The sequence below is a fragment of the Vibrio aphrogenes genome, assembly GCF_002157735.2.
GTDB classification, from domain to species: Bacteria; Pseudomonadota; Gammaproteobacteria; order Enterobacterales; family Vibrionaceae; genus Vibrio; species Vibrio aphrogenes.
In genome coordinates this window covers 519,044-576,714 of sequence record NZ_AP018689.1, presented here as the reverse complement: position 1 = coordinate 576,714, position 57,671 = coordinate 519,044, and the positions used below count along the sequence as shown (strand labels likewise).

Sequence of the window (57,671 nt, the reverse complement as noted above, 5' to 3'; positions counted from 1 at the left end):
GTCACTAACCGCTGATTCTGAATCAACTGCCGTGGCCGCCTGGTCATTAGAATCTGTTGTCATTGAGCTCGTTGGTGCTGACTCAATCGTTGCAGTCTCAGCTGATGACGCCGTCGCCTCTATCGATTGAAAATCATCATTCACCGTTGAATTGGTCGCATCATGCTCCGAAGAAAGAGAAGATGGCGATAAGGTGTCTTGTTGATGATTTTGCCACCACCAAACCGATGAGATCCCAAGAATGATAACCAAAATCCCCCAAGTGAGGTTCATGATACGGTTATCATGTTGTTTTCTCTCTGTTTTTTTAGAGAAACTGTGCATTGGCTGCTCTTTATGCTGCCCACGACCAGATTGTTCTAATGCAATAAGAATGTCTTTTTCTTTAATCCCGACCATCTTGGCATAAGATCGAAAATAGCCACGTATAAAGGTGGCTACATGATGATTATCAAATTGATTCGTTTCTATGCTCTCAATGACAGACACTTTTAAGCGTAATTTCTCAGCAATGTCTTTCTGGCTAAGCCCTAACTCAAGACGACGTTGACGCAGCATCTCACCAGGAAGCGTCGTATTCACTTCAACTTTTGGATCGGTTTCGTTATTTTCAGTACTCATTCTGTCTGTACTTCTGATATTGGACAGAGTCTGGATATTTGGTTTTCAGTATGTTGCCATACTTAGACACTAACTCAGGATTATTGGCTTTATGTTCTAGTTTTATTAATAAATCCAAGCTAGTAGGACGGTATCCATATCTCTGATTAAATTGTAATAGTCGGATCCTGGCATGCGAAAACTCGTCCTTTTCTATTTCTAACTCAGCCATCTGTAACAATGATCGAGCTCTACCGGGATCATGATCAAGAGCGCGAGAAAAGTAGTTTTCTGCTTTCTCCTTATCACCACTTTTTAATGCACATAATCCAGCATTTTCATAACTGGCGGCCACTAAATAATAATAAGGTTGCTCTATCGCGCGGTTAAAATATTCATCCGCTTTTTTATACTCGCCTTGACGACACAAAAAGGCACCGTAGTTATTCAATACATCTCCATTTTTAGGAGAGCTATCCAATGCTTCTTGGTACGCCTGTTCGGCTAATTTATTTTCGCCCACTCTTTGGTAATAATAAGCGATGGAATTTAAAGCTCGATAATAAGTTGGCGCATATTTCACCGCCGTCTCTAGATTTTCACGAGCTTTTACCATATTGCCTTCTTCCAAATATCCCAATCCTAATGAGATTCTGGCTTCCGACGCTTTTATATTATCAAATTTAGCAGTGTTTGGCTTGTCGGTCACTGTAACACAACCGGTTAAGAAACTAACCACTAAAATGCAAACTCTATTTTTTATCGACAACATTGGATACCGCCTCTTTCGATGCAGGAACCAATGTCATGTCTATCAGATAGCTTTTACTGGGATTGGTTCCCCTTGCTGCTTTTGTTTTGTACGTTTTGTTCGGTCGATCACATCTCCAACCAGCTGACCACATGCTGCATCGATATCATCACCACGAGTTTTACGTACCGTAACCGTATAATCGTATTGCATTAATGTTTTCATAAAGCGATCAATACGAGAGTTACTTGGCTTGTTATATGGTGACCCAGGATACGGGTTAAATGGAATTAAATTAATTTTTGCAGGGGTATCTTTTAACAACTCTGCGAGCTGCCTAGCATGTTCCATATCATCATTAACATGATCAAGTAACACGTATTCGACCGTAACCTTACCGCGGTTGGCATTAGAAGAGGCGATATAGCGACGAACGGAACCCAGAAAATCTTGGATATCCCAACGATCGTTAATCGGCATGATTTGACTACGCAGCTCATCATTCGGTGCATGCAATGAAATCGCTAATGCCACATCAATATTGCCCGTCATTTGATCTAACCCAGAAACCACACCTGAGGTTGAAACTGTGACACGACGTTTTGATAGACCAAAACCTAAATCATCCAGCATGATTTCTAATGCAGGGATCAAGTTTTTCATGTTCAACAATGGTTCGCCCATGCCCATCATCACCACGTTGGTGATCGGACGACGACCGGTTTCTTTTTGCAAACCGATTTCACGAGCAGCACGCCACACCTGACCAATAATTTCCGATACTTTTAAGTTACGGTTAAAACCTTGTTGAGCGGTTGAACAAAATTTACATTCTAAAGCACAACCCACTTGAGAAGAGACACATAAGGTCGCTCGGTCTTCATCAGGAATGTATACCGTTTCAACGTCTTGATCGCCTACGCGCATCGCCCATTTAATGGTGCCATCACTAGAATGCTGTGCTTCCGAGACATAAGGGGCACGAATTTCACAGCGCGCCTCTAATTTGGCTCTTAGGGCTTTATTGATGTTATTCATTTTGGAGAAATCATCACAACCAAAATGGTAGATCCACTTCATGATCTGATCGGCACGAAATGCTTTCTCGTTCAGTTCTTCGGTAAAAAACTGGCGGAGACCTTTGCGGTCAAAATCCAGCAGATTTACTTTTGTCATGGTCATGGTTTTCTCACTAATGGAACAATAATTAAGGGCGCGAATTGTACAGGCTTTATACATTGACAACAAGGTTTGTTCGAGCCAGCACCGCTACAAGAACAAAAAAAGAGGCCACGTCAGCCTCTTAATTATAGCGGAAGAACTTTTCATCACAGTTCTATCATTATGAACGTTCAAAGATTTCCGATTCAGGGAAAAAGAATTCAATTTCACGCGCCGCCGATTCTGGACTATCTGAGCCATGAACCGAATTATGACGCATGCTTAAAGCATAATCAGCACGTAAGGTTCCGCACGCTGCTTCTTCTGGGTTGGTTTTTCCCATTAATTCACGATAACGAGCAATTGCATTATCACCTTCTAAAACTTGCACCATGATCGGCCCAGAAATCATGAATTCTTTTAATGGTTCAAAAAAAGGTTTGCCTTGATGTTCAGCATAAAATCCTGTGGCTTGCTCTGCGGTTAAGTGCACCATTTTTGCTGCAACGATAGTTAAGCCAGCTTGCTCTATACGTTGGTAAATCGCCCCAACTAAATTACGTTGCACCGCATCCGGCTTGATGATTGAAAATGTTCTTTCTAAACCCATGTTCTATCCTTTGATATTGTTATTATTTAAAGGGAGCCATGACGCTCCCTATTCCATTATTATTTTGCTTGATCGATCAAAATGCGCGCTAAGGTTCTCACTCCCATGCCTGTCGCACCCGCTGACCACTTGTCGCTTGATGTTTTACGATAAGTGCCCGAGCAGTCAAAGTGTAACCAACCTTTTTTGTAATCTTCGACAAAATAAGACAAGAAAGCAGCCGCGGTACTGGCTCCTGGGTTATAACTTCCATTAGAAATATTCGACATATCAGCAAAGTTCGATGGCAGCATATTGCGATGGAACTCTGCTAAAGGTAGTTGCCACAGCCCTTCAGATTCTTGCTCTGCGCTTTTTAATGCTTTTTGTGCCAATTTATTATCAAAGCTTAATAGCGCGTGATAATCATTACCTAAGGCATTTTTCGCCGCCCCAGTTAAAGTGGCGCAGTCGATGATCAATTTTGGTTTGTGTTCACTGGCATACATCAAGCCATCAGCCAGTACTAAACGGCCTTCCGCATCAGTATTCATGACTTCAACGGTTTTGCCATTTTTATAGGTAATGATGTCACCCAATTTCAATGCGCGGCCTGAAATCATATTCTCTGCACAGCATAAAATCAGTTTTACGCGTTTGTTTAGTCCGCGAGCAATCGCTAATGCAAGACCACCTGTGATGGTACCTGAACCGCCCATATCCGCTTTCATTGAGTCCATAAAACCAGAAGGCTTAATGCTATAACCGCCAGAATCAAACGTAATTCCTTTACCTACCAAACAGGCATACACAGGAGCATCAGCATCACCGGTTGGGTTAAAGTCTAATTGCAGCATTGCTGAAGTGCGTTCAGAGCCACGCCCTACCGCGTAAATACCTTCCCAACCTTCCGTTAGCAGATCTTTATCTTTGACGATTTTGTAAGAAACCGACCCTTCTGGAGCAATCGATTTAATAAACTCACCCGCCATAGTGGCCAATTGACGAGGTGCGACTTCTTCAGCGCTTTTATTGATGATGTCACGAACCCAATCCGTGACTTTCACTCGAGCTTCAAGTTCGGTTTGCTCGGCTGGTTCTAACGCAGACCAAGTGACGATATTGCCTTTTTTCGATGAACGGAATCCTTGGATAAACGACCAAATTAACTCGAGATCCCAACCTTCACCGTTGAGCTCAACCGATTTAATCCCTTGAGCATCTAATTTACGAGCAGCGCGTTGTACGATATCAGAAGAAGGGCTGCTGAGATGGATAATGGCCCCTTCAGTTGAAAAAGAAAGCAGTGCATTTTCGCCCCATTGAGACTGGGCGGCTTCACGAGAAATTGTCACGGACATAGATGTTGACATTTTTACTCCTTACCTAAATGTCTAGACGCACAATAATTGACGATATGAAACACTCTAGGCTGTCATTATTTGAAATAAGAGCGTCTGGGTTCAAAACTGACCACAACCCTCTATAAACTTTATCAAAGCAATCGATAAAGAGTTGTTAATACAATCTACGAAACTTTGTTAAAACTAAGCTATATCATAAAGCCTCTTGCGACAAGTACCACGATAAACTCAATAACTTGTGAGCTTATACTTATCTGCTCAATGATTACTCAACGGCGGATAAAAGCGCTGTATTGAGTGACTTTTAATTATCCGCCGCTGAGGTTGATTAAACACTCCATCATTAATCGCCTAAATAAAAGACAAAATAAAAGCCCCCGAAGAGGCCTTTATTATTTATTTCAATCACTTGAATCATTACTAATAATGATGCTCTGATTAACGATTAAATTTCATCCAACCAACAGAGTAAAATCGCTTCTAATATTTTTTCGTTAGAACGATTAGGCTCATCATCAAATTCATCCAGTTCCGTGATCCATTGATGCATATCGGTGAAACGTACGGTTTGCGGATCTAAGTCAGGAAACTTCTCAGCTAATTCAATCGCAATATCTTGAGAATCTGTCCATTTTAAGCCCATACTCTATCTCCTGGTTGTTTCGACAAAAGGTCACGCTAATTGGTGGTAGTTTAATCCTAGCTCAATGATGATCTAGTGTTAAATTAATGATTTTCTGACGCTAAGTTAATGGTATAACGAGGGATCTCAACCACCAGATCTTCATGCGCCACTTTTGCTTGGCAACCTAAACGCGACTCTGGCTCTAAGCCCCATGCTTTGTCTAGCATATCGTCTTCTAGCTCTTCACTTTCTTCTAAAGAATCAAAGCCTTCTCGGATAATCACATGGCATGTCGTACATGCACACGATTTTTCACACGCATGCTCAATACCGATACCATTTTTTAGTGCCACATCTAATACTGATTCACCAGTTTCAGCCTCAAGCACAGCGCCCTCTGGGCATAAATCTTCATGAGGTAATACAATAATCTTTGGCATATTCCATCCTACTTAAACAGGGCCACTATGAGTATAATTTGCTCAAATTTGTGTGTATTTTCAGCAAGGCTGAGAGTAATTCTTTGTTAAATATTATCGACCGATTGACCTGCCAATGCTGCGCGAATGGAAACATCCATACGGCGTGATGCAAATTCTTGGCTAGCTTTATCCGTGTCTTTTATACCTTGTTCAATCGCATCAGCGTCCGTTCCATTACGCAGCTCAATCAAGGTTCTTAATGATTCTTCAATCGCTTTATATTCATCATGGCTCAAGAGTTGCTCACCATTCTCTTGAAGTGCAACCAGTAAACCTTCAATCACTCGGTCCGCTTCCACTTTTTGCTCAGCTAACGCTCGTGCTTGCATATCTTCTTTGGCGTAAGTCATAGACGACTTCAACATGTCGGCAATTTCAGTATCACTTAAACCATAAGAAGGTTTTACTTGAATATCAGCTTGAACACCGGTGCTTTTCTCCATTGCCGTAACAGACAATAAACCGTCTGCATCAACTTGATAAGTCACACGAATATGCGCCGCTCCCGCTTTCATTGGCGGAATGCCATGTAAGGTAAAGCGTGCAAGAGAACGACAATCATCGACCATTTCACGCTCACCTTGTACCACGTGTACTAACATGGCCGTTTGACCATCTTTAAAAGTGGTAAACTCTTGTGCTCGCGCTACTGGAATAGTGGTGTTGCGAGGAATGATCTTTTCAACCAAGCCGCCCATAGTTTCAATGCCAAGCGATAACGGGATCACATCCAACAATAACATGTCAGAATCTGGCTTATTGCCGACTAAAATATCCGCTTGAATACCGGCACCAATCGCCACCACTTCATCTGGGTTAATGCTGGTTAATGGTGTGCGACCAAAGAATTCACCGACTAAAGTACGTACTAATGGCGTGCGGGTTGACCCCCCAACCATTACGACTTCATTAACTTGATCTGGCATCACATCCGCATCTTTTAAAGCGCGGCGACACGACAGCAAGGTTTTCTTCACCAATGGAGTAATCAAGTCATCAAATTGTTGACGAGTCAGCGTTACGGTTTGACCGAGCACTTCGACATCTACTTGGCTCTGATCCGATAGACCTATTTTGGCTTGGGTTGCAGCATCCACTAATACTCGGTGTTGCTCCGCCGTCAGTTTGTCAGTTTGGCCAACTTGTTGCTTAAAGTAACCAACTAATAAATCATCAAAGTCATCACCGCCGAGCGCTGAATCGCCACCAGTGGCTAACACTTCAAATACGCCCTTAGATAAACGCAAAATAGAAATATCAAAAGTACCGCCACCTAAGTCGTAGACAGCAATCACCCCTTCTTGACCTGAGTCTAACCCGTACGCAATGGCTGCTGCGGTTGGCTCATTGAGTAAACGAAGCACTTTAAGGCCCGCAAGCTCGGCAGCATCTTTCGTACCAGCACGTTGCGCATCATCAAAATAAGCCGGAACGGTAATCACTACCCCTTCAAGTTCGTGGCCTAAGGTTGTTTCAGCACGTTGCGCCAAGGCTTTGAGGATCTCACTTGATACTTGAATCGGGTTGACTAAACCTGTTGGTGTTTGAATCAACGGCAGCGCATTGTCACTGGCTTGAAATTGATAAGGCAGATCAACATAACGAGTTTGAACATCTTGTAGCGAACGACCAATCAAGCGCTTTGCAGAACTAATGGTATTTTTAGGATCTTGTTGAGCACGAGCTTTCGCCTCATGGCCCACTAATATGCCTTCAGACGAGTAATGAACAACAGAAGGTAGAATGGCTTTTTGATTTTCATCGACCAGCGGTGAACAGCTACCACTTCTTACTGCCGCCACAAGAGAATTAGTGGTACCTAAGTCGATACCCACAGCAAATTTATGTTGATGAGGCGCGGCACTTTGGCCAGGTTCTGCAATCTGAAGTAACATAATTTGAAACTATCCTTTTATCTTCACTCTCAAAATCAGCAATCTTGTCTTGCCTTGTTTTCGAGTTATTAACCAAGCAACTTGTCTTCTAGTTGCTCAATTTCATATCTTAATTTATTGACAAACTTGAGCTTTCTTACGCTATTCGCCGCCTCATCCCAATGATTATCTTGTAATTGAGATTGTAATTGATCCAAATGTTGTTGATACATTTTCTGAACTTTGCCATCAAATTCAAACAAGGCACTTTCAGGGTCCGCTGAGTGAGCAATTTCTTCCACTTCTTCGCGTAACTCCATTTGTTCCATTAAGAACATAGGATCATTCATGGTCTGCTGCTCATCACGAATATCCACACCTTGTAAAACCAATAGATATTCAGCACGAGATATAGGTGATTTTAAAATTTGATAGGCATCGTTAATTTCAGCGGCTTTTTGTACCGCCATCAGACGATCGCGCTCGGAAGCAGAAGCAAATTTATCAGGATGGAAACGACGCTGTAGATCACGAAAAGTGTCAGATAGAGCAGCATTATCCAGCTCAAACTGGTTTGCCAAGCCAAATAATTCAAAATAATTCATAGTGATAACTTGTGCTCAATAGGGGTCAATAATATCGATTAAAGAGACATCACCAACGTCTTAAAATAGCAATGGCACCCTTTAAGAGTGCCATCTTACCCAATGTGATGCATTATACGTTGAAGCTTTCGCCACAACCACATTCGCCTTTCACATTTGGGTTATTAAATTTAAAGCCTTCATTTAAGCCTTCTTTGGCAAAATCCAGCTCTGTACCATCTAAGTACACCAGACTTTTAGGATCAATAATGACTTTGACGCCATCATGTTCAAAAATCTGATCTTCTTCGTTTAATTGATCAACAAACTCAAGGACATATGCCATACCAGAACAACCGGTTGTTCTTACACCTAAGCGAAGGCCAATGCCTTTACCTCGGTTTTCTAAGAAAGTTTTTACGCGATTTGCTGCCGCGTCTGTCATGGTGATGGCCATACTGCAACCTTGTGTCTATCTATAAATTTACAGAGAAAGTACTATAAATTAAGGTGAAAACGAGAAGTACTTTCATGAGTGCAGGGAAGGTCGCCCTTCCCTAACAACATGATGATTATTGATGTTTTTTCTTATAATCGGATACGGCGGCTTTAATCGCATCTTCCGCTAAAATTGAACAGTGCACCTTCACCGGTGGTAAGGCTAATTCTTCCGCAATCTCAGCATTTTTAATTGAAGCTGCTTCATCTAAGCTTTTGCCTTTCACCCATTCTGTCACCAGTGAACTTGAAGCAATTGCAGAGCCGCAACCGTAAGTTTTAAATTTAGCATCTTCAATGATACCTTCTGGTGATACTTTGATCTGCAGTTTCATTACGTCACCACAAGCCGGAGCACCAACCATACCACTACCAATGCTAGGATCTTCTTTATCAAAAGAACCAACGTTACGTGGGTTCTCATAATGATCGATTACTTTTTCGCTATAAGCCATAATATTTTACCTCGAATCCTCAACGTCCCTGAGATTAGTGATGTGCCCACTCAACAGTGTTCAAATCAATCCCTTCTTTGTACATGTCCCATAACGGTGACATATCACGGAGTTTATCTACTGCAACACGAATTTGCTCAACAGCGTAATCCACTTCTTCTTCCGTAGTAAAACGGCCAAATGAGAAGCGAACAGAGCTATGAGCTAACTCGTCATCTAAGCCTAATGCACGTAAAACATAGGATGGCTCAAGGCTCGCTGATGTACAGGCTGAACCAGAAGATACCGCTAAATCTTTCAATGCCATTAATAAAGATTCACCTTCTACAAAGGCAAAACTTACGTTTAAGTTGTTTGGTAAGCGCTGTTCTAAATCACCATTGATGGTCACCGCTTCCATATCTTTTAGACCGTCTAATAGACGATTACGCAAGGCTAATGCGTGGTCATAATCTTTTTGCATGTCTTGTTTAGCAATCGCAAACGCTTCACCCATACCTACGATTTGGTGCGTTGGTAAAGTCCCTGAACGGAAGCCACGCTCATGACCACCACCGTGCATTTGCGCTTCTAGGCGAATACGTGGTTTACGACGAACGTAAAGTGCGCCAATCCCTTTAGGGCCATAAATTTTATGTGCCGATAATGAGATAAGATCGACTTTCAATGCTTGCGTATCAATCGGTAATTTACCCGCAGATTGAGCCGCATCGACATGGAAAACGGTTTTGTTAGCACGACATAGCTCACCCAGTGCAGCAATATCTTGAATAACACCAATTTCATTGTTGACATGCATGATGGACACTAACACGGTATCGTCACGCAATGCTGCCTTGAATTTTTCTAAATCAATAAGTCCATTACTTTCAGGCTCAAGATAGGTCACCTCATAACCTTCACGCTCAAGTTGGCGGCAAGGGTCGAGCACGGCTTTATGCTCGGTTTTACAAGTGATGATGTGCTTGCCTTGTTTTCCGTAGAAATGAGCCACCCCTTTAATCGCAAGGTTATCTGACTCTGTGGCGCCTGAAGTAAAGACGATTTCACGTGGATCGGCATTTAAAATATCAGCAATTTGCTCACGAGCATGATCAACTGCTTCTTCGGCTTGCCAACCAAAACGGTGCGATCGAGACGCAGGGTTACCAAAGGTGCCGTCCATCGTCATAAATTGAACCATTTTCTCAGCAACACGTGGATCTACTGGACATGTTGCAGAATAGTCAAAATAAATAGGCAGTTTCATTCTTTACTCCAATGTGAAAACTTTAGGCTCACCATTACGAGCGAGCATTCATACCAACAGTGTCAGCTTTATCATGATTGTCTGATGCGTAATTATTATTACCAAAGCTGTTATTCACTACTAGTTCTATATTCTGGCGCTCTGATATATCAAGAACTTCACTATTTAACATCAGCTCTCCAAGAGTAATGCCATCTAAGAACTCACTGATGCGAGCGCTTAAATCATGCCATAAAGTGTGTGTTAAGCAGCGAACACCACCTTGACAGTCGCCTTTACCTTGGCATTTTGTTGCATCAACAGATTCATCCACTGCGGCAATCACAGTGCCAACTGCAATTTCGCTGGCGTTAACACCTAAACGGTATCCGCCACCAGGACCACGTACACTCGCCACTAGGCCCGCTTTACGAAGTCGTGAAAAAAGTTGCTCCAAGTAAGATAAAGAAATCCCTTGGCGTTCTGAAATATCGGCTAACGGAACAGGTCCTTGACTTGAATGTAGCGCCACATCCAACATTGCTGTTACCGCATATCTTCCTTTTGATGTCAGTCTCATATTGCCCGTACCCACAGTAAGTTTGTGGGCACTATGATTTCATACCATACTAAAACGGTCAAGTATTTATTTGACTAAAATAGTCAGGTATTCAATCTTTGTTATTCTGCTCGGCTAATGATTTTTCAACGGACGTTAATATACCACGTAACATGTTTAATTCTTGTGTTTCAGGGCGAGTACGACTGAATAATCGTCTGAGCTTATTCATGACTAAGTTCGGTTTATCTTGGGAGATAAACTGGGTCTTCAAGATCACATTTTCAAGGTGCTGATAAAATAATTCCAACTCTTTATGGCGTGGATACTCTTCGATTACCGCTGCTGGGTATTGAGCCGCTTGTTGCTCAAGCCAAGCCATACGAATTTCATAACTCAGCGTTTGGACAGCCATGGCTAAATTCAGTGAACTGTATTGTGGATTGGCAGGGATACAAACATGATAATGACATTTTTGTAATTCTTCATTGGTAAGCCCGGTTCTTTCACGACCAAAAACCAGTGCGACCTTGCCTTGTTGAGCATGTTGAATAAACTTACGGCCACATTCTCTTGGCTCTAGCATTGGCCATTCGAGTGTTCGAGAGCGCGCGCTTGAGCCTACCACCAGTACACAATCTGCAATGGCTTCATCTAATGTATCGACGATTAGAGCATTTTCAGCCACATCACCCGCACCAGATGCTAATGATAATGTTTGATCATCCACTTCACATTGAGGTGACACGAGCACTAATTCTGTCAATCCCATCACTTTCATTGCTCTTGCTGCTGAACCTATGTTCCCCGAGTGAGAGGTACCAACTAAAATTACTTTGATATTATCTAACATTGCCATCTTCATCATGGTGTAAAAATTGTTGACGATAATATCACACTCTTAACATGAAATAATCTCCCGCTAATTGCGAGCATTGTGAATGAGCAAAAAATAGACGCTTTTCATTTAAAGAAACTCTGGTATACTGCACGCCGCTTTTTCGTTCTTTAACATCCGTTGGGAAAATTATATGCATCCTATGCTAAATATCGCTATTCGTGCTGCACGTGTAGCTGGCAACCATATTGCAAAATCATTAGAAAATACTGACAAGATTGAATCAACTCAAAAAGGTCAGAACGACTTTGTCACTAATATCGACAAAGAAGCAGAATTACTGATTATCGATACCATCAAAAAGTCTTACCCTGAACACTGCATCGTTGGTGAAGAAGGTGGCTCTGTTGAAGGTAAAGATACTGACGTACAATGGATCATTGACCCACTGGATGGCACCACTAACTTCATGAAAGGCTTCCCTCACTTCTCTATTTCTATCGCTGTTCGTATGCGCGGTAAGACTGAAGTAGCCTGTGTTTACGATCCTATTCGTAACGAGTTATTCACGGCTCAACGCGGTTCTGGTGCTCAATTAAACAATGCCCGTCTTCGCATTAACCCTATCAAAGATTTAAATGGCGCAATCTTAGCCACTGGCTTCCCATTTAAACAAAAACAACATTCTGAAAGCTATATCAAAATCGTTGGCGGTTTATTTACTGAGTGTGCTGATTTCCGTCGCACTGGTTCTGCTGCTCTTGATTTATGTTACCTAGCGGCTGGTCGTGTAGATGGCTTCTTCGAGCTTGGTTTAAAACCATGGGATATCGCAGCGGGTGAATTGATCGCTCGTGAAGCTGGTGCAATTTTAACTGACTTTGCAGGCGGTACTAACTACCTAGCTTCAGGTAATCTTGTCGCTTCAAGTGCACGTGGTGTAAAGAGCATTCTTAAACACGTTCGTGAACACGCTAACGAAGGCATGATGAAGTAAGCACTTATCTAGCTTATAAAATAATAAAGCGCCCGCTGAGATGACCTCAGCGGGCGCTTTTTTGTTGCTCGTTGCTTGTTGCTCGAGAAAGTATGCCTTTGTAAGCGCTCGCTTCAAATATACTTATGCTTCCTTTCGAGCTTTCGAGCTTTCGAGCTTTCGAGCTTTCGAGCTTTCGAGCTTTCGAGAGACGATAAAAAAGGCTTTGAACCGAAATTCAAAGCCTTCCTGTATTATCGTGATAGATCCGCCTAAATTAAGGCATCATAGGATCTTGATCCGCGCCTTCTTTTTCAACTTGTGTTGGCATTAAGTGCTCACGAGTCAAACCAAAGCGTAAGGCAACCGCAGATGCCACGTAGATCGATGAGTAAGTACCAACGGTAATACCCAACAACAAGGCTAATGCGAAGCCATGAATATTAGCGCCACCTTGAGTAAATAGAGCAATTACAACGAAAAGTGTTGTACCTGAAGTAATCAAGGTACGGCTTAGCGTTTGAGTAATCGAACTGTTCATGATGTCTCTTGGTTCACTATTACGCATCTTACGGAAGTTTTCACGAATTCGGTCAAACACTACGATGGTATCGTTGAGTGAGTAACCAACCACAGTCAGTAGCGCAGCAATGATCGTTAAATCAATCTCAATTTGTAAAAATGAAAAAATACCCAGTGTAATGGTGACGTCATGAGCCAAAGACATTACTGCCCCAGCCGATAAACGCCATTCAAAACGCATGGACACGTACATCAAAATACAAAGTAAAGAGATCAAAATCGCAAGACCACCCGCTTCAGCCAGCTCATCACCAACATTCGGCCCTACAAATTCGATACGTTTTAATTCAACTTGATCACCAGAAGCTTGCTTTAAAGATTCAAGCACCTGATTACCAATGGTTTCCCCTTTGGTTCCTTCACGTGGGCGCATACGCACCATCACATCTTGTGCAGAGCCAAAGTTTTGAATGGTTGCATCAGCAAACCCATCTTGTGCTAACGCTTCACGTAATACCGGTAAATTAGCGGGGTGCTCAAACGTCACCTCAATTAAAGTACCACCGGTAAAATCTAACCCCCAATTAAACCATTTGGTTGAAATGGAGAATAAAGAAGCTGCGATCATTAATCCTGATAAAACGAAGGCAAATTTAGACCAACGCATAAAGTCGATCGCTTTGTCTGCTTTCAATATTTGAAACATAACTTTTCCTTAGATCGACAATTTCTTAATGTTGCGCTTACCACCGTACATTAGGTTGACCACACAACGTGTGCCAATGATGGCTGTAAACATTGAGGTTAAAATACCAATCGATAATGTCACTGCAAAGCCTTTGATAGCCCCTGTTCCCACTGCAAACAAAATAATCGCTGTGATAAGGGTGGTAATATTGGCATCGGCAATGGTACTAAAGGCATTAGCATAACCTTGATGGATCGCTTGTTGAGGACTGCGTCCTTCTTTAAGCTCTTCACGTATCCTTTCAAAAATCAATACGTTCGCATCGACAGCCATCCCGACGGTCAAGACAATACCGGCAATACCAGGCAAGGTCATCGTCGCACCAGGAATTAACGACATGATCCCGATAATCAATACCAAGTTCGACATCAATGCCATGTTGGCAATCAAACCAAAGCGGCGATAGTAAATTAAGGTAAACAGCATTACAGCCACTAAGCCCCAAATACACGCTTGGATACCTTTATCGATGTTTTGTTGCCCCATTGATGGTCCAATCGTACGCTCTTCCACAATGGAAATCGGTGCAATTAACGCCCCTGCGCGTAGCAACAATGCGAGGTTATGTGCTTCAGCTTGTGAGTCAATACCAGTAATACGGAAGCTACGACCTAGCGCAGATTGAATCGTTGCTTGGTTAATCACTTCTTCATGCTGAGTTAAAATCACTTTGCCTTCCGGCGTACGTTTACCGCTATCTTTATACTCAGTGAACACTGTCGCCATTAATTTCCCAATATTTTTCTTTGAGAAATCAGACATTTTATTTCCACCTTCGCTGTCTAGCGAGATGTTAACTTGTGGGCGACCATATTCATCAGTACTTGAGCTTGCATCTGTAATACTTGAACCACCAAGAATCACTCGTTTTTTCAGTACCGCAGGACGACCATCTTTATCAAACTTCACTTCGCTACCAGCAGGAACACGCCCTGCAGCCGCGGCCGCTAAATCTGCTTTATCGTCGACTTCACGAAACTCTAAGGTTGCAGTCGCACCTAAAATTTCTTTCGCGCGAGCAGTATCTTGTACACCCGGCAGCTCCACCACAATGCGGCTTGCACCTTGACGTTGAACTAAAGGTTCAGCAACCCCCAATTCATTAACACGGTTACGTAAAATCGTGATGTTTTGCTCTACCGCATAATTACGGATTTCAAGTAAACGTGCTTCATTAAACTTAGCAATGAGAGCGTTGTTATTACCGTTGGTGAAGACCATGTCACGATGTTTATCTGACAAAATCTTTTTCGCTTGTTCACGTTGTTCTTCATTACGAAGTACCACTTCAACTGCGTCTTTGCCTGAAGGACGAATCGCACGATAACGAATACGCTCATCTCGAAGATCACTACGGAAAGATTCTTCTTGTTGGCCAATTAATTTTTCCATCGCCGCATCCATATCCACTTCCATTAAGAAGTGAACACCGCCGCGTAAATCAAGACCAAGTTTCATTGGAGTAGCACCGATAGCGTCTAGCCAGCTCGGTGTTGCAGGAGCGAGGTTTAATGCCACAACAAAATCTTGACCCATGGTTTGGTTGATAATGTCACGAGCAGAAAGTTGGGTATCTGTATCTTTAAAACGAACGAGGACTGAACCGTTTTCTAATGCAACAGATTGAGTTTCAATGTTTTTTTCTTTTAATACGGTATTGATAGAATCCAAAGTCGACATATCAACTGAGGCGCCTCGCGCCCCAGTGATTTGTACCGCAGGATCTTCACCGTAAATATTTGGAAGAGCATATAGCGCACTGATTAAGATGACTGCAGCCACCATCAGATACTTCCATAAAGGGTAACGGTTTAGCACAGCGAGCATCCTTAGCTTTTATAGCTAACTAACTATAATTAAAGAGATTTAATTGTTCCTTTCGGCAACACAGCAGTAACGAAATCTTTTTTGATTGTTACTTCATTGTTTTCATTTAATGCTAGAAGGATGTAGCTATTATCTTCCGAGATCTTAACGATTTTACCAATAAGACCACCACTGGTAAGCACTTCATCACCTTTAGACATTGAAGCCATTAGGTTTTTATGCTCTTTTACGCGTTTCGCTTGTGGGCGATAGATCATGAAATAAAAGATCAGTGCAAACATACCCAACATGATAAACATTTCCATGCCACCACCAGCAGGTGCTCCAGACGCAGACGCATGTGCTTGAGAAATAAATAAACTCATTAAAACATTTCCTTTTTCTATAAATAATTGCGTAGTAAATTGGGTTTATTCTTAACCTTTTCAAGGTTAAGAATAAGTTAACCGATTAAAAAGAATAATTTATTGTGATAAATCACTCATTCGTACTTCTTTTTGCAAAGGCGGTACTTCACGATCACGTCGTGCATAGAACTCTTGTACAAATTCATCAAAACGATCTTCATCAATAGCAAGACGAATCGCTGCCATTAAACGTTGATAGTAACGAAGGTTATGAATCGTATTTAAACGCGCACCTAAAATCTCATTACAACGATCAAGATGATGCAAATACGATTTTGAATAGTTTTTACAAGTGTAACAATCACATTCAGGATCGAGTGCAGAGGTATCTGTTTTATGCGAAGCGTTACGAATTTTAATCACGCCACCAGTCACAAAAAGATGGCCATTACGTGCATTTCGAGTCGGCATAACGCAATCGAACATATCAATTCCGCGACGTACACCTTCAACTAAATCTTCCGGTTTGCCAACCCCCATTAAGTAACGAGGTTTGTCTTCTGGTAGTTGTGGACAAGTATGCTCAAGCATGTGGTGCATATCTTCTTTCGGCTCACCCACAGCTAAACCACCTACGGCGTAACCATCAAAACCGATTTCGGTTAACCCTTTTACCGATACATCACGCAGATCACCGTAAACACCACCCTGAACAATACCAAATAAAGCATTCGGGTTTTCTAATTTATCGAAATGATCACGGCTGCGCTGTGCCCAACGTAATGACATTTCCATCGATTTACGCGCTTCTTCATGCGTCGCAGGGTATGGCGTACATTCATCGAAAATCATCACGATGTCAGAGCCAAGATCCTTTTGAATTTCCATCGACTTTTCTGCGTCCATGAAAATTTTATCGCCATTTACTGGGTTGCGAAAATGCACCCCTTCTTCTGTGATCTTACGAATATCACCAAGGCTAAATACTTGGAAGCCGCCTGAATCGGTCAAAATAGGACCTTGCCAGTTCATAAAATCATGTAAGTCACCATGCAGCTTCATGATCTCTTGACCAGGGCGTAGCCATAAATGGAACGTGTTGCCCAGTAAAATTTCCGCCCCAGTATCTTTTACTTCTTCTGGGGTCATGCCTTTTACGGTACCGTAAGTCCCTACTGGCATGAATGCTGGTGTTTCTACTGTGCCACGTTTAAACGTTAAGCGTCCACGACGAGCTACGCCGTCTTTTTTAATTAGTTCGTATTTCACGAAGCCTCCAAAATGTCGGATAAACAGTCCAACGATATAAAAGCGCTTAGGTTTCTAGACCCTAGTGACTAGTCCCTAGAAAGTTACGCGCTAACAATTTATTACTTAACTCAATATATCGATGTGATAACGACAAACAGCGAGCTTTTCGTCTTTTCCTAGAAACTAGGAACTAGATACCCATTACTGCTTTTTCGTTACAAACATCGCATCGCCATAACTAAAGAAGCGATATTGTTGTTGTACAGCATGCTGATAAGCATTCATCACATGCTCATAACCGGCAAAAGCACTCACTAACATAATTAGTGTCGACTCTGGCAGGTGGAAGTTGGTGATCAAGACATCCACCAACTGGTATTCATAACCTGGGTAGATGAAGATTTCGGTATCACCAAAAAAGGGAGCCAATTGTGTGCCCTTTTGTTGAGCATCTTGCGCCGCGCTTTCTAATGAACGAACCGAGGTAGTACCGACAGCAATGATTCGACCACCACGAGCTTTCGTGGCGGCAATCGCATCCACAACCTCTTGAGGTACTTCAACATATTCAGAATGCATGTGGTGCTCTTGAATATCATCAACGCGTACCGGCTGGAAAGTCCCAGCGCCTACATGCAAGGTGACATAAGCAAATTCAACCCCTTTGGCTTTGATTTGCGCTAAAAGTTCATTATCAAAATGCAAACCAGCGGTTGGCGCCGCTACAGCCCCAGGTTTTTTGTTGTAAACCGTTTGGTAACGCTCTTTATCCGCTTCTTCATCAGGTCGGTCGATATAAGGTGGCAATGGCATGTGGCCAATTTGATTTAAAATATCAAATACCCCCATGTCATCGTCAAAGCGAATCTCAAACAGGGCATCATGACGCGCCACCATTTGTGCTTTAAATTCATCATTCTCGCCTAAAAACAAAGTATTGCCAGGTTTTGGCGATTTAGATGCTCGAACATGCGCCAAAATTGTGTGTTCATCGACCACACGTTCCACTAATACTTCAATTTTACCGCCTGATTCTTTGCGTCCAAACACGCGTGCAGGAATAACACGAGTATTATTAAAAACAATTAAGTCACCCGGCTGAACTAAATCCAGTACATCGGTAAATTTACCGTCATTTAACTCGCCACTGTTACCATTTAATTGTAATAAACGACTCGCGGTACGTTGAGGTTGAGGATAACGAGCAATCAGCTCATCAGGAAGTTCGAAATCAAAATCAGATACTTGCATGAAGGGTCACTTTGTTAATGCTAAACTATTATTCAACTTGAAGACTAGCGGTCTAGAAAACAAGCGCTAGTATAGAGTTTGATTGCAGTTGGATCAAAGTAAACCTTCGACTATGCTTGCCAATGTTTTAAATGTCGCAAGACGATGTGAGCTCGGCCACTTAGCAGTCTTCCATTTCAAAGCATTGACTCGTGAGTCGTAGAAAGATCACAAATTGAAGATAATCGCTTTTTCGACAAGGATTATCGGCTTATTTCGCTTTTTTTCATACTATAAGATGTACTATAGTCTGTCGCGCAAAACCAATTCAAACAATGACGTTTGAGTATTGATTGTTAAATCAAAGAAAAATTAGGAGCAATAAAATGGTACTAGTAGGTCGTCAAGCCCCAGATTTCACAGCCGCAGCGGTATTAGGTAATGGTGAGATCGTTGATTCATTCAATTTTTCAGAATTTACTAAAGGCAAGAAAGCGGTTGTTTTCTTCTACCCTCTAGACTTCACCTTCGTTTGCCCATCAGAGCTGATTGCTTTTGACAAACGTTTCGAAGATTTCCAAGCCAAAGGTGTGGAAGTGATCGGTGTGTCTATCGATTCTCAATTCTCACACAATGCATGGCGTAACACTGCCGTAGCTGATGGCGGTATCGGTCAAGTTAAATACCCTCTTGTTGCTGATGTTAAGCATGAAATCGTAAAAGCCTACGATGTCGAACATCCAGAAGCAGGTGTTGCTTTCCGTGGCTCTTTCCTTATCGATGAAGAAGGCGTTGTACGTCACCAAGTGATTAACGACCTACCACTAGGCCGCAATATTGACGAAATGCTTCGTATGGTTGACGCACTAAACTTCCACCAAAAACACGGTGAAGTATGCCCAGCACAATGGGAAGAAGGTAAAGCAGGTATGAAAGGTTCAACAGAAGGTGTTGCCGCTTACCTGTCTGAGCACGAAGCTGACCTAAACAAAAAATAATTCAGCTTGAAAGCTTATTTAACCCCGCCATTGTGCGGGGTTTTCTATATGTAACTCGCAAAACTTTTACCTCAGCAGTTTATTAATACCAATTGTACTAATTATCTAATCCTTCTTACTTGTTACAAAGCCGATAACGGCGTTTAACTTTCATTTCGTTTATAAAAGAAGTGAATTGTAGAATAACGAGTTATCGAAAATTTCCGCCTTGTTCTCAAGCCTTTTTCTACGTAATTTCTGACCATCTCATTAGGGGAATTGGTATAAGCTTTCGCTCACAAATCATCATCTTCTACTTTCAAGTTCAGCAATATCTTTTAAACTAGCGCCTTATCCCATATTGAATGAGAAAGTTATGAACATTGTATTAGAAGTTTGTGTCGATAACATCGAATCTCTTCACCTTGCTATTGCCGGTGGAGCGACTCGCATTGAACTCTGTTCCTCATTGGCTTTAGGCGGGTTAACCCCTAGCTATGGTTTTATGAAACAAGCGGCGCAACAATCTAGCGTCCCCGTCTATGCCATGATTCGACCAAGACAAGGCGATTTTCTCTATAGTGAACAAGATATTGCGATCATGCTTGATGATGTACACAGCGCAAAACGTGCGGGGCTACAAGGTATCGTGATAGGTCTGTTAACCGCCCAAGGAGATGTCGATATAGCGCATTGTCAGCAATTGATTGCCGCTGCATCGGGTATGGGAGTGACTTTTCATCGCGCGATTGATCAATGTCGAGATCACCAACAAGCTCTACAAGATATTATGACGTTAAAGTGTGAGCGAGTTTTAACTTCCGGTCTTGCTAGTAATGCCTACGAGGGGATGCCCATCCTGACGCAAATGGTACAACAGGCACAAGGTAAGATAGCGATCATGGCTGGCGCCGGTGTGAATATCAACAATGTAAAGGAAATCGTTCAAACCACAGGAGTAACGGAAGTTCATCTTTCCGGTAAAACAACGCGCCCTAGCTTGATGAGCTTACACGCCAACACGGCCAAAATGGGTCACGATTCAATTGATGATTTTGCTATTCCCGTCACCGATAAACACATCATCCAAGCGGTGAAGCAGGCGCTAAACTAGCTCAGTATTACCCATCATTAATGGGAAGCGTTATTTTCCCATTAATGATTCTAGATAACCGCTATGATGGCGAACATCTTTACCTTCGACAAAATAAATAATGTACTGGCATATATTTTGGCAACGATCCCCAACACGCTCTATCGCCTGCGTGCATGAAATCACTTGCATCACTTTAGGCACAGATTGAGGGTCGTCCATCATTAATTTCATCATCAATTGTTGGACTTTTTTAAACTCACTATCAAGCTGATCATCCATTTGATAAACCGCCGCAGCGGCTTGAACGTCCATCCGAGCAAACGCGTCTAATACTTGATGCAACATAGTCACGGCCATGCGACCAAACTTTTCAACCGACACAATTAAGGTTTCTAAATTTGCTGAAAAGCCTTCTTGTGCCACATAGCTGATTTTCATCGCAACATTACCAATACGTTCAAGATCAGAAATGGTTTTGATGATCGCCATGATCAAACGTAAATCTTTGGCTGTCGGCTGACGCTTAGCAATGATCCGCGTACACGCTTCATCGATAACCACTTCCATCTGATTTACTTTTTCATCATTCGCTCTCACCTTGGCAGCCAGTTGAGGGTCGTGTTTATACAGCGCATGCAACGCCAAGGAAATTTGCTCTTCGACTAATCCGCCCATTGCCAAGACATGAGTTCGAATCGATTCCAGTTCAACATTAAATTGGCCCGATATATGGCGACCTAATTGCATCGATATTCCTTAATATTCATCATCATTAACCGTAACGACCGGTAATGTAATCTTCCGTTTTTTTCATCTTTGGTGAGGTGAAAATAGAGTCGGTGTCACTGTATTCCACCAGTTGCCCCATGTGAATAAAGGCAGTGTAATCACTCACACGAGCCGCTTGCTGCATATTATGGGTGACAATCACCACGCTGTATTTGGTTTTTAACTCCGAAATCAGCTCTTCTATCGTTAAGGTTGAAATCGGGTCTAACGCCGAGGTTGGTTCATCTAATAACAAAATTTCCGGTTCGATGGCAATCGCTCGAGCAATCACTAAACGCTGCTGCTGACCACCGGATAAACCAAACGCATTTTCATGTAATCGGTCTTTTACTTCTTTCCATAAGGCGGCGGCTTTAAGTGAGCGCTCCACTGCATCATCTAAGGTACGAGAATCTTTAATGCCTTGTAAGCGTAAGCCATACACCACATTTTCATAAATCGATTTCGGAAAAGGGTTTGGCCTCTGAAACACCATGCCGACGCGACGACGCAAGCTGGCCACATCCACTTTCGGGTGATAAATATTATTCCCATGCAGATTAACCCGACCTTCGACTCGACAGCCATCCACCAGATCATTCATTCGATTGATGCAACGCAGTAACGTCGATTTCCCACAGCCTGACGGGCCAATAAAAGCCGTCACATGCCCTTTAGGTATGCGCATGTTAATGTCTTTTAATGCTTGTGTTTGCTGATAAAACAAATTCAATTCTTCAATGGAAATTGCCGTTTGCTTATCGCTCAATTCACGAACATTTAATGGTTCGATATGCCCTAGAGCCGAATGAATAGATAACATCTTAATCGGTTCCTAATGTTTTAAATTTTTCTCGTAAGTTATTACGAATTAAAATAGCTGTAATATTGAGCCCAACCACCACGCTTATCAACAAAAATGATGTCGCAAACACTAATGGCCTCGCGGCTTCAATATTGGGGGTCTGAAAGCCAATATCATAAATATGAAACCCTAAATGCATGAATTTTCGTTCTAAATGCACATAGGGGAAATATGCATCCACAGGTAACGTTGGGGCCAATTTAACCACGCCAACCAGCATCAAAGGAGCAACTTCTCCCGCGGCACGGGCAACCGCAAGAATTAACCCGGTCATCATCGCCGGGCTCACCATCGGCAAAACAATACGCCATAAGGTTTCAAATTTGGTTGCGCCAAGAGCATAAGAACCATGACGCAAAGAATTCGGCACCCGAGACAAGCCTTCTTCGGTGGCAACAATCACCACCGGCAGAGTCAAAATAGCTAAGGTCATGGCAGACCATAATAATCCCGGTGTGCCAAACGTTGGAGTCGGTAAGGTATCAGAATAAAACAGCTCATCAATCGAGTTGCCCACGGTGTAGACAAAAAAACCTAAACCAAACACCCCATACACAATCGACGGCACTCCGGCTAGATTCACTACCGCAATACGAATTAGCTTAGTCATCGGGCGATTATTGGCATATTCATGAATATAAATGGCCGCAATAACACCTAATGGCATCACCACCACCGACATGATGATCACCAATAAAACGGTACCGAATATGGCAGGAAACACCCCACCTTCGGAGTTGGATTCCCTTGGGTTTTCGATAAGAAACTTCTTAACTTGTTTGCCCCAATGTAGAACCTTATCCATAAAACTCATCGTATTGGGATACCAGGCATCCAATACCGTATCCAAAGGTAAGGTAACCTTTTTGCCCTGCATATCTTTAACGATAATTTGTTTACGTGCCAATTGAGCTTGCAACGCTAATACTTGTTGTTCAGCTCGAGAAAACGCTTGTTGCAGTTGCAATTGCTTTTGGTTAAACGCTTGCTCCTCTTTATCACTCAAAGCAGAACGTTTTTCTTTATATTGGCGCTCTTCTCTTAACTTCTCTAAACCATGATTGGTTGTTTGCAGTTCCCCATCCATAAGATCGTCAATTTGTTCACGGACATCACGGGCCTCTTGCAACATGGCTTCCAAGTGATGGGGAATATCCGATTGATAGACTTCATCATTGGCCATCACCGCCACTGGCTCACCAAAGAAATCACCATTATGAGTACGTTCGAATACCGCAAGATTTTGAGGCTGCTGTTGATGGTGTAAATCAAGCGCTAAAACCGAAATAAAATCTCGTTGATATAATTCTCTGTTGGCAACCTTAATCGATAAGCGCTCGACTTCAGCCGCGTCAAGTACCGCGTCTGGCCACTGTGGACGTTGCTGTATCACTTGATTTAATGATACATAATCACGTTGATACACTTGGCCAATCAATCTGTGAGCATTATCGTCTTGCCATTGGTACAATGGAGTCGGCCAGAAATAGGTTAATCCTTTCCAACCAATCAATAGCAATAATCCTAAAACTGAAATCAAACAGACACTAACAGCTCCTGCGGTCAACCATACCCAAGGGCGGCCTGATTTTAACCAGCTTAAGTCCGTCACTTTCATTGTGCCCACATCCCTTCTCGCAAGCAGATTGACTCTTTCTTATAACGCACTGTATTTATCCCGTAATCTTTGGCGAATGTATTCAGCGATGGAGTTAACGATAAACGTAAACACAAACAATAAAAATGCCGACAAGAATAACAAACGGAAATGTGAGCTTCCCACTTCAGATTCAGGCATCTCTATTGCAATATTGGCCGATAAGGTTCGCATTCCCTCAAAAATATTCCAATCCATGATCGGCGTGTTACCCGTTGCCATCAAAACAATCATGGTTTCCCCGACCGCACGTCCTAATCCCATCATCACTGCTGAAAAAATACCGGGCGATGCAGTAACCAGCACCACCGTTGTTAAGCACTGCCAAGGCGTCGCTCCTAACGCACTGGCACCATCGGATAAGTGTTTCGGCACCGAAAAAATAGCATCTTCGGCAATAGTAAAAATGGTTGGGATCACCGCAAACCCCATGGCGAAGCCGACGATTAATGCATTTCGCTGATCAAAGTTAATACCAAGTTTGGCCAGATAAAAACGCACATCGCCACCAAATAACCAAGCTTCTAATTGGTGCCCATACATAGAGATAAGTAGACCAAACCCCAACACTATCGGGATCAGCATCAATGCTACCCAGCCTTGAAATTCACCTTCTAATTTACGGTTGAGTAAATGCCACACAAATGCGGACACGAGAAAAACGAGCGGCAACAATACAATGAATAACAATGTATTCAGCAAGTTAAGCTCCACAATGGGGGCCAACCATAAGCCAGCTAAAAAACCAATGATGACGGTCGGTAACGCTTCCATTAATTCAATGGTCGGTTTGACATAACGACGCATCTTCGCCGTCATAAAATAAGCGGTATAAATCGCGCCACAAATTGAAATAGGCACGGCAAATAACATCGCAAATAACGCCGATTTTAAGGTACCAAACGCGATAGGCACTAAGCTGAATTTAGGTTCAAAATCATTTGCAGCAGAGGTCGATTGCCAAATAAACTCCGGCTCTGGGTAGCCTTCGTACCACACCTTTTGCCATAACGAATGAAAAGAAATTTCCGGATGCGGGTTATTCACCCCAAATAACGACCACCGATCGCCATAAGCGGTAAGTAAAAAGTTTTCATTCGCGGAAGAAGCCGCTGCTACAGGGGCGTGGGTGGCTATTTTTTTGCTCAAAACCTTATTATCAGCCGTCGTAAAATAATTATCGACTCGCCCGCTGTCATCAAAACGGAAAAAACCTTTACGATAAAAATCAGGAAGCAAAAACCCTGTCTGCGCGTGCTGTTTTTTTACCAAACTATCATTTTTTACCAAGCTATCGTTTTTTACAGGCGCACCATTCTTTACAAGGCTATCGTGTTTTACAAGCTCCCGGCTTTTCACAAAGTCACGAATACGAGTAAAATGACGCTCACCTTCTTTTAATACGTCAAACCATTGTGAGACTTGACCATCCGATTCGGTCACTAAAACCGAATACGCCCCAGGCAATAAATTCAATGTTACGCCTTCTGCCTGGCTTTGATTGGTGGCTTTTCCTACTTTTGAATCCCCTTTGTTATCAATACCTGACAAACCAAGCTTCGACGAGGATAGCGCCACCGTTTCTCGCAAAGAAAATGCCATGCCATCTCGCTTTAACACCGAAAGACTATGCGGATGCAAAAGATACAACGTATTACCATCAGGCGTTACAAGAAAATCCTTTACTATTTGGTTAATTTGGGGGATTTGAAGACGTAACAATTGCCATTGCGCTTTTGTAGGCGGCTCTCTAAAAACACGGTTTTCTAAGTGATTGTATTTTTTTTGATAACGAAGTGCCTGCCATTGTCCCTGTTGATTCACGCCCACAAAGGTCGCCTGTTGTGGTTGGATTGAAAAATCAAATTGAACAATCGGAATCCCTTGTTCATCTAACGGAATCGGATTCTGAGCAAAGGTGCCTAAACTCGGTGCCGCATGTTCACCCGATTGAGTATAAACCGAGGAAAATTTCGGATGAACGGCATAAATAAAACCAGAATGATCCGAATAACCATACCAACGAGAACTGGTTTCTGCCGCTTTAAATGCTAATGGTTCAGCCACCACTTGCGCTTGTAAAATCGGTTGAGTCGATAATGGTGATGACAAAGCCCCTTGATGAGTTATCGAGGGTAAAGCGGAAAAAATCAACCAACCATCTTGCGTAAAATGATAAGCGGTTTTGCCATCATCATCGATACCTAGTGCGATAGGTTGTTGATTTGAAGCATTATTAGTCGCTAATGAAAAATCAGCGTGGCGTGTCATCGAAGCGCCAGAAAATATTGGCGTAATCACAACCACGAGATAAAAGATCAGCAGCAACAAGGTTACCAAAACACTTCCTCCTCCCAACGTAATCACCGAGCGAGCAAAACGGTCGGTCAACCAGCGTCGCTTGTCTCGTTGTTGAAAGAAAGTGTCCGTTTGAGTCATGTTTCACATACCTTTTTTGAGTGACGTCATAATATGTCGATTGTGTGACAATTTTATTACTATACTTCTATTTCTACTTGATTTTATTACTGTTGCCCGAAGAAGTAGAGTACATTGAAATAAAAATGTCACATAAAACCACTAAATTTAACTTGATTGTTCCTATGCCCGATTAAATGCAACTTTTCCCTCATCGCGACGATACAAGCTGGAAACTAAAATGAGCTCAGAAAAACTCTACATTGAAAAAGAACTTAGCTGGTTATCTTTTAACGAACGCGTACTGCAAGAAGCCGCTGACAAAACCGTTCCTTTAATTGAAAGAGTGAGATTTTTAGGTATATTTTCTAGTAACTTAGATGAGTTTTTTAAAGTGCGCTTTGCTGACGTTAAGCGCCGCATCCTGATCAGCCAAGAAAGTGGCAGCAGTGATGGCCCTAAGCATTTGCTGACCAAAATGCAATCCAAGGTTTTACGTTTAAATCAGCGCTTTGATGAGCTATACAATGAGCTTATCTTAGAAATGGCTCGTCGTCGTATCTTCTTAGTCAATGAATCACAATTGCAAGAATATCAACAAAAATGGATCCGTAAGTACTTTCAACGCGAAGTACTCCCTCATATCACGCCATTTTTAATGAATAAAGACACTGATGTTCTGGGCTTTTTAAAAGATGAGCATTCTTATCTTACCGTTGAGATCATCAATAATGATGTGCGTAATTATGCTTTAATTGATATCCCAACTAACCATTTGCCTCGCTTTATTATGGTGCCGGAACAAAAAGGGAAACGCCGTAAAACCATTATCTTGTTAGATAACATTATTCGTTTTTGTTTGGACGACATTTTCAAAGGCTTTTTTGAATACGATGAGCTAAACAGCTACACCATGACCATGACGCGAGATGCCGAATACGATTTACGTCATGAAGTCGAACATAGCTTATTAGAACAAATGTCAGAAGGGGTCAATCAACGTTTAACTGCGATGCCGGTACGGTTGGTTTATCAACGAGATATGCCAGAAGCGCTCTTAAAGTATTTGTGTGAAAAGTTAAATATGACCAGTTACGATAGCCTGATCCCTGGCGGTCGTTACCATAACTTTAAAGATTTTACTGCCTTTCCAAACGTAGGCCGCGATTATTTAGAAAATAAACCTCTGCCTCCTTTAAAATGCTCAGATTTTAACGGTTATCCCAATAGCTTTGAAGCCATCAGTGCGCAAGATATTTTGCTTTATTATCCTTATCATACGTTTGATCATATTACGGAACTGGTGCGCCAAGCGTCCTTTGACCCTAAAGTCATTAGTATCAAAATCAACATCTATCGAGTCGCTAAAAATTCCAAGTTAATGAGCTCATTGATGGATGCCGTCCATAATAAAAAGAAAGTGACTGTGGTGGTTGAACTGCAAGCACGCTTTGATGAAGAAGCCAATATCGAATGGGCGAAGCTGTTAACAGATGCCGGAGTACACGTAATTTTTGGGGCTCCTGGGTTAAAAATACACTCAAAACTCCTCTTGATTACACGTCGTGAAGAAGGAGAAATCAAACGTTATGCTCATATCGGCACAGGTAACTTCCATGAAAAAACCGCTCGTATTTATACCGACTTTGCACTATTAACCGCTGACCCTCAGCTAACCAGTGAAGTAAGAAGTGTATTTGGTTATATTGAGAACCCTTATCGTCCAGTGCGCTTTACTCAACTGATGGTGTCACCTCGTAATGCACGCCAACAAATTTATAAATTAATTGATGCAGAAATCGCTTTAGCGAAAGAAGGCAAGAAAGCTGGCATCACACTCAAAGTTAATAATTTGGTGGATAAAGGCCTCGTCAGTAAACTCTACGGTGCCAGCAATGCTGGAGTCAAAATCCGTATGATCGTTCGAGGGATGTGCTCCTTAGTTCCGGGGATTGCTGGGGTGAGTGAAAATATTAGCATTATTAGTATCATCGATAGATTTTTAGAGCACCCGCGTGTGGTAGTTACTGAAAATGATGGCGATCCAAAGGTCTATATTTCATCAGCAGACTGGATGACACGTAACTTAGATTATCGAATTGAAGTGGCGACCCCCATCCATTCGCCAAGACTAAAACAACGTATTATTGATATTCTCAATATTCATTTTATCGATACGGTTAAAGCGCGCGTGATCGATAAAGAGATGAACAATCACTATGTGGCGCGAGGCAATAGAAAAAAAGTCCGCTCACAAATTGCTATTTACGACTATTTAAAGCAAATTGAAAAAAAGACTCCGTAAAACAGAATAAATAGGTAAATATGACTTCCATCAACGAACCCAACACTCGCTACATTGCCGCGATTGACCTTGGCTCTAATAGTTTTCACATGGTGGTAGCAAAAGTAACGGGACCAGGTTTACAAATTGTCAGCCGCCATAAACAAAGGGTTCGTTTAGCCGATGGTTTAGACAGCCGAATGAATCTTGATAATGCTTCGATGCAACGTGGTTTAGACTGCCTCGCTATGTTTGCCGAGCGTTTACAAGATTTTGATACCAACAATGTTCGTATTGCGGCCACTCATACTTTACGCCAAGCCAACAATGCACACATCTTTCTAGCTCGAGCTAAAACCGTTCTGCCCTTTCCCATCGAAGTGATCCCAGGCGAGGAAGAAGCACGTTTAATTTACCTTGGTGTCGCGCATACCCAACCAGAATGGGAAAAGAAATTCATCATTGATATTGGTGGCGGTAGTACCGAAATGATTATTGGTGAAGGTTTTGAACCTCAGTTACTCAATAGTAAACAATTAGGCTGTGTCAGCTATACCAATCAATTTTTCAGTAATGGAAAATTATCGAAAAAGAACTTTTCAAAAGCAATCCTCGCCGCACAACAAAAACTCGAAGCTCTGTGTAAACCTTATAAAAAACTGGGTTGGGATGCAGCATTAGGTTCATCGGGAACCATTAAAGCGATTAAAGAAGTGCTAATTGGTATGGGCTATGACGATGGCTTGATTACCTTAGACAGGCTACAACACCTTGTAGACGAGCTCTGCAAGTTGGATCATATTGAAGACATCAAACTCAACGGTCTCACCGATGAGCGCAAACCAGTCTTTGCCGCTGGTGTGGCAATCTTACTAGCGATTGTTGAATCTTTCTCGATTAACAGCCTCCATTTTTCTGATGGTGCTTTACGTGAAGGTTTAATGTATGAAATGGAAGAGCGATTCCAACGTTCAGACATTCGTATGCGTACCACCGAAAACTTAGCTTTTAAGCATCAAGTCGATTTATCACATGCTCAAAATGTTCGCACTCAAGCAGAACAATTCCTCAGTCTGGTTAGTGAGCAGGTTGGCATCGCCACCGATTCAGAATTGGCCAGCTTATTAAGTTGGAGCGCTCTATTGCATGAAGTTGGGTTAAGTATCCGCTATAAAGGTTTTCATCGCCATTCAGCGTATATTCTTCAACATACCAATATGCCAGGCTTTAACCAAGAGCAGCAGCAAGTGTTATCGGCTTTAGTGCGCTTTCAACGTAAATCACTAAAATTGCAAGATATGCCAGAGCTAAGTATTTATCAGCCTGAACAAATTTTACCTCTGATTTGTATCTTACGCTTAGCTATCGTGGTCAATGGTCAACGTAAAGACAGTGAGGACCTGCCAAAATTAACACTCATGATCGAGCATAAAACCAAGTGTTGTGACGGGAAAAAAGTCAACACTCAACACTGGTCGTTAAGTTGCCGTGATAAGAATTGGCTACAAGACAATAAATTGCTCGATGCCGACCTGCAAACCGAGCAACAATATTGGAAAAATGCTGGCTGGAAATTAAGCTTTTAATCTCGCTGCTTAAAGCCACCAGCAATTAACTTGAATGGTTTAAGCCACAGACTGTAAATAAAAATATCGCAGTAAATCCATTAAGGTAGCGATAGGCCTACTTTTTGTAGTTGCGATTGAGCGAGCGATGGGGACAACGACATATAACCATCTTTCTCAACATTGAGCTGGCCTTGTTTTGAATAGATAAACTTTAAAAATTCCGCTTGCAGCTTAGGTAACGGCTTGAGCGGATTTTTGTTTATATACACATACAAATAACGTGCTAGCGGGTACTCACCGTTGAGAATATTATCTCGAGTTGGCGTAATGTATTCTTGACCGTCTTGAGATATCGGCACTAAGCGTGCTTTTGATACATGGTAACCCACACCCGAGTAGCCTATCCCGTTAATCGATGACGCTACCGATTGCACTACAGAGGCAGAACCTGGTTGCTCATTCACCGCACGTTTAAAATCTCCATTACACAACGCATGCTGTTTAAAATAACCATACGTCCCTGAAACTGAATTTCGACCAAAGAGCTGAAAGCCGAGCTTGGCCCATTCCGCCTGCACGCCTAAATCTTGCCATTGGGTTAAAGGTCGTACTGCGCCACATTTTAAAGTGGACGAAAAAATAGCATCAAGTTGTTGAAAATTAAGCCCAGCTATCGGGTTGTCTTTATTGACAAAAATGCCAATCGCATCAATCGCCACCCTTAATTGAACAGGTGGATAGCCATATTGATGTTTGAAAGATTCAATTTCTTTGGCTTTCATTGGCCGACTCATAGGGCCTAATTGAGAGGTTGCCTCGGTTAACGCCGTGGGGGCGGTTGAGGAGCCGGATGCCTGGATCTGAATATTGATATTAGGATAGATTTTCTGAAACTCTTGCGCCCACAGCAACATTAAGGTCGCTAAGGTATCGGAGCCAACCGACGTTAGAATTCCCGAGACTCCTGACACTTTTTGGTAGGTCGGTAATTGTTCCGCACCTTGTGTCTCTGAAATTGGTGTCGCAGAAATTGACGTCACAGGGATAGGCGTCTTCGCCATTTGTGTTTCAGCGAATTGTGTCTCGGCCATGCTTGAAAATGAGCACAGCCATACTATCGGGGTAATCCAAAAACGACGCATTCTATTCCTTTATCCTGTTAATCCGCAGCATCAACAACCAGTTTTTGAGGGAGCACAAATGAAAAACAACTCCCCTTACCCACTTCGCTTGAAATCTCTAAATGAGACTCATGGTGACCTAATGCGTGTTTGGCGATCGCCAAGCCTAAGCCGCTGCCTCCAGTTTCACGAGAACGAGCCTTATCCACTCGATAAAAGCGTTCGGTTAGACGGTTAATATGCTGTGCTTCAATCCCTTCACCAGTGTCTTTAACCGATAAACACGCCCCTTGAGCGGTATGAAACCAACGTACCTTCACTTCTGCACCCGCTGGGGTATATTTCACCGCGTTATACACTAAATTAGAAATGGCACTGCGCAATTGCTCAGCATCACCGTAGACTTTCATTTGACGGTCTATATCAAAAATAATGTTGTGCTTTTTCTCACCACTTAAGGCGATTGCTTCTTTTTCTAAAATATCCAACATCGACGGAATATTGACGATTTCATCCAATTCATGGATTGGTGAGGCTTCAATTTTTGAAAGGGTCAATAACTGCTCCACTAACGCATTCATCCGCGATAATTGTTCAGTCATCACCCCATGAGCTTTTGACCACATTGGACCGGCTAAAATCTCTGGGTCTTCCGTCATTTCCAAATAGCCTTGTAAAACCGTCATCGGGGTTCTTAATTCATGTGATACGTTCGCAAAGAAGTTCCGGCGCATCCCTTCTAATTGCTTCACTTGAGTCACATCACGTACCACCATCAAATGCTCCCCTTCGGTATACGGTACAATTCGTAGCTCCAGTACCCGTTCAGGCGTTAAAGGCGACAACATTTCTAAAGGCTCGGAAAAGTCTTGCTTAGAGAGATAATGAATAAAATCCGGGGTACGCAATAAATTGGCAATCGGCTGCCCTGAATCATCAGGCCAACGGAAACCAAGAATCGATTGAGCGAGTTTATTGCACCAAACAATATTGCCTTCACTACGAAAAACGACGACCGCATCGGGTAAAGATTCAGCCCCATTACGGAAACGGCGAATTAAGTTTCCAAGTTCTTTTCGGCGGCGACGTTGTTTTTGCTGAATACGATAGATGCCATTGAATAAATGCTCCCAATGACCCGTTCCTGAAGGCGGGCTCAGACGTTTTTCATCTAATAACCATTCGGAAAGACGTACTTGATTGTGTAAGTGCCAGATTAACTGTAAAGCGGTCGCCACAAACAGCAGCCACCCCATATAGCCAAATAACCAGCCAATAATTAACCAAGGAAAGTAAAAAAAAGCCAGCGACCAAGCTAGCTTTTTCCAGGATAACCTTTCTACCATTTCAGTTTAATGCTCCATTGATCGATAGAAGTCTATTATGCTCGCGTTGAAAAGCGGTAACCAGCACCACGTACCGTTTGAACCAATTTATCGTGACCGGCAAGCTCTAATGCTTTTCTCAAGCGACGAATATGCACATCAACGGTTCGGTCTTCTACATACACGTTGGTTCCCCAAACATTATTTAATAGTTGCTCACGACTATAAACACGCTCTTGATGGGTCATAAAAAAGTGCAACATTTTAAATTCGGTTGGCCCCATATCAACAGGTGTATCATTCGCTGTGACTCGATGAGACACGGGATCTAATTTTAATCCTTGCACATCAATCACATCTTCTAATGCAGTTGGTGTCACTCGTCGAATAACTGCTTTTAAGCGTGCCACTAATTCTTTCGGTGAAAATGGCTTAGTAATATAGTCATCAGCCCCAACTTCTAAACCACGAACTTTATCTTCTTCTTCACCACGAGCGGTTAACATCACCACGGGAATATTACGAGTCAGCTCTTCACGTTTCATGTGCTTGATGAAGTTAATGCCTGAGCCGCCCGGCAGCATCCAATCTAATAAAATAAGATCAGGGTAAGGTTCACAGAGCTTATCGATAGCGGTGTCGTAATCTTCCGCTTCTACAGTTTGATAGCCTTTTTGCTCAAGAACAAAACACAACATCTCCCTGATTGGAGCTTCATCTTCAACAACCAAAATTCTTCTCGACATATTCGAAAACCCTTTCGCGCTTATAAATAATTTAGTGATTTTATTATGCTTATTATGTGTTCTAAGTATGACACTTTTGTGACTTCTGAAAAGTAATTTTCATCTAAGTGTCAAACAACACAAGTGATTTTGTCATACAGGGCATTCTGTTTCTTTGAATCCAGCACTAAATCTTCTATGATAGCCAACTAAATTCCAGACTGAGTATGAGTATTATGTGGTTTAAAAATTGTTTAGTGTATCGCTTCAATCGTGAAATAAATTTAGATATCGAAAAGCTCGAATCACAACTCGCTGAATTCAAATTCACTCCATGTGGCAGCCAAGATAAGCAAAAATTCGGTTGGACAAGTGTTATCAATAAACACTCTGATAGCTTTACCCACGTTGCTGGTGAGCACATTCTGGTCAAAGCCAAAAAAGAAGAAAAATTATTGCCGGCTTCCGTCATTAAAGACTCATTACAAGACAAAATTGACTTGCTTGAACAACAAGAAGGCCGTCCACTTAAGAAAAAAGAAAAAGACGATCTCAAAGATGAAATTCTCATTGATTTGTTACCTCGAGCCTTTAGCCGTCATAGTTTTACTTCAATCTTATTGATGCCAAGATTAGGCTTAGTGGTGGTTGACTCAAGCAGCACCAAAAAAGCCGAAGATGCTCTAGCCCTATTACGTAAAACCATCGGTAGCTTACCGGTTATCCCAGCAATTCCACAAATTGCCGTGGAAACTAGCTTAACTGAATGGGTAAAAACCGGTGACTTACCTCAAGGATTCCAATTATTGGATGAAGCCGAATTGCACTCCTTACAAGAAGAAGGCGGTATTATTCGTTGTAAGAAACAAGAACTAAGCGCTGAAGAAATTCAAAACCATATTGCCGCCGACAAGGTGGTCACCAAACTTGCCCTTAGCTGGCAAGAGCGTATTGAATTTGTCTTATCTGCCGATGTGAGTATTAAGCGTTTAAAAATCAGTGACGAGCTTAAAGACACTAATCAAGATATTCCTCGTGAAGATCACGCTCAGCGTTTCGATGCCGATTTTACATTAATGTGTGGTGAGTTTGATGCCTTCTTGCCACAACTGTTTGATGCTTTAGGCGGTTTCCCTCAAAAAGACTGAGCATCGTCCCTTCAGTGTCGATTACGACGGTTTAGGGTATCGGTATAACTTCTGTATATCGATACCCTTGTGCATTTTTTCTCCTTACTCATATTGTGCTTTTCTCGCTTTTTATCTTAACTTAGCGTAAAATTCGCTCCCCTAATTTATACCGCTTGGTGGTATAAACCTGACCTGAAATCAGACCTAGAGAAATCATTATGTTTAAACCTGAATTATTGTCCCCTGCTGGTAGCCTTAAAAACATGCGTTATGCCTTCGCTTATGGCGCCGACGCGGTTTATGCAGGACAACCTCGTTACAGCCTTCGTGTACGTAACAATGAATTCAACCATGAAAACCTACAAATCGGGATTAACGAAGCGCACGCGCTAGGTAAGAAGCTGTATGTGGTCTGTAACATTCAACCACATAACTCAAAGCTAAAAACCTTTATCCGCGATTTAAAACCTGTGGTCGACATGGGCCCAGATGCATTAATCATGTCTGATCCTGGTTTAATCATGATGGTTCGTGAAGCTTTCCCTGAGATGCCGATCCACCTTTCAGTTCAAGCTAATGCGGTGAACTGGGCCACTGTAAAATTCTGGGCCTCTCAAGGTGTAGAACGTGTGATCTTATCGCGTGAATTATCACTTGAAGAAATCGAAGAGATCCGTGAACAATGTCCTGACACAGAACTTGAGATTTTTGTTCATGGTGCTTTATGCATGGCTTACTCTGGTCGTTGTTTGTTGTCTGGTTATATGAACAAACGCGATCCAAACCAAGGCACCTGCACAAATGCTTGTCGTTGGGAGTACAAAGTTGAAAAAGGTACGGAAAACGATGCCGGTCAAATCGTCTCAGCGGAAACGCCGGTAGAGCAATTTGATCCAAGCCAAACACAGGCTATTGAAGTCCAAGAACAACGCCCAGACAACACACTTGGTTTAGGAAAACCGACTGATGAAGTGGTGCTGCTTTCTGAATCTCATCGCCCTGAAGAAAAAATGGCGGCATTTGAAGATGAACACGGCACTTACATCATGAACTCTAAAGATCTGCGTGCGATTCAACACGTTGAGCGTTTAACCAAAATGGGCGTTCACTCTTTAAAAATTGAAGGACGTACTAAGTCGTTCTACTACTGCGCACGTACCGCTCAAGTGTACCGTAAAGCTATTGATGATGCAGTGGCCGGCAAACCATTTGATGAGAGCCTAATGGGTACACTAGAAAGCCTAGCGCACCGTGGTTACACTGAAGGTTTCTTACGTCGTCATACTCACGATGCTTACCAAAACTACGATTACGGCTATTCGGTTTCGGACTCACAACAATTTGTCGGTGAATTTACCGGTAAACGTCGTGGCCATTTAGCGGAAGTTGAAGTGAAGAACAAGTTCTTACTTGGCGATAGCTTAGAATTAATGACACCAAACGGTAACATCAACTTCACTTTAGAAGAAATGGAAAACCGCAAGTCTGAGAAAGTCGATGACGCGAAAGGCAACGGTCACTTTGTGTTTATTCCTGTTCCAGAAGATCTGGATTTAAGTTACGGCCTACTCATGCGTAACTTATCTCATGGTCAAAATACCCGTAACCCAGTCACGGCAACAGCAGAAGCGAAGTAATATGGCCTTATTGATTACAGATAAGTGCATCAATTGTGATATGTGCGACCCTGAATGCCCTAACGGCGCAATCACTATGGGTGACAGCATTTATGAAATTGATCATAACTTATGCACCGAATGTAAAGGACATTACGATAAGCCAACCTGCCAATCAGTGTGCCCAATTAATAATTGCATCATCACTGATCCTGAGCATGTCGAAACGGAAGATGAGTTACTCGAAAAGTTCGTGGTGATTCAAGGTCTGGCGTAAACGCTCCTTGAACCACGACCAATATACAAAAATGGCCTGACCATCAAACGTCAGGTCATTTTTTTCACAACCAGGAAAGCTAATACCAATCGTACTCATTATTTAGTTGCTAACCCTTTCGAATGCAAGTAATCACGAATATGAGGACGTGATTCTTTACTTAAGCGTCCAGCAATATGATCTGACCATGAACCCGTTTTTTGATTACTACCACGAGTCTGATAGTAATGGCTTGTTTGGGCATCATATTCAGCAATCACTTCACTAGAAAGACTTTGGTAACTGTCTTGATGCACAATGACATTCTGAGGTAAGCGCGGTTTGATTTGAGGGTCTTGATCAGGATGCCCTAAACACATGCCAAATAATACCGCACAATATTTAGGTAGACCGAGCAATTCATCCACTTCTTTTGGTGCATTACGAAGCCCACCAATAAACACCCCGCCTAACCCCAACGATTCCGCTGCTAATAAGGTATTTTGTGCCATGATCCCTGCATCCACCGCCCCAATCAGAGTCAATTCAGTGAATTCAGGTTTAACTTCTGATGAGAGTTGAAAGTGACGTTGATAATCAATACAAAAAACTAAAAATTCAGCCGCAGTTTCAACATAACCTTGCCCTCCAGAAAACTCGACCAAAGCTTTACGCTTATTTGGATCGGTCACACGGATGATAGATGTGGTTTGTAAAAAACTCGATGATGATGCCGCAATCCCAGCTGATAAAATCGTTTCCAGTTGCTCTGAAGTAATTTTCTCTTCAGTAAACTTACGAATAGAGCGATGGCTTAACATCGTTTCAATGACTGTATTCATAATACTCCCTCTTATTGAAGTATTACTCTAGCATATCCTATTCGCTTTACTTAACGCCGCTAATGCAACTTAACTATGATTCAAATTCATAAATAGGAAAGCTTATTGATATGAGTTGAATGATAAATTCGAACTCCCAACACGCGCTATTTTGGTGATCAGGGGAATCCGCTACTTTTCGCTCCATGCAAAAAGGCTCCAGCATTTCTGCTAGAGCCTTAATATGGCATTCGAGCCCCCAATACGCGCTATTTTGGTGATCAGGGGAATCCGCTGCTTTTCACTCCATACAAAAAGGCTCTAGCATTTCTGCTAGAGCCTTAATATGGCAGGAGTGGAGAGATTCGAGCCCCCAATACGCGCTATTTTGGTGATCAGGGGAATCCGCTGCTTTTCGCTCCATACAAAAAGGCTCTAGCATTTCTGCTAGAGCCTTGATATGGCAGGGGTGGAGAGATTCGAGCCCCCAATACGCGCTATTTTGGTGATCAGGGGAATCCGCTGCTTTTCGCTCCATGCAAAAAGGCTCTAGCATTTCTTCTAGAGCCTTAATATGGCAAGGGTGGAGAGATTCGAACTCCCAACACGCGCTATTTTGGTGATCAGGGGAATCCGCTACTTTTCGTTCTATGCAAAAAGGCTCCAGCATTTCTGCTAGAGCCTTAATATGGCAGGGGTGGAGAGATTCGAACTCCCAACACGCGGATTTGGAATCCGCTGCTCTGCCAATTGGAGCTACACCCCTAAAACTTTGTTTATATTACTTTATTTTGGCTAACAAAGTAAATTGTCTTTTTCAAAAATATCAGAAAAAGTGGCGGAGTGGACGGGACTCGAACCCGCGACCCCCGGCGTGACAGGCCGGTATTCTAACCAACTGAACTACCACTCCGCAGTGTCTATTCAGCATGTCGCTATTTTTTGCCTTTAGATTTTTCTAAAATCTAAAAACGGAAATTAAAGCCTGGCGATGTCCTACTCTCACATGGGGAGACCCCACACTACCATCGGCGCTACTTCGTTTCACTTCTGAGTTCGGCATGGAATCAGGTGGGTCCAAAGCGCTATGGTCGCCAAGCAAATTCTTTTGTTAAACGCTCAAGCGTTTAACTTAATTCGGAAAGCTGCTTTGTTATCTCTAACTCGTTCTCACACTCATTCAAGTATGTCTTATATCTATTAAGTCCATCAAAACCCTTTAGGTGTTGTATGGTTAAGCCTCACGGGCAATTAGTATTGGTTAGCTCAACGCCTCGCAGCGCTTACACACCCAACCTATCAACGTTCTAGTCTCGAACAACCCTTTAGGACACTTAAAGTGCCAGGGAAGACTCATCTCAGGGCTCGCTTCGTGCTTAGATGCTTTCAGCACTTATCGATTCCGAACTTAGCTACCGGGCAATGCCATTGGCATGACAACCCGAACACCAGAGGTTCGTCCACTCCGGTCCTCTCGTACTAGGAGCAGCCCCCTTCAATCTTCCAACGCCCACGGCAGATAGGGACCGAACTGTCTCACGACGTTCTAAACCCAGCTCGCGTACCACTTTAAATGGCGAACAGCCATACCCTTGGGACCGACTTCAGCCCCAGGATGTGATGAGCCGACATCGAGGTGCCAAACACCGCCGTCGATATGAACTCTTGGGCGGTATCAGCCTGTTATCCCCGGAGTACCTTTTATCCGTTGAGCGATGGCCCTTCCATTCAGAACCACCGGATCACTATGACCTGCTTTCGCACCTGCTCGAATTGTCATTCTCGCAGTCAAGCGGGCTTATGCCATTGCACTAACCACACGATGTCCAACCGTGTTTAGCCCACCTTCGTGCTCCTCCGTTACTCTTTGGGAGGAGACCGCCCCAGTCAAACTACCCACCAGGCACTGTCCTCACCCCAGATAATGGGGCTAAGTTAGAACATCAACACTACAAGGGTGGTATTTCAAGGTTGACTCCACATCCACTGGCGTGAATGCTTCAAAGTCTCCCACCTATCCTACACATGTAGGGTCAATGTTCAGTGCCAAGCTGTAGTAAAGGTTCACGGGGTCTTTCCGTCTAGCCGCGGGTACACTGCATCTTCACAGCGATTTCAATTTCACTGAGTCTCGGGTGGAGACAGCGTGGCCATCATTACGCCATTCGTGCAGGTCGGAACTTACCCGACAAGGAATTTCGCTACCTTAGGACCGTTATAGTTACGGCCGCCGTTTACCGGGGCTTCGATCAAGAGCTTCTCCGAAGATAACCCCATCAATTAACCTTCCGGCACCGGGCAGGCGTCACACCGTATACGTCATCTTACGATTTTGCACAGTGCTGTGTTTTTAATAAACAGTTGCAGCCACCTGGTATCTGCGACTCCCGGCAGCTTAGAGAGCAAGTCTCATCACCGCTAGGAGCGTACCTTCTCCCGAAGTTACGGTACCATTTTGCCTAGTTCCTTCACCCGAGTTCTCTCAAGCGCCTTGGTATTCTCTACCCGACCACCTGTGTCGGTTTGGGGTACGATTTCTTACAAACTGAAGCTTAGAGGCTTTTCCTGGAAGCATGGCATCAATGACTTCACTACCGTAGTAGCTCGACGTCGTGTCTCGGCCTTAAGATTTCCCGGATTTACCTAAGAAATCAGCCTACGCACTTGAACCTGGACAACCATCGCCAGGCCCACCTAGCCTTCTCCGTCCCCCCATCGCATTTGTAAGAAGTACGGGAATATTAACCCGTTTCCCATCGACTACGCTTTTCAGCCTCGCCTTAGGGGTCGACTTACCCTGCCCCGATTAACGTTGGACAGGAACCCTTGGTCTTCCGGCGAGGGAGTTTTTCACTCCCTTTATCGTTACTCATGTCAGCATTCGCACTTCTGATACCTCCAGCAAACTTCTCAGTTCACCTTCAACGGCTTACAGAACGCTCCCCTACCCAGCACAGTAAACTGTACTGCCGCAGCTTCGGTGTATAGCTTAGCCCCGTTACATCTTCCGCGCAGGCCGACTCGACCAGTGAGCTATTACGCTTTCTTTAAATGATGGCTGCTTCTAAGCCAACATCCTGGCTGTCTGAGCCTTCCCACATCGTTTCCCACTTAGCTATACTTTGGGACCTTAGCTGGCGGTCTGGGTTGTTTCCCTCTCCACGACGGACGTTAGCACCCGCCGTGTGTCTCCCGGATAGTACTTACTGGTATTCGGAGTTTGCAAAGGGTTGGTAAGTCGGGATGACCCCCTAGCCTTAACAGTGCTCTACCCCCAGTAGTATTCGTCCGAGGCGCTACCTAAATAGCTTTCGGGGAGAACCAGCTATCTCCAGGTTTGATTGGCCTTTCACCCCTAGCCACAAGTCATCCGCTAATTTTTCAACATTAGTCGGTTCGGTCCTCCAATTGATGTTACTCAATCTTCAACCTGCCCATGGCTAGATCACCTGGTTTCGGGTCTATACCTAGCAACTCGACGCCCAGTTAAGACTCGGTTTCCCTACGGCTCCCCTATACGGTTAACCTTGCTACTAAATATAAGTCGCTGACCCATTATACAAAAGGTACGCAGTCACACCACGAAGGTGCTCCTACTGCTTGTACGTACACGGTTTCAGGTTCTATTTCACTCCCCTCACAGGGGTTCTTTTCGCCTTTCCCTCACGGTACTGGTTCACTATCGGTCAGTCAGGAGTATTTAGCCTTGGAGGATGGTCCCCCCATATTCAGACAGGATAACACGTGTCCCGCCTTACTCGATTTCACTGATTATGATGTGTCGGTTACGGGGCTATCACCCTGTATCGCCAAGCTTTCCAGCTTGTTCACCTGCATCATTAAAAGCTTAAGGGCTAATCCAATTTCGCTCGCCGCTACTTTCGGAATCTCGGTTGATTTCTCTTCCTTCGGGTACTTAGATGTTTCAGTTCCCCGAGTTCGCCTCATTAACCTATGTATTCAGTTAATGATAGTTGCTTATGCAACTGGGTTTCCCCATTCGGAAATCGTAGACTCAAGTGGCTTTTACTGCCTAATCTACGCTTATCGCAAGTTAATACGTCCTTCATCGCCTCTGACTGCCTAGGCATCCACCGTGTACGCTTATTCACTTAACCATACAACCCAAAAGGGTCTTTATGTATGTTCAACTAAATAAGGTTTTAGTTTGTTGATATTTAAGAGGGTAATCTTAAATATCGTTGCCGGACTCAATAGAACAAACAATACATTGTTTGTTTGAATACAAGACACTTGAATGTGTGTTGTGTGTTTATCTTAAAGATAAACATTGAGAACTTTTATTTGATAACTTAATTACAGCCTTGAGCTGTTTTATTTTACTTTTTCAAAAGTAAAAACAAATTAAGCTATCAGTCAGCTTTCCAAATTGTTAAAGAGCAAAGAGTTTCTATTGAAACCACTTTTTAAAGACTTTCAGCGACAAATAACCCCATCCAATTTATAAAACCGGATGCGTGACATCGTAAAAGTATTTAAAGAGTGGTGGGCGATACCGGGCTCGAACCAGTGACCCCCTGCTTGTAAGGCAGGTGCTCTCCCAACTGAGCTAATCGCCCATAAATTTTCTTATCTAAAATAAGCATTCCTATGGAGGAATGGTGGAGCTATGCGGGATCGAACCGCAGACCTCCTGCGTGCAAGGCAGGCGCTCTCCCAGCTGAGCTATAGCCCCATTTATTTTCTTACCTAAAGTAAGCATTTCCATGGGAGGAAATGGTGGGTCGTGCAGGATTCGAACCTGCGACCAATTGATTAAAAGTCAACTGCTCTACCAACTGAGCTAACGACCCATATCTTCTATCTCTTAAGAGAAGGAAGTGGTATCCCGTAGGGGAGTCGAACCCCTGTTACCGCCGTGAAAGGGCGGTGTCCTAGGCCTCTAGACGAACGGGACACAGGATTTGAAAGCAATGGGATGCTTTCTGAACTCTTTTCTATATAAACCTAATCAATCTGTGTGGGTACTCATCAAAAATAATCTTCGTATAAGGAGGTGATCCAGCCCCAGGTTCCCCTAGGGCTACCTTGTTACGACTTCACCCCAGTCATGAACCACAAAGTGGTAAGCGTCCTCCCGAAGGTTAAACTACCTACTTCTTTTGCAGCCCACTCCCATGGTGTGACGGGCGGTGTGTACAAGGCCCGGGAACGTATTCACCGTGGCATTCTGATCCACGATTACTAGCGATTCCGACTTCATGGAGTCGAGTTGCAGACTCCAATCCGGACTACGACGCACTTTTTGGGATTCGCTTACTTTCGCAAGTTCGCTGCCCTCTGTATGCGCCATTGTAGCACGTGTGTAGCCCTACTCGTAAGGGCCATGATGACTTGACGTCGTCCCCACCTTCCTCCGGTTTATCACCGGCAGTCTCCCTGGAGTTCCCGACATTACTCGCTGGCAAACAAGGATAAGGGTTGCGCTCGTTGCGGGACTTAACCCAACATTTCACAACACGAGCTGACGACAGCCATGCAGCACCTGTCTCAGAGCTCCCGAAGGCACACCTGTATCTCTACTGGCTTCTCTGGATGTCAAGAGTAGGTAAGGTTCTTCGCGTTGCATCGAATTAAACCACATGCTCCACCGCTTGTGCGGGCCCCCGTCAATTCATTTGAGTTTTAATCTTGCGACCGTACTCCCCAGGCGGTCTACTTAACGCGTTAGCTCCGAAAGCCACGGCTCAAGGCCACAACCTCCAAGTAGACATCGTTTACGGCGTGGACTACCAGGGTATCTAATCCTGTTTGCTCCCCACGCTTTCGCATCTGAGTGTCAGTATCTGTCCAGGGGGCCGCCTTCGCCACTGGTATTCCTTCAGATCTCTACGCATTTCACCGCTACACCTGAAATTCTACCCCCCTCTACAGTACTCTAGTTTGCCAGTTTCAAATGACCTTCCGAGGTTGAGCCCCGGGCTTTCACATCTGACTTAACAAACCACCTGCATGCGCTTTACGCCCAGTAATTCCGATTAACGCTCGCACCCTCCGTATTACCGCGGCTGCTGGCACGGAGTTAGCCGGTGCTTCTTCTGTTGCTAACGTCAAGCAACGCAGTTATTAACTACGAAACCTTCCTCACAACTGAAAGTACTTTACAACCCGAAGGCCTTCTTCATACACGCGGCATGGCTGCATCAGGCTTTCGCCCATTGTGCAATATTCCCCACTGCTGCCTCCCGTAGGAGTCTGGGCCGTGTCTCAGTCCCAGTGTGGCTGATCATCCTCTCAGACCAGCTAGGGATCGTTGCCTTGGTGAGCCATTACCTCACCAACTAGCTAATCCCACATAGGCGTATCCAATAGCGCAAGGCCCGAAGGTCCCCTGCTTTGCTCCGAAGAGGTTATGCGGTATTAGCCATCGTTTCCAATGGTTATCCCCCTCTACTGGGCAACTTCCTATGCATTACTCACCCGTCCGCCGCTCGTCAGCGAAATAGCAAGCTATTTCCTGTTACCGCTCGACTTGCATGTGTTAGGCCTGCCGCCAGCGTTCAATCTGAGCCATGATCAAACTCTTCAATTAAAGTTTTTGTGGCCGCTCTTAAATAAAGAGACGACCGGCTCAACGAATACTGACTTCAAAACTATTCTTCTTAAAAAGAAGAAGTAACTTTAAAGCTATTATCTATCCAACAGATAGATAATGAATTGACTGTGCCGCTATTATTTATTTTCACTTTAAAAAGTGAAATCAAACCAGCTCAAGGCTGACTCTTTTAATAGCCGTTTGGTCACTCAGTTCATTGATAAATCTTTTTGATTATCATCAACGAGTGCCCACACAGATTGATAGGTTTAAATTGTTAAAGAGCGTTGTTCTTATCGATAATGCTTAGTGCATCTCGCTGAACAGGGCGGCCATTTTAGCGATTTAAAAGCTCGTGTCAAACACTTTTTTTAAAACTTTTTTCGCAAACCTTTTTGAGAAGGTTTTGACCTCTAACCCGTGCTGCAGCTTGGCTGCGTGCTCCGTGTCAGTGAGGTCGCATTATAGAGAAGCGAATCTTCTTGGCAAGTGATTTTTATAAAAAAATGCGAAAATACCGCTCAAATGTTCACTTTACAATCAAAGGCTTATTTATACCACTTTACCCTAAACTTAAGAACAGGTTATCCACAGAAACCTTCTTTTTAAGTTGCTTAAAGTAGGACAAGGAAGTTTGTATGCCTAAATAAAGCCTCTCTTTTTACCCTCTCTATATATCATTATATTTACATCGTGGTCATGTCACTCAACCAATAAAAAAGGAGCAACGAATATTCGTTGCTCCTTTGGGTTTGATATTGTTAGCTTATTATTGCTTTGCCACGATATGGTCATCTTCCACTGATAATCGCACTACTTTGCCAGGTAGCAGTTCACTTGCCAGCATAGAGCGCGCTAATGGGTTTTCGACCATTTGTTGAATCGCACGTTTTAGTGGACGCGCGCCATACACAGGATCAAAACCAACTTCAGCGACTAAAGACAAGACATCATCACCGACTTGTAATTCATATTCTTTATCTGCCATACGTTGACGTAGGCGATCCAATTGAATAGAAGCAATCGACTTAATTTGCTCTTGGCCAAGTGGATGGAATACCACACTTTCATCAACACGGTTTAAAAACTCCGGTCTAAAGTGTTGGCTTACGATCTCCATCACTTGATTTTTCATCTCTTCATAAGAAGACGTCGCTGCGTTTTCTTGAATACGATCAGAACCTAAGTTAGAAGTCATGATCACGACGGTATTTTTAAAATCGACAGTACGACCTTGGCCATCGGTTAAACGCCCATCATCCAATACTTGTAATAAGATATTGAATACATCGGGGTGCGCTTTTTCCACTTCATCCAATAAGATCACTGAATATGGTTTACGACGTACCGCTTCGGTTAAGTAGCCACCCTCGTCATAACCGACATAACCAGGAGGCGCACCGACCAAACGTGATACTGAGTGTTTTTCCATAAACTCAGACATATCAATTCGCACCATTGCATCTTCACTATCAAACATAAAGTTCGCCAGTGTTTTACATAGCTCGGTTTTACCCACACCGGTTGGGCCTAAGAATAAAAACGAACCAATCGGTTTATTAGGATCCGATAAACCAGCACGGCTACGACGAATGGCATTTGACACCACATCGACCGCTTCTTTTTGTCCAATCACACGCTCATGCAATACCGATTCCATCGATAATAACTTGGCTTTTTCTGCCTCAAGCATTTTAGAAACCGGAATCCCCGTTTGTTTCGACAAGACCTCGGCTATTTCAGCGTCTGTTACTCGGTTTTTCAGCAGCGTTAATTCAATATTCTCCACTTGTGAAGCATTGTCTAATTGCTTTTCCAGCTCAGGAATTTTGCCGTATTGCAATTCTGACATTCGTTGCAAGTCACCAGCGCGACGAGCCACATCCATATCTAAACGTGCTTGCTCTAACTCAGCTTTTATATGTTGAGTGCCAGACAACGACGCTTTTTCAGTTTTCCAGACTTCTTCAAGTTCGGAATATTCACGCTCTTTTTCAGCCAATTCTTGATTCAGAATAGCCAAGCGTTTGGTACTGGCGGCATCATCTTCATTTAGTAGCGCTTGCTGTTCGATTTTCAGCTGGATGATACGACGGTCTAAACGGTCTAGTGATTCCGGTTTCGAATCCATTTGAATACGAATACTCGAGGCCGCCTCATCAATTAAGTCGATGGCTTTATCTGGTAATTGACGATCCGATACATAACGATTGGACAGCGTTGCAGCCGCCACAATTGCCGGATCGGTAATTTCCACATGGTGGTGTAATTCGTAGCGTTCTTTTAAGCCACGTAAAATCGCAATGGTATCTTCCACACTCGGCTCATCCACCAGCACTTTTTGGAAACGACGCTCTAACGCTGGGTCTTTTTCCACGTATTGACGGTATTCATCCAAGGTAGTCGCACCAACACAATGAAGCTCACCACGAGCCAAAGCAGGTTTAAGCATATTACCGGCATCCATTGAGCCTTCGCCTTTGCCAGCGCCTACCATGGTATGCAACTCATCAATGAACAAAATAATGTTGCCATCTTCTTGCGCTAACTCATTCAAGACCGCTTTTAAACGCTCTTCAAATTCACCCCGGTATTTAGCGCCGGCGATCAATGCGCCCATGTCGAGCGATAATACGCGGCGATTACGCAAACCTTCTGGTACTTCATTATTCACGATACGTAATGCCAAGCCTTCTACGATCGCGGTTTTACCGACCCCCGGCTGACCAATCAACACCGGGTTATTTTTGGTACGGCGCTGTAAAACCTGAATGGTACGGCGAATTTCATCATCACGACCAATCACAGGATCGAGTTTGCCTTGCTCTGCACGCTCAGTGAGATCAATCGTGTATTTTTCTAATGCTTGGCGTTTTTCTTCTGCATTCGGGTCGTCGACATTTTGTCCACCACGAATTTCATCAATCGCCTTAGTCACATTGGCTTTGTTTAAACCTAATTCTTTAAACAACTTACCAAGTGGCCCGTGGTCTTCTAATGCTGCAAGCAAAAATAGTTCAGAAGAAATGTAAGCATCGTTACGTTGCTGTGCAATTTTGTCACAAACATTCAATAGGTTGCCTAAATTTTTCGATGCTTGAACATCCCCACCAATACCGGTCACTTTCGGCAATTTATCAAGTTCTTGCGCAACTTTAGAACGTAATTGAGTGGCATCAACACCAAGCATGGTAAAAATAGGACGAATGGTGCTGCCATCTTGATTTAGCAATGCCTGCATTAAGTGCACAGGTTCAATAAACTGGTGATCACGGCCTAGCGCAAGAGATTGCGCATCAGAAATGGCAAGCTGGAATTTACTGGTAAATTTATCAAAACGCATTATAAGCCTCCAATCTCATACATGAGATACTTCTGTTGTTGGCTTATAAATGGATGCAGATAGGTGGGTTTTCAAGAGCGAGTAAAAAATAATCATACGCTCGACAGAATCATCAGAGCGAAAGCGTCATACGCTGGAATTATTCTAACCAAATAAAGGAGGCTTGACGGCCGGTCACGCCATCACGTCGATACGAATAAAAAATATCGTCTTCACTATAGGTACAGCGTTGGCTGACAAACACTTGCTCCACGCCCGCTTGGTTTAAGCGCTGGGTTGCTAAAATGGACATATCCGCTAACCATTTGCCACTCTGTTTTACACGAGGTGTGAAGGCATCTTTTGCATGGACATCATGCTGTACAAACGCTTGATAAACATCTTCCCCTACTTCAAAGGCGGTTGGACCAATTGCAGGGCCTAACCACGCCATGACTTGGCTGGATTTATCAAATTGTCTCACCGCATTTTCTAAAATACCATTTGCTAGGCCACGCCATCCTGCGTGTACCGCTGCCACTTGTGAGCCCTCGGTATTGGTCAATAACACAGGCAAGCAGTCAGCCGTCATCACACAACATACTATTTTATTATGGCGAGTCGTGGCCCCATCAGCATCCAGTACATGATGAGTAGGTTTGCTCAATTCAATGACATCCGCTGAATGAGTTTGATTAAGCCAAACTGGAGACGTTGGCATGAGATGTTGCTGACGTAAAAGATCACGATTACGTTGGACAATATTGCGGTCATCCCCCACATGCATACCTAAGTTCAAGCCTTGATAAACACCGGTTGAGACACCACCAAACCGCGTTGAGCTAAACGCTTTTACATTTGTAGGCGCAGGCCAGTTTGGTAGCACAATATTGTCCATTAGTGATTATTCCTCGACGTGATTCTCTAACGCATCCACACGTAACGCTTCCGTCATCGCGACCATGTCATCAGGGATTGGCGCATGAAACTTCATTTCTTCCCCGCTTTCAGGATGTTCAAATTTCAACATCACCGCATGCAGCGCTTGACGGTCAAAATTACGAATCATATCCGTCAACTCAGCAGACGCCCCTTTTGGTATACGAGCTCGGCCACCATAAGCAGTGTCACCCAACAATGGATGTTGAATGTAAGACATGTGCACACGAATTTGGTGAGTACGTCCGGTTTCTAAGCGTAAGCGAATGCGGGTATGTTCACGGAAATGCTCAGCGACACGATAATGAGTCACCGCCGGCTTACCTAATTCATTAACCGCCATTAGAGTTCGTTTAGTAGAGTGACGACCAATCGGTTTTTCGATACGCCCGCCAGCGGTCATATTACCAATAATAATCGCTTCATATTCACGTGTGATTTTACGCTTTTGCAGAGCACGGACTAAACGCGTTTGCGCCGGTACGGTCTTCGCAACCACCATCAACCCCGTGGTATCTTTATCCAAACGGTGCACAATACCGGCGCGCGGCACTTCTGCAATCGCTGGGTAATGGTGCAATAACGCATTTAATACGGTACCATCAGGTGTACCGGCGCCAGGATGCACCACAAAATCTCGTGGTTTATTGATGACAATAATATCGTCATCTTCATAAACGATATTTAATGGAATATCTTGAGCTTCCCAGCGTTCTTCGTCTTCTAGCTCGGCTTGAACGGTAATTTCTTCCCCGCCCATGACTCGAGTTCGAGGTTTAGTTACCACTTCACCATTGATTTGAACCTTGCCTTCAAGCAACCATTCTTTCAAACGTGAGCGAGAAAATTCTGAAAATAATTCAGCAATCGCTTGATCTAAGCGTTGCCCTAATTGAGAATCTTTTACTGTGTCAGTGCGTACAATCTGTTGGGCCATATCGAACTTTTTAAAAAACCATGAGACTAATATCCAACAATATGGATAAAATAGGCTATTCACCGTTATTGGTAAAATAGTGTTATTCACCATTGTATCTGTTAACTTGTCAGAAGTAACGGAAGCAATAAATTTAATTCAAGGAATTTTCTCCTCACAATGAAACGCCAATACCTTTTGGGATTGATTTCCCTACTCTTTTTAGCTGGTTGTGCCGATAAGAAAGATGCTGTACCAGACATCCCACCATCGGATTTATACACACAAGCTCAACAAAGTTTGCAAGCAGGCAGCTGGGCTGAGTCGATCAAAAAGTTCGAAGCACTTGATTCACGCTACCCATTTGGCCCTTATTCCGATCAAGTTCAACTGGATTTGATCTTCGCCTACTATAAAAATGGGGATTATCCATTAGCCCTTGCGACCATTGAACGTTTCACACGTCTTAACCCAACTCATGAGCGTTCTGATTGGGTTTTATATATGCGTGGTTTGACTCATATGGCTCAAGACTCCAACTTCATGCATAGCTTATTTAATATGGACCGCTCCGATCGCGATCCAGAACCAGTAAAAGCAGCCTTTGTTGATTTCAAACGTTTATTAGAACGCTATCCAAATAGTTTATATGCAGCCGATGCTCAACTTCGTTTGATGTCATTAAAAAATCGTCTAGCTGAATACGATCTCGCATCTGCCGATTTTTACCTACGTCGTGAAGCTTGGATTGCAGCAATCAATCGTTGCCAAGAAATTCAAAAAACCTATCCTGATACTATTGCCGCTCGTGATTCGTTAAAAATCCAACTTAAAGCTTATAAAGAACTGGGCTTAGAAGATGCGATAAAACGCACCGAAGAGCTTATTGAACTGAATAAAAAATAGTATTACCAACGCAGAACTTCTCAAAAGCAGCGACCATTCGCTGCTTTTTTTATATGAGAGAGAAAATTATGATGAGAGGCAATGATTATATTGAGAGACAATTATGTTTAGAAGCAATTGTCTATTGAGAAAATGCATAAGAAGGAAAAGCATAAGAAGAGCAAAAAACAACCTGCCTAAAATTTGATTTGTATTCGCCCCCTAAAAATAGAAATTTCTAGTAGCCGACACATTGAATCTACTAAAATTCAGCCGAAGAACAAGTGTTTTTTACTCCACCAATGACGAACCTTTGTTTGTGATCACATTTACTTCAGTCCATTAATAATCCCCTAGCTTACGTGATCTAAATCACATTTATTTTATAGCAAAATAGTAATCTGAAATTAACAAATCAAGGACAAAAGAGGATAAGAGCCTATGAAAATTAACATTACTGGTAAAAATATCGAAGTCACCTCTTCCATCCGAGACTACATTGAGGCTAAATTCAAAAAATTAGAAAAATGGCAAATTGAACTCATCAGCTGTCAAGCGACCATCTGCACCGAACCAGGTAAGCAGCAAAAAATTGAAGCGACCATCACTGTACCTAAAGGTCAATTAGTGGCATCGGCTTCACACGAAGATTTATATAAAGCGATCAATGAAGTTGAGCAAAAGCTTGAACGTCAACTTAACAAGTTAAGCCATAAGCCAGAAGCGAAACGTTCACTAGCAGAAAAACCTGAACTCGAAGAGCTAGAAGAACTTTAATTCAAAATCATTAACCATTATTTATGACGCTCATTGAGCGTCATTTTTTTTGCTTGACGCTTTGTCTTACCTTGCTTATGGTACAGATTCACTTAAGGAATTTATTACATGTACACATCAACTCTGTTCTTTTTTAGCTTGTTTTTTCCATCATAAATAGATGGGGCTGATGTCGTTTTAAAAATAAGCCAAAAACGGACAGAAAGCCTCCCACATTGGGGGGCTTTTTTATAGGGATAAATCATGACTCAATTGCAATACTCACTTGAAGAAATCAGACTCCGTCTTAATGAATTGGATGATCACTTACTTAGCATTTTGTCGGAACGTCGAGCGTTAAGTCTTGAGGTGGCCAAAAGTAAAGTTCAAACCGCTAAGCCTGTGCGAGATGCGCAACGCGAACAACAATTGCTGGTCAAACTGATTAATAATGGCAAAGAGAAATATCAACTTGATGCACCTTATATCACCAAAGTTTTCCATACCATCATTGAAGATTCCGTGCTTTTGCAACAGGCTTATTTACAAAACCTTGCCAACCCAGAAGAAAGTCGTAAACCGCTTGCTCGCGTGGCTTTCTTAGGCGCCAAAGGCTCTTATTCACACTTGGCAAGCCTTGAGTATTTCAGTCGTAAAAATACCGAGCTGATAGAGCTGAACTGCCAACACTTTAAAGAAGTCACCTCCACCGTGGAATCTGGACACGCTGATTTTGGAGTATTGCCCATTGAAAATACCAGCTCAGGTTCGATCAATGAGGTTTACGACTTATTACAACACACAACTCTTTATATTGTGGGGGAAATGACACTGCCCATTGAGCATTGCTTACTCGCGCCCCATGACATGCGCTTAGAAGAAATCAAAACCTTATATTCTCACCCTCAACCGCATCAACAATGCAGTGAGTTTTTAAGTCACTTAAAAGACGTGACCTTAAAATCTTGTGTCAGCACGGCCGATGCGATGCAAAAAGTTGTTGAGCTAAATCGTCCAGATGTTGCCGCCATTGGTAATGCCACCAGCGGCAAACTGTATGGACTACAAACCATTCAAGAAAATATTGCCAATCAAACCGAAAACCATACACGCTTTATTATTGTGGCAAGAAAACCAGTAGAAGTGTCCACACAAATTCCCGCCAAAACCACTGTGATCATGTCAACCTCACAAGAAGCTGGCTCATTGGTACAAACCCTATTGGTACTACAACGTTACGGCATCAATATGACCAAATTAGAATCTCGTCCAATTATGGGTAACCCATGGGAAGAGATGTTTTACGTGGATTTAGAAGCCCATTTAGGCTCAGTAGAAATGCAGCAAGCTATCGTAGAACTCACCAAGATTACCCGTCATTTGAAAGTATTAGGTTGTTACCCAAGCGAAAACATTAAGCCAACTCAAGTTAAGCTAGAAGGTTAAACGTGCATAAGAAAGTCATTGTTGCCTCATTAAATCCGGCCAAAATCAACGCTGTGAAAAGTGCCTTTAGCGCAAGCTTTCCAGATGAACAGTTTGTCTTTGAAGGGGTGTCGGTCGCCAGTGGTGTACCGGACCAACCTATGTTTGATCAAGAAACAAAGCAAGGGGCGCTAAATCGGGTTCATCATGCACAACGCACCATTAGTGACGCGGATTTTTATGTCGGCTTAGAAGCTGGGATCGAAGCTAATTTTACTTACGCTTGGATGATCATTGAAAGTAACCCAGCCAGTGGTGAGGTCATCCGAGGCGAATCTCGTTCCGCGTGTTTAATGCTCCCTCCACAAGTCTTAGAAAAAGTCCGCCAAGGTAAAGAATTGGGACATGTGATGGATGAAGTATTTGCCACCGAAAACATCAAGCAAAAAGGAGGTGCGATAGGCTTACTGACGCACCACCAGTTAACTCGAAGTTCGGTTTATCATCAAGCATTGATTCTGGCATTAATTCCTTTCCTCAATCCTCAACATTTTTAATGCTCTTCTGATTTCTCAGCAGCAACTTGCAACATCGCTTGCAATTGCTGCTTTTGAGCCGGTTGTAACTTTTTCAATTCAGAAGAACCACGAGTAATGGTTGCGACCCCCACTCCAAGCATTTGACTGATTTGACGCTGCGAATAATCACCTTTAATGAGCTCATGTAAAATGTTCATGCGTGCTAATAAAGCTTCACGTTCATCATAAGTGAGCAGCATTGACAGTAAAAAATCCAATTGTTGTTGCTGATCTGAATGCGACAATAATGCCAGCACATCCTGCCAGTCTGTAAACTCAGGGGAAATCACTTCTTTTTCGATTTGTTCTTTTGAATTAGCCATTAAACTAATATTTTTCCTTTACTTCTTGAGGCGTTAAAAATGCCCCTTCTTGACCTAGTAAATTACGATAATAGGTTTCAAACATCAGAATATTTTGCACATAACCACGGGTTTCATCAAAAGGAATGGCTTCAATGAATGAATAAGCATCAATTTTTTGATTACTGCGAGCACGCCATACTTTGACTCGATGCGGCCCCGCATTATAAGCGGCAAACGCAAATATTCGATTGTGGTTAAAATCATCTAATAACCCACCTAAATATGAACTGCCAATTTCTATGTTCTTTTGAACATTATACAGCTCATCAGCATGCTGATATTTTAAATCATAGACGTCTGCGGTGTGTTTTGCTGTCGTCGGCATGATTTGCATAATCCCCCGCGCTCCAACAGGAGAACGTGCTTCTACATCTAGGGCACTTTCTTGGCGCGCAAGAGACATCAAGGTAATTAAAGGCACATCATTCTTTTTAGAATAGAAATCAAACCACCAGCGATGGGCTATCGGGAAACGTAAACTGGTATAGTCCCACATTTTAGCTTCAATGGTCGCCACCACGGTAAAATGATGCCAATGTTTCTCGGCTGCGTATTGTACTAAGGCTTTTTTCTCGCTTTGGGTACTATGCCACAGCAACCAACGCCACTCGCTTTTCGCCGCCGAAATTTTATCAACATTAATCATTTCTTGAATGCGATCAAGAGCTGCTTGCTTGGCTTTGATATCAGGAAGCTTTTCATTGAGCATTTTACTTTGATAACGAATCGGTTCTCCCAGTAATTCTGCCGCCGCCGCACTATAAAAGTTTCGCTGTCCTAACAAAGGCTGTAAGCGTTGTTTGGCTTGCTTGGTTTTTCCTTGCGCCATCTCTACTCTCGCAGACCAATATTGCCAACGTAAGCTTTGCTGATCTTCTGCCGGTAGCTTACTAATCCAATGCGCTAGATCTTTCCAATCTGCATTTTGAATGGCGATACGTGCACGCCTTTCTACTCGCGAAGGGAGCCCTTGCTTATTTAACATGCTATCTCGCCATTGTGCTAAAGAAGATGAATCCGTATTCATTAACCAAGCACTGGCGTAATTGGATAAATCTACTTGAGCCGTTAATGGAAGCTTTTGCGCTTGAACCACTTGCTCATAGAGTTCTACAGCTTGTTGGGTATTTTTGCGGATCAACTGTCTAAACGCGTATTCCGTCAACTGTTGATTAAAAGGAGTGACTTTGGCTTTCTTACTGAACTCACCCACTTTACTAGGATCGCGATAAAGTGCTTGTAAGTCTTTTGAACTGGCTTTGGCATTATCACTAGTGAGTAAACCATCTAAATAACGAAACATTCCTGAGTGACCGGATTTAAAGCTCAATAACATCCGTTCTAATATCAGTGTTTCGGTACGTAAGCCCGCTTGCGTCCATTGGTCAAATAAGTCATCACACGCCGACGAAACACTGCTGCCCGTTAACCAAAGGTCTTTGGCTCCTTGATACGCAGCGTCTTTCTGACCTTGCGTCCATTTGGCGTAATAATAATAGCAACGGTAGCGTTGATCTCTGGGTTCTTCTTGCTGATATTCTAATAGGGTTTTCCATTGTTTGTTCTTGGCTAACGCATCTAAATAATTGGCTCTAACCCGGCTTGAAAAAGGAAACGTCTGATATTTTTCAGTAAAAGCATTCACCTCTTGAGGCTGACGGTTTTCAATATCCGTTAAATACACGCGATAATCAATATAAGGCGTCAATGGATAAGAGGCGATTTGTGGACGAATCACTTGGTAACCAGCAACATCGCCGGCATCTAATAAATCCTGTCCTTTCTCATAGACTTGCCGTTGTATTTCAAGTGGTGAGCGCGGTTTGTCAGATGAATCACTATCAGAAGTGTTCACTTGAGTGGAGGATATCGCCTGAGCATTAACCGCGGGCAAAGACAATATCGCACTTGTCGAAACAGCACAGAAAATAAGCGTTTTTTTAAAATTCAGCATCAACGGTCAACTTCCCTGAAATACAATCACAAATGTGAAAGGTGAATGTTTGATATTCTTAGTATTTTTCTCGCTTTTTCTCATTATTTCAATGCCAAGCGACTATCCGATAATATCCTTGTTTACACTCATCTAGTGTGAATCTTATGTGAGAAAGAGTAAACTATAGTTTTGAAATTATTATAACGCATAGGATCTAAGCAGCTATGGCTGAATACGTCTATACCATGTCTCGTGTGAGCAAAATTGTGCCACCGAAACGTCAAATCTTAAAAGATATCTCATTAAGCTTTTTCCCGGGAGCCAAAATCGGTGTTTTAGGCCTAAATGGTGCAGGTAAATCGACACTTTTACGCATCATGGCAGGTATTGATACTGACATTGATGGTGAAGCTCGTCCTCAGCCTGGTTTAAATGTTGGCTACCTTCCGCAAGAACCGGTTTTAGATGAATCAAAAACCGTTCGTGAAATTGTCGAAGAAGCCGTAGCGGATGTCGCAGACGCATTAAAACGAATTGATGCAGTTTATGCCGCTTACGCCGAACCTGATGCTGATTTTGATGCATTAGCCAAAGAACAAGGCGAACTTGAAGCATTGATTCAAGCGAAAGATGGCCACAACCTAGAAAATGCGCTAGAACGTGCTGCGGATGCACTGCGTCTGCCTGAGTGGGATGCCAAAATTGAACACTTGTCAGGTGGTGAGCGTCGCCGTGTCGCGATTTGCCGTCTATTACTTGAAAAGCCAGACATGCTATTGCTAGATGAACCGACCAACCACTTAGATGCTGAGTCTGTGGCTTGGCTTGAGCATTTCTTAGTTGATTACAGTGGTACAGTGGTAGCGATTACCCACGACCGTTATTTCCTTGATAACGCGGCGGGCTGGATCTTAGAACTTGACCGTGGTGAAGGTATTCCATGGGAAGGTAACTATACTTCATGGCTTGAACAAAAAGATGCGCGTTTAGCCCAAGAAGCTTCAACCGAAAATGCTCGCAAAAAGACCATTGAGAAAGAATTAGAATGGGTTCGTCAAAACCCGAAAGGTCGTCAGGCTAAGTCTAAAGCTCGTATGGCACGTTTTGAAGAGTTGAATAAAACTGATCACCAAAAACGTAACGAAACTAACGAACTTTTCATCCCACCAGGTGAGCGTTTGGGTGACAAAGTCTTAGAAGTTAATAACCTAACTAAGTCATTTGGCGATCGCGTTCTGATTGATAACCTCTCTTTCAGCATGCCGAAAGGGGCTATTGTCGGTATCGTTGGTGCTAACGGCGCGGGTAAATCAACTCTATTCAAAATGCTAAGCGGCTCCGAACAACCCGATGCAGGTACCATCGAGTTAGGTGAAACGGTAAAACTGGCGTCAGTGGATCAGTTCCGTGACTCCATGAATGATAACAACACCGTTTTCCAAGAAATCTCGGAAGGGGCGGATATCATTAAGATCAATAACTTTGAAATTCCAGCGCGTGCTTACTGCTCACGCTTTAACTTCCGTGGTGTTGATCAACAAAAACGCATTGGTGAGCTTTCAGGTGGTGAACGTAACCGTGTTCACTTAGCAAAACTACTAAAAGCGGGCGGTAACGTATTACTACTCGATGAACCGACCAACGACTTGGACGTTGAAACGCTACGTGCTCTTGAAGAAGCGTTACTTGAGTTCCCTGGTTGTACCATGGTTATCTCGCACGACCGTTGGTTCCTCGACCGTATTGCCACCCATATTCTTGATTACCGTGATGAAGGCCAAGTGAACTTCTACGAAGGTAACTACACCGAATACAGTGAATGGTTGAAGCAAACGTTAGGTGCTGCCGCGGCTGAGCCTCACCGCATCAAATACAAACGTGTGACCAAATAAGCGTGTAACTAACCTTATCTGCAGTTGAGGTTAACTAAACTCAGCTGCGAATAACTGGTTAATGGAGCGCTTAACTTCATAGCCAGCAATATCAAAGCCATGGCTCTACGCTGTGGCTTTTTTTGTATTCTAAATTCGCCTTCATCATCTAATAGCTTCATCACCGAATAACTTCACCATCTCATAGCAGTGCATTCATTATCGGTCGATTCTTACTAATTAAAAGATTTAACTAAGAAATGAGAACAGCGCCCTAAAATTTTCCCCTAAAAATTCCCTTCACTTTTCCCCCCATATAAATTGCTGTAGACCATAACCATGACTCATTGTTATTGAATTTCCCATGTCGCATGCAGCTCCAAACTTAGTCAATTCAACCCATTTTGATTTCACTGCCAATAAGGGCTTTTGGCCTATGATGATCTTTAAGCTCATCATAGGTAAAAAGCTTATTTCCAAAATAATTATAATTGGAATAATTCTTCTATTATCAATAACTAGCATTTCATTTTGGTTTAATAACGACAACACTCAAAAGCAACAACAAGACTTACGTGAGCAATTACACAAGTATCAACAGCTCTACCAACAACAATTAGCCTTCAATAAACAGTTAGTAATTAATCAACAGCAAGCCGATTTTCACGCTAAAATGGAAGCAGATGAAGAATTGGTAGAATTCCCTACTCAGCTCACAGCAGACTCTACCAACCTTAAAACACCTGGGCTTTTATCAGAAAAAGAAGCGATAGATACCGCGATGATAAGTGATAAACAAAGGCTATCACTTCCATTGTCGGCGAGCATAGAAACCTCTTTATTTCGCATGATACCCAATGACAGTCCAGTTCATTATCAGCGTGTCTCCTCACCTTTTGGTGGGCGCGTTCACCCAATATCCGGAAAAAAATCACACCATTTAGGCATTGATCTCACTTGTCCTCTTGGTACCCCAATTTATGCCA

Annotated in this window: 46 protein-coding genes, 6 tRNA genes, 3 rRNA genes and 1 other annotated feature (2 of these 56 running past the window's edge); of the genes, 14 read left to right on the top strand and 41 right to left on the bottom strand. The window is 43.0% G+C overall.

All coding sequences use genetic code 11. The features are described from left to right. From rodZ to trmJ, 14 genes are all read right to left on the bottom strand, one after another. Positions 1 to 621, bottom strand: partial view of a cytoskeleton protein RodZ gene (rodZ, locus tag VCA1004_RS02715; RefSeq protein ID WP_086982304.1) — the 5' portion only. Its footprint begins 399 nt before the window's first position; only the first 621 of its 1,020 coding nucleotides appear in the window; its start codon is at positions 619 to 621; its stop codon lies off the left edge, out of view. Next, positions 611 to 1,363 (bottom strand): type IV pilus biogenesis/stability protein PilW, encoded by a 753-nt coding sequence (gene pilW / locus VCA1004_RS02710; RefSeq protein ID WP_232012635.1) that lies wholly within the window; start codon positions 1,361 to 1,363, stop codon positions 611 to 613. Before pilW ends, rodZ begins: the two co-directional genes overlap by 11 nt. A 51-nt stretch (positions 1,364 to 1,414) precedes the next feature. Further along, a complete protein-coding gene (locus tag VCA1004_RS02705) occupies positions 1,415 to 2,533 on the bottom strand; it encodes a bifunctional tRNA (adenosine(37)-C2)-methyltransferase TrmG/ribosomal RNA large subunit methyltransferase RlmN (RefSeq protein WP_086982302.1) in 1,119 nt (372 codons plus the stop codon). 160 nt (positions 2,534 to 2,693) lie between these two features. Beyond that, on the bottom strand, positions 2,694 to 3,122 hold the full coding sequence (gene ndk, locus VCA1004_RS02700; RefSeq protein ID WP_086982301.1) for a nucleoside-diphosphate kinase: 429 nt from the start codon (positions 3,120 to 3,122) through the stop codon (positions 2,694 to 2,696). A gap of 59 nt (positions 3,123 to 3,181) precedes the next feature. Beyond that, a complete protein-coding gene (pepB, locus tag VCA1004_RS02695) occupies positions 3,182 to 4,474 on the bottom strand; it encodes an aminopeptidase PepB (protein WP_086982300.1) in 1,293 nt (430 codons plus the stop codon). A 436-nt stretch (positions 4,475 to 4,910) separates the two neighbouring features. After that, positions 4,911 to 5,108 carry a Fe-S cluster assembly protein IscX gene (gene iscX, locus VCA1004_RS02690; RefSeq protein WP_086982299.1) on the bottom strand — a complete coding sequence of 66 codons (198 nt, stop codon included), beginning with the start codon at positions 5,106 to 5,108 and terminating at the stop codon, positions 4,911 to 4,913. A gap of 83 nt (positions 5,109 to 5,191) precedes the next feature. Continuing rightward, on the bottom strand, positions 5,192 to 5,530 hold the full coding sequence (gene fdx / locus VCA1004_RS02685; RefSeq protein ID WP_086982298.1) for an ISC system 2Fe-2S type ferredoxin: 339 nt from the start codon (positions 5,528 to 5,530) through the stop codon (positions 5,192 to 5,194). Between the two features lie 86 nt (positions 5,531 to 5,616). After that, the gene (hscA, locus tag VCA1004_RS02680; RefSeq protein WP_086982297.1) at positions 5,617 to 7,470 is read right to left on the bottom strand and encodes a Fe-S protein assembly chaperone HscA; all 1,854 of its coding nucleotides are present in this window, start codon (positions 7,468 to 7,470) and stop codon (positions 5,617 to 5,619) included. A 65-nt stretch (positions 7,471 to 7,535) separates the two neighbouring features. Continuing rightward, positions 7,536 to 8,051, bottom strand: coding sequence for a co-chaperone HscB (gene hscB / locus VCA1004_RS02675; protein WP_086982296.1), 516 nt, complete (start codon positions 8,049 to 8,051; stop codon positions 7,536 to 7,538). Between the two features lie 112 nt (positions 8,052 to 8,163). After that, positions 8,164 to 8,487, bottom strand: a complete 324-nt coding sequence (gene iscA / locus VCA1004_RS02670) for an iron-sulfur cluster assembly protein IscA (RefSeq protein ID WP_086982295.1) — start codon at positions 8,485 to 8,487, stop codon at positions 8,164 to 8,166. Positions 8,488 to 8,602: 115 nt separating this feature from the next. After that, positions 8,603 to 8,983, bottom strand: coding sequence for a Fe-S cluster assembly scaffold IscU (gene iscU / locus VCA1004_RS02665; protein ID WP_086982294.1), 381 nt, complete (start codon positions 8,981 to 8,983; stop codon positions 8,603 to 8,605). Positions 8,984 to 9,017: 34 nt separating this feature from the next. Further along, positions 9,018 to 10,232, bottom strand: a complete 1,215-nt coding sequence (locus VCA1004_RS02660; RefSeq protein WP_086982293.1) for an IscS subfamily cysteine desulfurase — start codon at positions 10,230 to 10,232, stop codon at positions 9,018 to 9,020. A 34-nt stretch (positions 10,233 to 10,266) separates the two neighbouring features. Further along, positions 10,267 to 10,791 carry a Fe-S cluster assembly transcriptional regulator IscR gene (gene iscR / locus VCA1004_RS02655; RefSeq protein ID WP_086982292.1) on the bottom strand — a complete coding sequence of 175 codons (525 nt, stop codon included), beginning with the start codon at positions 10,789 to 10,791 and terminating at the stop codon, positions 10,267 to 10,269. A gap of 91 nt (positions 10,792 to 10,882) precedes the next feature. Next, complete coding sequence (gene trmJ, locus VCA1004_RS02650; RefSeq protein WP_086984611.1) at positions 10,883 to 11,623, bottom strand: tRNA (cytosine(32)/uridine(32)-2'-O)-methyltransferase TrmJ; 741 nt, start codon at positions 11,621 to 11,623, stop codon at positions 10,883 to 10,885. Positions 11,624 to 11,801: 178 nt separating this feature from the next. On the opposite strand from trmJ, the gene suhB reads away from it, so the two are divergent. Next, a complete protein-coding gene (gene suhB, locus VCA1004_RS02645; protein WP_086982291.1) occupies positions 11,802 to 12,605 on the top strand; it encodes an inositol-1-monophosphatase in 804 nt (267 codons plus the stop codon). A 256-nt stretch (positions 12,606 to 12,861) separates the two neighbouring features. Here suhB and secF read toward each other — a convergent pair whose 3' ends face one another. The 5 genes from secF to queA form a co-directional block, all read right to left on the bottom strand. Further along, positions 12,862 to 13,812 carry a protein translocase subunit SecF gene (secF, locus tag VCA1004_RS02640; protein WP_086982290.1) on the bottom strand — a complete coding sequence of 317 codons (951 nt, stop codon included), beginning with the start codon at positions 13,810 to 13,812 and terminating at the stop codon, positions 12,862 to 12,864. Between the two features lie 9 nt (positions 13,813 to 13,821). Further along, the gene (gene secD, locus VCA1004_RS02635) at positions 13,822 to 15,672 is read right to left on the bottom strand and encodes a protein translocase subunit SecD (protein WP_086982289.1); all 1,851 of its coding nucleotides are present in this window, start codon (positions 15,670 to 15,672) and stop codon (positions 13,822 to 13,824) included. A 38-nt stretch (positions 15,673 to 15,710) separates the two neighbouring features. Further along, positions 15,711 to 16,046: a preprotein translocase subunit YajC gene (gene yajC, locus VCA1004_RS02630; RefSeq protein ID WP_086982288.1), complete on the bottom strand. Its 336-nt coding sequence runs from the start codon at positions 16,044 to 16,046 to the stop codon at positions 15,711 to 15,713. 99 nt (positions 16,047 to 16,145) lie between these two features. Next, positions 16,146 to 17,297, bottom strand: coding sequence for a tRNA guanosine(34) transglycosylase Tgt (tgt, locus tag VCA1004_RS02625; RefSeq protein WP_086982287.1), 1,152 nt, complete (start codon positions 17,295 to 17,297; stop codon positions 16,146 to 16,148). Positions 17,298 to 17,480: 183 nt separating this feature from the next. Then, positions 17,481 to 18,530, bottom strand: a complete 1,050-nt coding sequence (gene queA, locus VCA1004_RS02620) for a tRNA preQ1(34) S-adenosylmethionine ribosyltransferase-isomerase QueA (protein WP_086982286.1) — start codon at positions 18,528 to 18,530, stop codon at positions 17,481 to 17,483. Positions 18,531 to 18,895: 365 nt separating this feature from the next. On the opposite strand from queA, the gene VCA1004_RS02615 reads away from it, so the two are divergent. Then, a complete protein-coding gene (locus VCA1004_RS02615; protein WP_086982285.1) occupies positions 18,896 to 19,507 on the top strand; it encodes a peroxiredoxin C in 612 nt (203 codons plus the stop codon). A 355-nt stretch (positions 19,508 to 19,862) separates the two neighbouring features. After that, entirely contained in the window at positions 19,863 to 20,600 is a 738-nt protein-coding gene (locus tag VCA1004_RS02610) for a copper homeostasis protein CutC (protein ID WP_086982284.1), read from the top strand. Between the two features lie 30 nt (positions 20,601 to 20,630). Here the strand turns inward: VCA1004_RS02610 and phoU are convergent, their stop codons facing one another. Genes phoU through VCA1004_RS02590 form a run of 4 tightly spaced genes read right to left on the bottom strand, consistent with a single transcriptional unit; the run spans position 20,631 to position 26,311 of the window. Then, on the bottom strand, positions 20,631 to 21,329 hold the full coding sequence (gene phoU / locus VCA1004_RS02605; RefSeq protein ID WP_086982283.1) for a phosphate signaling complex protein PhoU: 699 nt from the start codon (positions 21,327 to 21,329) through the stop codon (positions 20,631 to 20,633). A 25-nt stretch (positions 21,330 to 21,354) separates the two neighbouring features. Further along, the gene (gene pstB / locus VCA1004_RS02600) at positions 21,355 to 22,173 is read right to left on the bottom strand and encodes a phosphate ABC transporter ATP-binding protein PstB (RefSeq protein WP_086982282.1); all 819 of its coding nucleotides are present in this window, start codon (positions 22,171 to 22,173) and stop codon (positions 21,355 to 21,357) included. A gap of 1 nt (position 22,174) precedes the next feature. Further along, on the bottom strand, positions 22,175 to 23,833 hold the full coding sequence (pstA, locus tag VCA1004_RS02595; protein WP_086982281.1) for a phosphate ABC transporter permease PstA: 1,659 nt from the start codon (positions 23,831 to 23,833) through the stop codon (positions 22,175 to 22,177). A gap of 39 nt (positions 23,834 to 23,872) precedes the next feature. Beyond that, on the bottom strand, positions 23,873 to 26,311 hold the full coding sequence (locus VCA1004_RS02590; RefSeq protein ID WP_086982280.1) for an ABC transporter permease subunit: 2,439 nt from the start codon (positions 26,309 to 26,311) through the stop codon (positions 23,873 to 23,875). A 220-nt stretch (positions 26,312 to 26,531) separates the two neighbouring features. Here VCA1004_RS02590 and ppk1 point away from each other — a divergent pair, with 220 nt between their 5' ends. Together ppk1 and ppx are read left to right on the top strand one after the other, a co-directional pair. Further along, positions 26,532 to 28,595: a polyphosphate kinase 1 gene (ppk1, locus tag VCA1004_RS02585; protein WP_086982279.1), complete on the top strand. Its 2,064-nt coding sequence runs from the start codon at positions 26,532 to 26,534 to the stop codon at positions 28,593 to 28,595. A gap of 20 nt (positions 28,596 to 28,615) precedes the next feature. Beyond that, a complete protein-coding gene (ppx, locus tag VCA1004_RS02580; protein WP_086982278.1) occupies positions 28,616 to 30,160 on the top strand; it encodes an exopolyphosphatase in 1,545 nt (514 codons plus the stop codon). Positions 30,161 to 30,240: 80 nt separating this feature from the next. On the opposite strand, the gene VCA1004_RS02575 is transcribed toward ppx, so the two are convergent. The 3 genes from VCA1004_RS02575 to phoB all read right to left on the bottom strand — a co-directional run bounded on the left by VCA1004_RS02575 (position 30,241) and on the right by phoB (position 33,334). Beyond that, on the bottom strand, positions 30,241 to 31,233 hold the full coding sequence (locus VCA1004_RS02575; protein ID WP_408646893.1) for a PstS family phosphate ABC transporter substrate-binding protein: 993 nt from the start codon (positions 31,231 to 31,233) through the stop codon (positions 30,241 to 30,243). Positions 31,234 to 31,301: 68 nt separating this feature from the next. Next, positions 31,302 to 32,609: a phosphate regulon sensor histidine kinase PhoR gene (gene phoR / locus VCA1004_RS02570; protein WP_086982277.1), complete on the bottom strand. Its 1,308-nt coding sequence runs from the start codon at positions 32,607 to 32,609 to the stop codon at positions 31,302 to 31,304. Positions 32,610 to 32,644: 35 nt separating this feature from the next. Further along, positions 32,645 to 33,334, bottom strand: coding sequence for a phosphate regulon transcriptional regulator PhoB (gene phoB / locus VCA1004_RS02565; RefSeq protein ID WP_086982276.1), 690 nt, complete (start codon positions 33,332 to 33,334; stop codon positions 32,645 to 32,647). A gap of 215 nt (positions 33,335 to 33,549) precedes the next feature. Here phoB and rdgC point away from each other — a divergent pair, with 215 nt between their 5' ends. From rdgC to VCA1004_RS02550, 3 genes are all read left to right on the top strand, one after another. Continuing rightward, complete coding sequence (gene rdgC / locus VCA1004_RS02560) at positions 33,550 to 34,461, top strand: recombination-associated protein RdgC (RefSeq protein ID WP_086982275.1); 912 nt, start codon at positions 33,550 to 33,552, stop codon at positions 34,459 to 34,461. 200 nt (positions 34,462 to 34,661) lie between these two features. Continuing rightward, positions 34,662 to 36,080 (top strand): prephenate-dependent tRNA uridine(34) hydroxylase TrhP, encoded by a 1,419-nt coding sequence (gene trhP, locus VCA1004_RS02555; RefSeq protein WP_086982274.1) that lies wholly within the window; start codon positions 34,662 to 34,664, stop codon positions 36,078 to 36,080. Between the two features lies 1 nt (position 36,081). Continuing rightward, positions 36,082 to 36,336: a YfhL family 4Fe-4S dicluster ferredoxin gene (locus VCA1004_RS02550; RefSeq protein WP_086982273.1), complete on the top strand. Its 255-nt coding sequence runs from the start codon at positions 36,082 to 36,084 to the stop codon at positions 36,334 to 36,336. Positions 36,337 to 36,434: 98 nt separating this feature from the next. Here VCA1004_RS02550 and nfsA read toward each other — a convergent pair whose 3' ends face one another. From nfsA to rluD, 13 genes are all read right to left on the bottom strand, one after another. Continuing rightward, positions 36,435 to 37,157 (bottom strand): oxygen-insensitive NADPH nitroreductase, encoded by a 723-nt coding sequence (nfsA, locus tag VCA1004_RS02545; protein WP_086982272.1) that lies wholly within the window; start codon positions 37,155 to 37,157, stop codon positions 36,435 to 36,437. A gap of 668 nt (positions 37,158 to 37,825) precedes the next feature. Beyond that, a tRNA-Trp gene (locus VCA1004_RS02540) sits at positions 37,826 to 37,902 on the bottom strand. Positions 37,903 to 37,972: 70 nt separating this feature from the next. Continuing rightward, positions 37,973 to 38,049, bottom strand: a tRNA-Asp gene (locus VCA1004_RS02535). Between the two features lie 70 nt (positions 38,050 to 38,119). Continuing rightward, positions 38,120 to 38,235, bottom strand: a 5S ribosomal RNA gene (rrf, locus tag VCA1004_RS02530). 131 nt (positions 38,236 to 38,366) lie between these two features. Next, positions 38,367 to 41,254: ribosomal RNA gene (locus VCA1004_RS02525) — 23S ribosomal RNA — on the bottom strand. Positions 41,255 to 41,640: 386 nt separating this feature from the next. After that, a tRNA-Val gene (locus VCA1004_RS02520) sits at positions 41,641 to 41,716 on the bottom strand. A gap of 40 nt (positions 41,717 to 41,756) precedes the next feature. Continuing rightward, a tRNA-Ala gene (locus VCA1004_RS02515) sits at positions 41,757 to 41,832 on the bottom strand. 42 nt (positions 41,833 to 41,874) lie between these two features. Continuing rightward, positions 41,875 to 41,950, bottom strand: a tRNA-Lys gene (locus tag VCA1004_RS02510). Between the two features lie 28 nt (positions 41,951 to 41,978). After that, positions 41,979 to 42,054 (bottom strand) — tRNA-Glu (locus VCA1004_RS02505). A 92-nt stretch (positions 42,055 to 42,146) separates the two neighbouring features. Beyond that, a 16S ribosomal RNA gene (locus tag VCA1004_RS02500) occupies positions 42,147 to 43,689 on the bottom strand. The 16S, 23S and 5S rRNA genes sit together here with 6 tRNA genes alongside, the layout of an rRNA operon. 772 nt (positions 43,690 to 44,461) lie before the next feature. Continuing rightward, entirely contained in the window at positions 44,462 to 47,035 is a 2,574-nt protein-coding gene (gene clpB / locus VCA1004_RS02495; RefSeq protein ID WP_086982270.1) for an ATP-dependent chaperone ClpB, read from the bottom strand. 139 nt (positions 47,036 to 47,174) lie between these two features. Then, complete coding sequence (gene pgeF, locus VCA1004_RS02490; protein WP_086982269.1) at positions 47,175 to 47,912, bottom strand: peptidoglycan editing factor PgeF; 738 nt, start codon at positions 47,910 to 47,912, stop codon at positions 47,175 to 47,177. 6 nt (positions 47,913 to 47,918) lie between these two features. Next, positions 47,919 to 48,890 (bottom strand): 23S rRNA pseudouridine(1911/1915/1917) synthase RluD, encoded by a 972-nt coding sequence (rluD, locus tag VCA1004_RS02485; RefSeq protein ID WP_086982268.1) that lies wholly within the window; start codon positions 48,888 to 48,890, stop codon positions 47,919 to 47,921. 159 nt (positions 48,891 to 49,049) lie between these two features. Between rluD and VCA1004_RS02480 the strand changes: the two genes are divergently transcribed. From VCA1004_RS02480 to yjjX, 4 genes are all read left to right on the top strand, one after another. Further along, positions 49,050 to 49,775 (top strand): outer membrane protein assembly factor BamD, encoded by a 726-nt coding sequence (locus VCA1004_RS02480; RefSeq protein ID WP_086982267.1) that lies wholly within the window; start codon positions 49,050 to 49,052, stop codon positions 49,773 to 49,775. A gap of 420 nt (positions 49,776 to 50,195) precedes the next feature. Further along, entirely contained in the window at positions 50,196 to 50,531 is a 336-nt protein-coding gene (gene hpf / locus VCA1004_RS02475; protein ID WP_086982266.1) for a ribosome hibernation-promoting factor, HPF/YfiA family, read from the top strand. Between the two features lie 110 nt (positions 50,532 to 50,641). Then, positions 50,642 to 50,764 (top strand) — a sequence feature (Phe leader region). A 10-nt stretch (positions 50,765 to 50,774) separates the two neighbouring features. Then, positions 50,775 to 51,956 (top strand): prephenate dehydratase, encoded by a 1,182-nt coding sequence (gene pheA / locus VCA1004_RS02470; RefSeq protein WP_086982265.1) that lies wholly within the window; start codon positions 50,775 to 50,777, stop codon positions 51,954 to 51,956. 2 nt (positions 51,957 to 51,958) lie between these two features. Beyond that, positions 51,959 to 52,492: an inosine/xanthosine triphosphatase gene (gene yjjX / locus VCA1004_RS02465; protein WP_086982264.1), complete on the top strand. Its 534-nt coding sequence runs from the start codon at positions 51,959 to 51,961 to the stop codon at positions 52,490 to 52,492. Here yjjX and trpR read toward each other — a convergent pair. Next, positions 52,489 to 52,836, bottom strand: a complete 348-nt coding sequence (gene trpR, locus VCA1004_RS02460; RefSeq protein ID WP_086982263.1) for a trp operon repressor — start codon at positions 52,834 to 52,836, stop codon at positions 52,489 to 52,491. The two genes, yjjX and trpR, sit on opposite strands and share 4 nt — an antisense overlap. A 4-nt stretch (positions 52,837 to 52,840) precedes the next feature. Further along, positions 52,841 to 54,832 (bottom strand): transglycosylase SLT domain-containing protein, encoded by a 1,992-nt coding sequence (locus tag VCA1004_RS02455; protein WP_086982262.1) that lies wholly within the window; start codon positions 54,830 to 54,832, stop codon positions 52,841 to 52,843. Positions 54,833 to 55,038: 206 nt separating this feature from the next. Between VCA1004_RS02455 and ettA the strand changes: the two genes are divergently transcribed. Both ettA and VCA1004_RS02445 read left to right on the top strand, forming a co-directional pair. Then, the gene (gene ettA / locus VCA1004_RS02450; protein WP_086982261.1) at positions 55,039 to 56,706 is read left to right on the top strand and encodes an energy-dependent translational throttle protein EttA; all 1,668 of its coding nucleotides are present in this window, start codon (positions 55,039 to 55,041) and stop codon (positions 56,704 to 56,706) included. Between the two features lie 343 nt (positions 56,707 to 57,049). Then, a protein-coding gene (locus tag VCA1004_RS02445; RefSeq protein ID WP_086982260.1) for a M23 family metallopeptidase crosses the window boundary here: on the top strand, positions 57,050 to 57,671 show its 5' portion. 476 nt of this gene lie beyond the right edge of the window; only the first 622 of its 1,098 coding nucleotides appear in the window; it begins with the start codon at positions 57,050 to 57,052; its stop codon lies off the right edge, out of view.

Coding starts and splice junctions, on each gene's coding strand:
- VCA1004_RS02705 (WP_086982302.1), bottom strand. CDS start 2,533: ATGACCATGACAAAAGTAAATCTGCTGGATTTTGACCGCAAAGGTCTC.
- ndk (WP_086982301.1), bottom strand. CDS start 3,122: ATGGGTTTAGAAAGAACATTTTCAATCATCAAGCCGGATGCGGTGCAA.
- pepB (WP_086982300.1), bottom strand. CDS start 4,474: ATGTCAACATCTATGTCCGTGACAATTTCTCGTGAAGCCGCCCAGTCT.
- iscX (WP_086982299.1), bottom strand. CDS start 5,108: ATGGGCTTAAAATGGACAGATTCTCAAGATATTGCGATTGAATTAGCT.
- fdx (WP_086982298.1), bottom strand. CDS start 5,530: ATGCCAAAGATTATTGTATTACCTCATGAAGATTTATGCCCAGAGGGC.
- hscB (WP_086982296.1), bottom strand. CDS start 8,051: ATGAATTATTTTGAATTATTTGGCTTGGCAAACCAGTTTGAGCTGGAT.
- iscA (WP_086982295.1), bottom strand. CDS start 8,487: ATGGCCATCACCATGACAGACGCGGCAGCAAATCGCGTAAAAACTTTC.
- iscU (WP_086982294.1), bottom strand. CDS start 8,983: ATGGCTTATAGCGAAAAAGTAATCGATCATTATGAGAACCCACGTAAC.
- VCA1004_RS02660 (WP_086982293.1), bottom strand. CDS start 10,232: ATGAAACTGCCTATTTATTTTGACTATTCTGCAACATGTCCAGTAGAT.
- iscR (WP_086982292.1), bottom strand. CDS start 10,791: ATGAGACTGACATCAAAAGGAAGATATGCGGTAACAGCAATGTTGGAT.
- trmJ (WP_086984611.1), bottom strand. CDS start 11,623: ATGTTAGATAATATCAAAGTAATTTTAGTTGGTACCTCTCACTCGGGG.
- suhB (WP_086982291.1), top strand. CDS start 11,802: ATGCATCCTATGCTAAATATCGCTATTCGTGCTGCACGTGTAGCTGGC.
- secF (WP_086982290.1), bottom strand. CDS start 13,812: ATGTTTCAAATATTGAAAGCAGACAAAGCGATCGACTTTATGCGTTGG.
- yajC (WP_086982288.1), bottom strand. CDS start 16,046: ATGAGTTTATTTATTTCTCAAGCACATGCGTCTGCGTCTGGAGCACCT.
- queA (WP_086982286.1), bottom strand. CDS start 18,530: ATGCAAGTATCTGATTTTGATTTCGAACTTCCTGATGAGCTGATTGCT.
- VCA1004_RS02615 (WP_086982285.1), top strand. CDS start 18,896: ATGGTACTAGTAGGTCGTCAAGCCCCAGATTTCACAGCCGCAGCGGTA.
- VCA1004_RS02610 (WP_086982284.1), top strand. CDS start 19,863: ATGAACATTGTATTAGAAGTTTGTGTCGATAACATCGAATCTCTTCAC.
- phoU (WP_086982283.1), bottom strand. CDS start 21,329: ATGCAATTAGGTCGCCATATATCGGGCCAATTTAATGTTGAACTGGAA.
- pstB (WP_086982282.1), bottom strand. CDS start 22,173: ATGTTATCTATTCATTCGGCTCTAGGGCATATCGAACCATTAAATGTT.
- pstA (WP_086982281.1), bottom strand. CDS start 23,833: ATGAAAGTGACGGACTTAAGCTGGTTAAAATCAGGCCGCCCTTGGGTA.
- VCA1004_RS02590 (WP_086982280.1), bottom strand. CDS start 26,311: ATGACTCAAACGGACACTTTCTTTCAACAACGAGACAAGCGACGCTGG.
- ppk1 (WP_086982279.1), top strand. CDS start 26,532: ATGAGCTCAGAAAAACTCTACATTGAAAAAGAACTTAGCTGGTTATCT.
- ppx (WP_086982278.1), top strand. CDS start 28,616: ATGACTTCCATCAACGAACCCAACACTCGCTACATTGCCGCGATTGAC.
- VCA1004_RS02575 (WP_408646893.1), bottom strand. CDS start 31,233: ATGGCCGAGACACAATTCGCTGAAACACAAATGGCGAAGACGCCTATC.
- phoR (WP_086982277.1), bottom strand. CDS start 32,609: ATGGTAGAAAGGTTATCCTGGAAAAAGCTAGCTTGGTCGCTGGCTTTT.
- phoB (WP_086982276.1), bottom strand. CDS start 33,334: ATGTCGAGAAGAATTTTGGTTGTTGAAGATGAAGCTCCAATCAGGGAG.
- rdgC (WP_086982275.1), top strand. CDS start 33,550: ATGTGGTTTAAAAATTGTTTAGTGTATCGCTTCAATCGTGAAATAAAT.
- trhP (WP_086982274.1), top strand. CDS start 34,662: ATGTTTAAACCTGAATTATTGTCCCCTGCTGGTAGCCTTAAAAACATG.
- VCA1004_RS02550 (WP_086982273.1), top strand. CDS start 36,082: ATGGCCTTATTGATTACAGATAAGTGCATCAATTGTGATATGTGCGAC.
- nfsA (WP_086982272.1), bottom strand. CDS start 37,157: ATGAATACAGTCATTGAAACGATGTTAAGCCATCGCTCTATTCGTAAG.
- clpB (WP_086982270.1), bottom strand. CDS start 47,035: ATGCGTTTTGATAAATTTACCAGTAAATTCCAGCTTGCCATTTCTGAT.
- pgeF (WP_086982269.1), bottom strand. CDS start 47,912: ATGGACAATATTGTGCTACCAAACTGGCCTGCGCCTACAAATGTAAAA.
- rluD (WP_086982268.1), bottom strand. CDS start 48,890: ATGGCCCAACAGATTGTACGCACTGACACAGTAAAAGATTCTCAATTA.
- VCA1004_RS02480 (WP_086982267.1), top strand. CDS start 49,050: ATGAAACGCCAATACCTTTTGGGATTGATTTCCCTACTCTTTTTAGCT.
- hpf (WP_086982266.1), top strand. CDS start 50,196: ATGAAAATTAACATTACTGGTAAAAATATCGAAGTCACCTCTTCCATC.
- pheA (WP_086982265.1), top strand. CDS start 50,775: ATGACTCAATTGCAATACTCACTTGAAGAAATCAGACTCCGTCTTAAT.
- trpR (WP_086982263.1), bottom strand. CDS start 52,836: ATGGCTAATTCAAAAGAACAAATCGAAAAAGAAGTGATTTCCCCTGAG.
- VCA1004_RS02455 (WP_086982262.1), bottom strand. CDS start 54,832: ATGCTGAATTTTAAAAAAACGCTTATTTTCTGTGCTGTTTCGACAAGT.
- ettA (WP_086982261.1), top strand. CDS start 55,039: ATGGCTGAATACGTCTATACCATGTCTCGTGTGAGCAAAATTGTGCCA.